At 71.3% G+C, this 55,799-nt stretch carries 60 protein-coding genes and 2 pseudogenes (2 of these 62 running past the window's edge); 36 read left to right on the plus strand and 26 right to left on the minus strand.

The window, feature by feature from the left end:
- From IE326_RS33040 to IE326_RS33055, 4 genes are all read right to left on the minus strand, one after another.
- On the minus strand, nt 1–775 hold the 5' portion of the coding sequence (locus tag IE326_RS33040) for an SCO6881 family protein (RefSeq protein WP_190044100.1). The gene continues 602 nt to the left of window position 1, outside the view; the window shows 775 of its 1,377 coding nt (coding positions 1–775); the start codon lies at nt 773–775; its stop codon lies off the left edge, out of view.
- Nucleotides 776–811: 36 nt separating this feature from the next.
- Nucleotides 812–1,504: a hypothetical protein gene (locus IE326_RS33045; RefSeq protein WP_190044101.1), complete on the minus strand. Its 693-nt coding sequence runs from the start codon at nt 1,502–1,504 to the stop codon at nt 812–814.
- Nucleotides 1,504–1,818, minus strand: a complete 315-nt coding sequence (locus tag IE326_RS33050) for a DUF6112 family protein (RefSeq protein WP_190044102.1) — start codon at nt 1,816–1,818, stop codon at nt 1,504–1,506. Before IE326_RS33050 ends, IE326_RS33045 begins: the two co-directional genes overlap by 1 nt.
- Before the next feature lie 99 nt (nt 1,819–1,917).
- Nucleotides 1,918–3,030 carry a C40 family peptidase gene (locus IE326_RS33055; RefSeq protein ID WP_190044103.1) on the minus strand — a complete coding sequence of 371 codons (1,113 nt, stop codon included), beginning with the start codon at nt 3,028–3,030 and terminating at the stop codon, nt 1,918–1,920.
- 669 nt (nt 3,031–3,699) lie between these two features.
- Between IE326_RS33055 and IE326_RS33060 the strand changes: the two genes are divergently transcribed.
- From IE326_RS33060 to IE326_RS33140, 17 genes and pseudogenes are all read left to right on the plus strand, one after another.
- Nucleotides 3,700–4,455 carry a DNA-methyltransferase gene (locus IE326_RS33060; RefSeq protein ID WP_190044104.1) on the plus strand — a complete coding sequence of 252 codons (756 nt, stop codon included), beginning with the start codon at nt 3,700–3,702 and terminating at the stop codon, nt 4,453–4,455.
- A gap of 235 nt (nt 4,456–4,690) precedes the next feature.
- Nucleotides 4,691–5,242, plus strand: a complete 552-nt coding sequence (locus IE326_RS33065; protein WP_229915790.1) for a DUF4913 domain-containing protein — start codon at nt 4,691–4,693, stop codon at nt 5,240–5,242.
- Entirely contained in the window at nt 5,239–5,718 is a 480-nt protein-coding gene (locus IE326_RS33070; protein WP_190044106.1) for a hypothetical protein, read from the plus strand. The genes IE326_RS33065 and IE326_RS33070 overlap by 4 nt, the downstream gene beginning before the upstream one ends.
- A gap of 17 nt (nt 5,719–5,735) precedes the next feature.
- Complete coding sequence (locus IE326_RS33075; RefSeq protein ID WP_190044107.1) at nt 5,736–6,437, plus strand: hypothetical protein; 702 nt, start codon at nt 5,736–5,738, stop codon at nt 6,435–6,437.
- A gap of 16 nt (nt 6,438–6,453) precedes the next feature.
- Nucleotides 6,454–7,200 (plus strand): hypothetical protein, encoded by a 747-nt coding sequence (locus IE326_RS33080; RefSeq protein ID WP_190044108.1) that lies wholly within the window; start codon nt 6,454–6,456, stop codon nt 7,198–7,200.
- A 182-nt stretch (nt 7,201–7,382) separates the two neighbouring features.
- Nucleotides 7,383–7,697, plus strand: coding sequence for an SH3 domain-containing protein (locus IE326_RS33085; RefSeq protein ID WP_190044281.1), 315 nt, complete (start codon nt 7,383–7,385; stop codon nt 7,695–7,697).
- A gap of 107 nt (nt 7,698–7,804) precedes the next feature.
- A complete protein-coding gene (locus IE326_RS33090; RefSeq protein ID WP_190044109.1) occupies nt 7,805–8,284 on the plus strand; it encodes a hypothetical protein in 480 nt (159 codons plus the stop codon).
- A gap of 23 nt (nt 8,285–8,307) precedes the next feature.
- A pseudogene (locus tag IE326_RS33095) lies at nt 8,308–8,726 on the plus strand (hypothetical protein).
- 10 nt (nt 8,727–8,736) lie between these two features.
- On the plus strand, nt 8,737–9,150 hold the full coding sequence (locus tag IE326_RS33100) for a hypothetical protein (protein WP_190044110.1): 414 nt from the start codon (nt 8,737–8,739) through the stop codon (nt 9,148–9,150).
- A gap of 41 nt (nt 9,151–9,191) precedes the next feature.
- Complete coding sequence (locus tag IE326_RS33105; protein ID WP_190044111.1) at nt 9,192–9,989, plus strand: winged helix-turn-helix transcriptional regulator; 798 nt, start codon at nt 9,192–9,194, stop codon at nt 9,987–9,989.
- On the plus strand, nt 9,986–10,504 hold the full coding sequence (locus tag IE326_RS33110) for a regulator (protein ID WP_190044112.1): 519 nt from the start codon (nt 9,986–9,988) through the stop codon (nt 10,502–10,504). Before IE326_RS33105 ends, IE326_RS33110 begins: the two co-directional genes overlap by 4 nt.
- Entirely contained in the window at nt 10,501–11,736 is a 1,236-nt protein-coding gene (locus IE326_RS33115) for an MFS transporter (protein WP_190044113.1), read from the plus strand. The genes IE326_RS33110 and IE326_RS33115 overlap by 4 nt, the downstream gene beginning before the upstream one ends.
- Nucleotides 11,737–11,771: 35 nt before the next feature.
- A complete protein-coding gene (locus IE326_RS33120; RefSeq protein ID WP_190044114.1) occupies nt 11,772–12,074 on the plus strand; it encodes a hypothetical protein in 303 nt (100 codons plus the stop codon).
- A 41-nt stretch (nt 12,075–12,115) separates the two neighbouring features.
- Nucleotides 12,116–13,345, plus strand: a complete 1,230-nt coding sequence (locus IE326_RS33125; RefSeq protein ID WP_190044115.1) for an ATP-grasp domain-containing protein — start codon at nt 12,116–12,118, stop codon at nt 13,343–13,345.
- A 250-nt stretch (nt 13,346–13,595) separates the two neighbouring features.
- Nucleotides 13,596–14,078, plus strand: coding sequence for a hypothetical protein (locus IE326_RS33130; protein ID WP_190044116.1), 483 nt, complete (start codon nt 13,596–13,598; stop codon nt 14,076–14,078).
- 78 nt (nt 14,079–14,156) lie between these two features.
- Entirely contained in the window at nt 14,157–15,848 is a 1,692-nt protein-coding gene (locus IE326_RS33135) for an MSCRAMM family protein (RefSeq protein ID WP_229915763.1), read from the plus strand.
- 46 nt (nt 15,849–15,894) lie between these two features.
- Entirely contained in the window at nt 15,895–16,965 is a 1,071-nt protein-coding gene (locus tag IE326_RS33140) for an MSCRAMM family protein (RefSeq protein ID WP_190044118.1), read from the plus strand.
- Nucleotides 16,966–17,096: 131 nt separating this feature from the next.
- Here the strand turns inward: IE326_RS33140 and IE326_RS33145 are convergent, their stop codons facing one another.
- Both IE326_RS33145 and IE326_RS33150 read right to left on the minus strand, forming a co-directional pair.
- Nucleotides 17,097–17,759 carry a hypothetical protein gene (locus IE326_RS33145; RefSeq protein ID WP_190044119.1) on the minus strand — a complete coding sequence of 221 codons (663 nt, stop codon included), beginning with the start codon at nt 17,757–17,759 and terminating at the stop codon, nt 17,097–17,099.
- Entirely contained in the window at nt 17,657–18,178 is a 522-nt protein-coding gene (locus tag IE326_RS33150) for a hypothetical protein (RefSeq protein ID WP_190044120.1), read from the minus strand. The genes IE326_RS33145 and IE326_RS33150 overlap by 103 nt, the downstream gene beginning before the upstream one ends.
- Nucleotides 18,179–18,582: 404 nt before the next feature.
- Between IE326_RS33150 and IE326_RS33155 the strand changes: the two genes are divergently transcribed.
- The 3 genes from IE326_RS33155 to IE326_RS33165 all read left to right on the plus strand — a co-directional run bounded on the left by IE326_RS33155 (nt 18,583) and on the right by IE326_RS33165 (nt 20,153).
- Nucleotides 18,583–18,936 (plus strand): SPDY domain-containing protein, encoded by a 354-nt coding sequence (locus tag IE326_RS33155; RefSeq protein WP_190044121.1) that lies wholly within the window; start codon nt 18,583–18,585, stop codon nt 18,934–18,936.
- A gap of 98 nt (nt 18,937–19,034) precedes the next feature.
- Nucleotides 19,035–19,325 (plus strand): hypothetical protein, encoded by a 291-nt coding sequence (locus tag IE326_RS33160; protein WP_190044122.1) that lies wholly within the window; start codon nt 19,035–19,037, stop codon nt 19,323–19,325.
- Nucleotides 19,326–19,340: 15 nt separating this feature from the next.
- Nucleotides 19,341–20,153 (plus strand): SPDY domain-containing protein, encoded by an 813-nt coding sequence (locus IE326_RS33165; RefSeq protein WP_190044123.1) that lies wholly within the window; start codon nt 19,341–19,343, stop codon nt 20,151–20,153.
- Nucleotides 20,154–20,386: 233 nt separating this feature from the next.
- Here the strand turns inward: IE326_RS33165 and IE326_RS33170 are convergent, their stop codons facing one another.
- The 4 genes from IE326_RS33170 to IE326_RS41110 form a co-directional block, all read right to left on the minus strand.
- On the minus strand, nt 20,387–21,082 hold the full coding sequence (locus tag IE326_RS33170) for a hypothetical protein (protein WP_190044124.1): 696 nt from the start codon (nt 21,080–21,082) through the stop codon (nt 20,387–20,389).
- Between the two features lie 79 nt (nt 21,083–21,161).
- Complete coding sequence (locus IE326_RS33175; protein WP_190044125.1) at nt 21,162–21,605, minus strand: hypothetical protein; 444 nt, start codon at nt 21,603–21,605, stop codon at nt 21,162–21,164.
- Between the two features lie 163 nt (nt 21,606–21,768).
- Nucleotides 21,769–23,511: a relaxase/mobilization nuclease domain-containing protein gene (locus tag IE326_RS33180; RefSeq protein ID WP_190044126.1), complete on the minus strand. Its 1,743-nt coding sequence runs from the start codon at nt 23,509–23,511 to the stop codon at nt 21,769–21,771.
- Nucleotides 23,508–24,134, minus strand: coding sequence for a plasmid mobilization protein (locus IE326_RS41110; RefSeq protein WP_229915764.1), 627 nt, complete (start codon nt 24,132–24,134; stop codon nt 23,508–23,510). Before IE326_RS41110 ends, IE326_RS33180 begins: the two co-directional genes overlap by 4 nt.
- 26 nt (nt 24,135–24,160) lie before the next feature.
- On the opposite strand from IE326_RS41110, the gene IE326_RS41755 reads away from it, so the two are divergent.
- Entirely contained in the window at nt 24,161–24,346 is a 186-nt protein-coding gene (locus tag IE326_RS41755; RefSeq protein WP_190044127.1) for a hypothetical protein, read from the plus strand.
- 108 nt (nt 24,347–24,454) lie between these two features.
- Here the strand turns inward: IE326_RS41755 and IE326_RS33195 are convergent, their stop codons facing one another.
- The 5 genes from IE326_RS33195 to IE326_RS33215 all read right to left on the minus strand — a co-directional run bounded on the left by IE326_RS33195 (nt 24,455) and on the right by IE326_RS33215 (nt 28,711).
- Nucleotides 24,455–24,646, minus strand: a complete 192-nt coding sequence (locus IE326_RS33195; RefSeq protein ID WP_190044128.1) for a hypothetical protein — start codon at nt 24,644–24,646, stop codon at nt 24,455–24,457.
- Nucleotides 24,643–26,328, minus strand: coding sequence for a collagen-like domain-containing protein (locus IE326_RS33200; protein ID WP_190044129.1), 1,686 nt, complete (start codon nt 26,326–26,328; stop codon nt 24,643–24,645). Before IE326_RS33200 ends, IE326_RS33195 begins: the two co-directional genes overlap by 4 nt.
- Nucleotides 26,325–26,966, minus strand: a complete 642-nt coding sequence (locus IE326_RS33205; RefSeq protein WP_190044130.1) for a WhiB family transcriptional regulator — start codon at nt 26,964–26,966, stop codon at nt 26,325–26,327. The genes IE326_RS33200 and IE326_RS33205 overlap by 4 nt, the downstream gene beginning before the upstream one ends.
- 159 nt (nt 26,967–27,125) lie before the next feature.
- Entirely contained in the window at nt 27,126–27,824 is a 699-nt protein-coding gene (locus tag IE326_RS33210) for a zinc finger domain-containing protein (protein WP_190044131.1), read from the minus strand.
- Between the two features lie 2 nt (nt 27,825–27,826).
- Nucleotides 27,827–28,711: a helix-turn-helix domain-containing protein gene (locus IE326_RS33215; protein WP_190044132.1), complete on the minus strand. Its 885-nt coding sequence runs from the start codon at nt 28,709–28,711 to the stop codon at nt 27,827–27,829.
- Nucleotides 28,712–29,662: 951 nt separating this feature from the next.
- Here IE326_RS33215 and IE326_RS33220 point away from each other — a divergent pair.
- Nucleotides 29,663–30,490, plus strand: a complete 828-nt coding sequence (locus IE326_RS33220; protein WP_308440350.1) for a quinone oxidoreductase family protein — start codon at nt 29,663–29,665, stop codon at nt 30,488–30,490.
- 86 nt (nt 30,491–30,576) lie between these two features.
- Here IE326_RS33220 and IE326_RS33225 read toward each other — a convergent pair whose 3' ends face one another.
- Nucleotides 30,577–31,854: a helix-turn-helix transcriptional regulator gene (locus tag IE326_RS33225; RefSeq protein ID WP_190044133.1), complete on the minus strand. Its 1,278-nt coding sequence runs from the start codon at nt 31,852–31,854 to the stop codon at nt 30,577–30,579.
- A 269-nt stretch (nt 31,855–32,123) separates the two neighbouring features.
- Here IE326_RS33225 and IE326_RS33230 point away from each other — a divergent pair, with 269 nt between their 5' ends.
- Both IE326_RS33230 and IE326_RS33235 read left to right on the plus strand, forming a co-directional pair.
- A complete protein-coding gene (locus IE326_RS33230) occupies nt 32,124–32,930 on the plus strand; it encodes a helix-turn-helix domain-containing protein (protein WP_190044134.1) in 807 nt (268 codons plus the stop codon).
- A 23-nt stretch (nt 32,931–32,953) separates the two neighbouring features.
- The gene (locus tag IE326_RS33235; RefSeq protein WP_190044135.1) at nt 32,954–33,307 is read left to right on the plus strand and encodes a hypothetical protein; all 354 of its coding nucleotides are present in this window, start codon (nt 32,954–32,956) and stop codon (nt 33,305–33,307) included.
- On the opposite strand, the gene IE326_RS41120 is transcribed toward IE326_RS33235, so the two are convergent.
- Complete coding sequence (locus IE326_RS41120; RefSeq protein ID WP_229915767.1) at nt 33,246–34,001, minus strand: ATP-binding protein; 756 nt, start codon at nt 33,999–34,001, stop codon at nt 33,246–33,248. The two genes, IE326_RS33235 and IE326_RS41120, sit on opposite strands and share 62 nt — an antisense overlap.
- A 315-nt stretch (nt 34,002–34,316) precedes the next feature.
- On the opposite strand from IE326_RS41120, the gene IE326_RS33245 reads away from it, so the two are divergent.
- Nucleotides 34,317–35,717 (plus strand): ApeA N-terminal domain 1-containing protein, encoded by a 1,401-nt coding sequence (locus tag IE326_RS33245; RefSeq protein ID WP_190044136.1) that lies wholly within the window; start codon nt 34,317–34,319, stop codon nt 35,715–35,717.
- Nucleotides 35,718–36,418: 701 nt separating this feature from the next.
- On the opposite strand, the gene IE326_RS33250 is transcribed toward IE326_RS33245, so the two are convergent.
- The 3 genes from IE326_RS33250 to IE326_RS33260 all read right to left on the minus strand — a co-directional run bounded on the left by IE326_RS33250 (nt 36,419) and on the right by IE326_RS33260 (nt 39,922).
- Nucleotides 36,419–36,859, minus strand: a complete 441-nt coding sequence (locus tag IE326_RS33250) for a GFA family protein (protein ID WP_190044137.1) — start codon at nt 36,857–36,859, stop codon at nt 36,419–36,421.
- Nucleotides 36,860–37,277: 418 nt separating this feature from the next.
- Entirely contained in the window at nt 37,278–38,519 is a 1,242-nt protein-coding gene (locus tag IE326_RS33255; protein WP_190044138.1) for an MFS transporter, read from the minus strand.
- Nucleotides 38,516–39,922, minus strand: coding sequence for an NAD(P)-binding domain-containing protein (locus IE326_RS33260; RefSeq protein WP_190044139.1), 1,407 nt, complete (start codon nt 39,920–39,922; stop codon nt 38,516–38,518). Before IE326_RS33260 ends, IE326_RS33255 begins: the two co-directional genes overlap by 4 nt.
- Before the next feature lie 131 nt (nt 39,923–40,053).
- Here IE326_RS33260 and IE326_RS33265 point away from each other — a divergent pair.
- From IE326_RS33265 to IE326_RS33290, 6 genes and pseudogenes are all read left to right on the plus strand, one after another.
- Nucleotides 40,054–41,127 (plus strand): annotated as a pseudogene (locus IE326_RS33265) (flavin-containing monooxygenase).
- Nucleotides 41,128–41,151: 24 nt separating this feature from the next.
- The gene (locus IE326_RS33270; RefSeq protein ID WP_190043167.1) at nt 41,152–41,523 is read left to right on the plus strand and encodes an ArsR/SmtB family transcription factor; all 372 of its coding nucleotides are present in this window, start codon (nt 41,152–41,154) and stop codon (nt 41,521–41,523) included.
- 220 nt (nt 41,524–41,743) lie between these two features.
- Nucleotides 41,744–42,532 carry a sulfite exporter TauE/SafE family protein gene (locus IE326_RS33275; protein ID WP_190043508.1) on the plus strand — a complete coding sequence of 263 codons (789 nt, stop codon included), beginning with the start codon at nt 41,744–41,746 and terminating at the stop codon, nt 42,530–42,532.
- 98 nt (nt 42,533–42,630) lie between these two features.
- Nucleotides 42,631–43,407 (plus strand): heavy metal-responsive transcriptional regulator, encoded by a 777-nt coding sequence (locus IE326_RS33280; RefSeq protein ID WP_190044140.1) that lies wholly within the window; start codon nt 42,631–42,633, stop codon nt 43,405–43,407.
- Nucleotides 43,404–43,715 carry a mercuric ion transporter MerT gene (gene merT / locus IE326_RS33285; RefSeq protein ID WP_229915622.1) on the plus strand — a complete coding sequence of 104 codons (312 nt, stop codon included), beginning with the start codon at nt 43,404–43,406 and terminating at the stop codon, nt 43,713–43,715. Before IE326_RS33280 ends, merT begins: the two co-directional genes overlap by 4 nt.
- Nucleotides 43,716–43,773: 58 nt before the next feature.
- Entirely contained in the window at nt 43,774–44,811 is a 1,038-nt protein-coding gene (locus IE326_RS33290; RefSeq protein WP_373310338.1) for an arsenic resistance protein, read from the plus strand.
- Nucleotides 44,812–45,157: 346 nt separating this feature from the next.
- On the opposite strand, the gene IE326_RS33295 is transcribed toward IE326_RS33290, so the two are convergent.
- Entirely contained in the window at nt 45,158–46,111 is a 954-nt protein-coding gene (locus tag IE326_RS33295; RefSeq protein ID WP_190044141.1) for an alkylmercury lyase family protein, read from the minus strand.
- A 75-nt stretch (nt 46,112–46,186) separates the two neighbouring features.
- Between IE326_RS33295 and IE326_RS33300 the strand changes: the two genes are divergently transcribed.
- Nucleotides 46,187–46,585: a MerR family DNA-binding protein gene (locus IE326_RS33300; RefSeq protein ID WP_190043164.1), complete on the plus strand. Its 399-nt coding sequence runs from the start codon at nt 46,187–46,189 to the stop codon at nt 46,583–46,585.
- A 384-nt stretch (nt 46,586–46,969) separates the two neighbouring features.
- Here IE326_RS33300 and IE326_RS33305 read toward each other — a convergent pair whose 3' ends face one another.
- The gene (locus tag IE326_RS33305; RefSeq protein ID WP_190043163.1) at nt 46,970–47,380 is read right to left on the minus strand and encodes a MerR family transcriptional regulator; all 411 of its coding nucleotides are present in this window, start codon (nt 47,378–47,380) and stop codon (nt 46,970–46,972) included.
- Nucleotides 47,381–47,789: 409 nt separating this feature from the next.
- Between IE326_RS33305 and IE326_RS33310 the strand changes: the two genes are divergently transcribed.
- Nucleotides 47,790–49,301 carry a SulP family inorganic anion transporter gene (locus IE326_RS33310; RefSeq protein ID WP_190043162.1) on the plus strand — a complete coding sequence of 504 codons (1,512 nt, stop codon included), beginning with the start codon at nt 47,790–47,792 and terminating at the stop codon, nt 49,299–49,301.
- A 78-nt stretch (nt 49,302–49,379) separates the two neighbouring features.
- On the opposite strand, the gene IE326_RS33315 is transcribed toward IE326_RS33310, so the two are convergent.
- The 3 genes from IE326_RS33315 to IE326_RS33325 are packed head-to-tail and all read right to left on the minus strand — an operon-like array spanning nt 49,380 to nt 51,843.
- Nucleotides 49,380–50,444: an ArsO family NAD(P)H-dependent flavin-containing monooxygenase gene (locus tag IE326_RS33315; protein ID WP_190044142.1), complete on the minus strand. Its 1,065-nt coding sequence runs from the start codon at nt 50,442–50,444 to the stop codon at nt 49,380–49,382.
- The gene (gene arsB / locus IE326_RS33320) at nt 50,441–51,538 is read right to left on the minus strand and encodes an ACR3 family arsenite efflux transporter (RefSeq protein WP_190044143.1); all 1,098 of its coding nucleotides are present in this window, start codon (nt 51,536–51,538) and stop codon (nt 50,441–50,443) included. Before arsB ends, IE326_RS33315 begins: the two co-directional genes overlap by 4 nt.
- The gene (locus IE326_RS33325; protein WP_190043159.1) at nt 51,535–51,843 is read right to left on the minus strand and encodes an ArsR/SmtB family transcription factor; all 309 of its coding nucleotides are present in this window, start codon (nt 51,841–51,843) and stop codon (nt 51,535–51,537) included. Before IE326_RS33325 ends, arsB begins: the two co-directional genes overlap by 4 nt.
- Before the next feature lie 75 nt (nt 51,844–51,918).
- Between IE326_RS33325 and IE326_RS33330 the strand changes: the two genes are divergently transcribed.
- From IE326_RS33330 to trxB, 3 genes are read left to right on the plus strand one after another with little or no spacing between them, the layout of a single operon-like run.
- Nucleotides 51,919–52,554 (plus strand): arsenate reductase ArsC, encoded by a 636-nt coding sequence (locus IE326_RS33330; RefSeq protein ID WP_190043158.1) that lies wholly within the window; start codon nt 51,919–51,921, stop codon nt 52,552–52,554.
- A gap of 45 nt (nt 52,555–52,599) precedes the next feature.
- Nucleotides 52,600–53,019 (plus strand): arsenate reductase ArsC, encoded by a 420-nt coding sequence (locus IE326_RS33335; RefSeq protein ID WP_190043157.1) that lies wholly within the window; start codon nt 52,600–52,602, stop codon nt 53,017–53,019.
- Nucleotides 53,020–53,024: 5 nt separating this feature from the next.
- Nucleotides 53,025–54,008, plus strand: a complete 984-nt coding sequence (gene trxB / locus IE326_RS33340; protein ID WP_190044144.1) for a thioredoxin-disulfide reductase — start codon at nt 53,025–53,027, stop codon at nt 54,006–54,008.
- Nucleotides 54,009–54,078: 70 nt separating this feature from the next.
- Here the strand turns inward: trxB and IE326_RS33345 are convergent, their stop codons facing one another.
- A protein-coding gene (locus IE326_RS33345; RefSeq protein WP_308440351.1) for a hypothetical protein crosses the window boundary here: on the minus strand, nt 54,079–55,799 show its 3' portion. Its footprint extends 433 nt past the window's final position; the window shows 1,721 of its 2,154 coding nt (coding positions 434–2,154); its start codon lies beyond the right edge, outside the window; the stop codon is at nt 54,079–54,081.

Raw genomic sequence — 55,799 nt, forward strand, 5'->3', positions numbered from 1 at the left:
TGACGTCGGCGAGGGCCGCCACACCGTCCTTGGCCTCCGTCCGGCCCATGGCGGCGATGCCGAGCACGAAGATCACGGTCATCAGCAGCTTGCTGACCACGAGGGTGGCGGTGGCCTCGATCCAGCCCCGGCGCCAGCGCCGAGCGACCTCCCAGCCGCCTCCGGCGGACGCGAAGATCGCCAGGGTGACCATGACCAGGATGCCCACCTTGCGGACCATCATCACGCACCAGTAGAGGATCGCGCCGATCGCGGCACCGAGGCCGGCGACGACCGGTACGAGCCAGCCCAGTCCGGCGAGGGCGCCGATCTGGTTGACCTTCACGATGCGCCGCACAGCTGAGGCGATGTCCAGCTTCGCGGCCTTGAACAGGCCGTCGGAGATCGCGTCGACGACTTCGACGGCGACCGTGGTGAAGGCGATGGCGCAGAAGGCGAACAGGACGCCGCCCATGGTGCCGGTGAACGCCTGGGTCAGGGCTTGTCCGTCGCGGCGGACGGCGGCCCGGACCAGCTGCGCGCAGAACGTGGCGACCAGCAGGACCAGGCCCAGCGGCAGCAGCATCTCGTAGTTGTCGCGGAACCATCCGGCGTTCAGGTCCACCTTGGTGGTGGTGTCGACGGCCTCGGCGGCCAGGTCGGCAGCGGCGGCGGCGAGCTCGCCTGCCGACTTCGCCATCCAGTCGCCGATCGCCTTGCCGGGGTTGGAGGCGAAGTCCACCGCGTCGCCGACGGCGCACAGCTTGTCCGCCAGGGGGAAGTCACAGAAACCCACGAGGAGTTACTCCTCCTTTCTTATGCCAGGCGCGGGTCACTGCGTGACGCTCGGAGCGATGGCGGCGAGAGAGCAGTCGTGGCTGGGCCGGCACTGCACGGCGAGCGTCACGGCACGCGCCTCGGCCCCGGCGCCGCCGTTCTTCCAGGCGATCTGCTGCTTGCCGTTCACGGTGACGACGTAGATGTACGCCTTCGTGATCGCGGAGGGCTCCTCGGTCAGGGCCTGCTTGAACGCGCCGGGGTAGTGGCCTTCGAGGGCCGTTCCGGTGGCGTTCTGGTCCTGGTCGGCCAACCGCGACCACAGCACCGGATCGGGCACCTGCCCGACGACGGAGGCCCAGTCGGCGTACTTGGTCTCGCTGGTCATCCACGCCCGCATCCCGGCGAGTTGCTGGTCGCGGCTGGTGGTGCGGGTGTCGTAGGACCACAGCATCTGGGCCGCGGCCTTGGCGTAGGCGACGGGCTCGGCGATCCGCGGGGGATGGGGAACGGACCCGGATCCGGCCGCGGGCTTCGGGGCGGCCTCCGAGGAGGACGTGCTCGATGCCGGGGCCGGAGCGGCGGTGTCCGGCACCCGGTGGCCGTTGTTGCTGCCGGACAGCCAGGCGACGACCGTGGCGACAGCCAGGAGGACGGCGACGGTGGCGGCGACGATCGCGATGCGCCGGTTGCCGGACCAGCCGGCGCCGTACGAGGACAGCGAAAGGGAGGAGAATCGTTTCTGCATCACTGGACCTGCGACCCGAGGGCCGAGAAGAAGCTCACGATCCCGTTGGCGGCGCCGAGGCCGAGGGCGGCGCCGGCTGCAACGACAGCGCCCTTCTTGCCGTTGGCCTCGGCCTGGTGGCCACCGGTGTGGTGGCCCCAGGCCCACACGCCGAGCGAGACGGCGAGGGCACCGACGACGGCGATGATCCCGAACATGTTGATCGAGTTGACGACGTTCTTCAGCACGGAGAGTCCGGGCAGGCCGCCGCCCTTGGGCGAGATCCCAGGGTCGAAGGCGAGCTGGATGACGTGGTCTGCGAGGGGGAGGGGCATGGGTGTGGCGGGGCTCCTTGCGTGCGCAGGCCGAGCGGGCCCGGGCGGAGGTGAAGAAGAGGGGGAGGGGCGCGCGAGCGGCGCGAGAAGGGGCCGGCGTCAGATGACGCGGCGGGCGGCGAGGACGTCCCAGTCCTTGAGCGGCGTGATCCGGACCGGCTTGCCGGTGCGTGGGGCCTCGATCACGAGCCCCTCGCCCATGTACATGCCGACGTGTTCCGGGCGGGCCGCGGTACCGCGGCTGAAAATCAGGTCGCCGGGCTTGAGCGCCTTGACGGAGACGGCCTTGCCCTCGTTGACCTGCGTGTACGTGGTGCGAGTGAGCTGGATGCCGGCCTTGGCATACGCCTGCTGCATCAGGCTGGAGCAGTCGCAGCGGCCCATCGGATCAGGGCCGTGTGCGGCTGTGCACGAGCCGCCCCACTGGTACATCGTGCCGAGCTGGTGCATCGCCCAGTCGATCGCGGTGCGGGCGCGCGGGTCGGCGTCCTTCGGGATCGAGTAGCCCTTCGGGACGGCACCCTCGGGGATCGGCCCGTACTGGGACCCGTCCTGCGTGCTGCAGCTCGAGGAGGAGGTGTCACCGGTCTCGTCGCCGGCACCGTCCGAGTTGCCGGGGAAGGTGGCGGCGATGGCCTTCTGCAGGGCGGTCGCCAGCGGCTCCCACTGCGCGTACGCGTCCGGGAAGCCGGACTTCTGGACGGCTTGGGCTGCCTGGGTGACGGTCATCTGCTGCCAGCCGTCCACGGCGAGGAGAGCCTTGTAGAAGCGCTCGCTCGCGTAGACCGGGTCACGGATCTGCTGGGCGGTGCCCCAGCCCTGCGAAGGGCGCTGCTGGAACAGGCCGAGCGAGTCGCGGTCCCCGTAGTTGAGGTTGCGCAGCCGCGACTCCTGCATCGCCGTGGCGAGCGCGATGATCTGCCCCTTCTTCGGGACGTCGAGGCTGATGCCGGTGGCCACGATCGTCTGGGCGTGGGGGATCTGCTCGGTCGGCAGGTCCAGGCCCTCGACGCGGACATCCTCGCCGGACGCCCCGTCGAGGATCTTGGTCACCTGGTCGGCGACCTTGCCGGCGTCGATGTCCGTCAGGCAGTTGCTGACGGAGCCGGTGGTCTGCACGGCTTCGGCGGAGGCGGCCAGCGTCATGCCGGTGCCGGCGATCAGGAGCGGGGAGAGGAAGACGGCGCCGATACCGGCGGCGAGCGCCTTCAACCGGTGCTGATGGCTCGCGGGTCAGCGGTTTCGGGCAGGGGTGGGTAGCGAGACGTCATGGACGTGTCCTTCGGGGTGCGGTGTCCGGCGTGCCGCGTGCGCGAGGCGTGTCGGAAGGGCGCGGCAGCCGGGGTGGGCGATCGGTGCGGGCCGGCGCGGGCGAGTTGCCGCTCGCTCCATGCGGCCGGGCCGTCAGCTAAGCGTTGTCCCGTAACTCGGGGCAGAGGCTGGTGGTCCATTACAGGCAGATCAGCCTGTCCGGTTACGCCCCGACTCGTGCCCTCAACGCGGCCTCGTCAAAGCAGGTTGAAACGGACACCAGTAAGCAGTGCCCGGAGTTACGGGACAACCCTTAGGTGTGCCGGGGCAGGGGGAAACCTCCGTGAGGAAGGGCAGGAGAGGAGCCAGCGGCGGTGTGCGCCGGGCGGTTCAAAAACAGTAGGCGCGAAATGGCGGCTGACCAAAAAGTGGCGCGGAAGGTGCCGGAATCCGGCACCTCCGCCATGCACTTCTTGGTCGTCGGTGTTTTCGCCTCTACAGTTTTTGGACTCCCCTCGCCCTCCTCGGTCTGCGGCCCTGGGCTTCTGCATGCCCACCTTCGGCCCGCGAGGACTCCTTTTGCGCGACGGGCAGTTCCCTCCGTGCTTCCACCCGAATTGGGGTTCCTCTTTGCCTTTTTCCCTGCACCACGGTGATGCCCTCAGTGTCCTTGCCGGTCTGCCGGACGACTGCGTCGACTCCGTCATCACCGACCCGCCGTACAACAGCGGCGGGAGGACCGCGAAGGAGCGCACCACCCGCTCCGCCAGGGCGAAGTACACCTCCGCCGACGCCCAGCACGCCCTGCCGGACTTCACCGGCGAGAACATGGACCAGCGGTCCTACGGCTTCTGGCTGACGCAGATCATGACCGAATCCCACCGCCTGACGAAGGAGGGCGGCACCGCTCTGCTGTTCACCGACTGGCGCCAGCTCCCCGTCACCACGGACGCGATCCAGGCGGCCGGCTGGCTGTGGCGCGGGGTGCTCGCCTGGCACAAGCCGCAGGCCAGGCCGCAGAAGGGCCGGTTCACGCAGAACTGTGAGTTCATCGTCTGGGCGTCAAAGGGGGCGATCGACGGCTCCCGGAACCCTGTCTACCTGCCGGGCATGTACAGCGCCTCACAGCCCTCGGGAGCGAAGCGCCGGCACATCACCCAGAAGCCCGTCGAGGTGATGCGCGAACTGGTCAAGATCGCACCGCCGGGCGGCACGGTGCTCGACTTCTGCGCCGGATCCGGCTCCACCGGCGTCGCCGCCCTGCTGGAAGGCCGCGACTTCATCGGGGTGGAGAAGACCGCGCACTATGCGTCGATCGCGGCCGACCGGCTCACCGAGACGGTCCGCGGGACCCTGACGCAGGACGACGTAGTTCTCGCCGTCTAGAGCGTCAACTGCGCTGCCTTTGGCGGCAATCGACTCTCTTTTTCAGTCCCTTGCGGTTTCACCCCGCCAGCGTGCTCGTCATTCGCCGGCCGGTCTGTGCGCCGCCATCCGTGTCTCATAGGAGGCCGTACTTCTCATGCCCGAATCCACAGAACCCGCGGACGGCGGGATGCTGGAGCCGGTTCGCATTCCGGACCCGCAGCTGGAGGGAATCGAGGCGAGCGTCCGGCGGCTCATGGAGCAGTCGGAACAGCAGGCCCGGCAGCTCGACCACCTCTCCTCCGCTCCGGCCCCGGACCGATCGCCGTTCGCCGCGTTCGGCATGCCCGGGTTCGGCGGGGGGCCTCCCGCAGCGCCGCCGGAGCCCCGCCCGATCCTGGAACTCGCGGGGGAGGAGCGCGAGGACGAGCTGGACGCCCTGTCGGACTGGGTGGACGACTTCCTCCTCCCCGTCTACGGGGCGGAGGTCACCACCGCGGCGCCCTGGTGCCTGCAGTGGCAGGAGCACGACGACGTCGTGGCCTGGCTGCATGCCCTGTGGCTCGCCTACCAGCAGCACAAGGAACCCGACGCCGGCCTGGCCGGGATGTTCGTGTGGCACCGGGACTTCCTCACCCACGCCATCGCGGCGATCCGCGCGCCCGGCGGCCCGCTGTCGGCCTGCATGACCTCTCCCGACCGGCCCGCGCACCGCCTGCTGCCCGGCCCGCCGCCGTCCGCCCGTACGGAAACGGCGAGCGCAGCGCAACCCGCCGGTGCCGCGGAGCCGGACGAGCCGACGTCATGAGCGCGGGACAGCCGGCCTTCGGCCTGAGCTTCGACCCCCGTGCTCTGACCGACCTCCTGCAGGCGCCCGGCGACATCCGCGACCTCACCCTCTCCTACCTGCAGGAAGTCGTGAACGCCCAGCGCTTCGGACTGCGCCTCACCGGAGACCTGGAGGGCTACCGCAAGCTGTTCGTGGACGCCCGCAAGGACTGGCGCGTCGTTTACGGGCTCCGCCCCGCGCCCGCGGAGTCCACACATCAGCGGGAGATCCACGTCGTCGCGGTCCGGCCGCGCGCGGGCAACGACGTCTACGACGAGGTCGGCCGCCGCCTGGGGATGATGCGCCGGCCCTTGAGCGCCCGCACCCACGCGGCACGCTCCCGCTCCCCGCAGCTGACCACCCGCGCTCCCGTCCCCCGGCCCGGTCCGCCGCTCTCCGGCATGCCGGGCCTGCCCCGCCCTGCGCAGAATCCCGCGCACCATCACACCCGCTGAACCCGTGGAGCTCGCCTATGCCCCCTGAACCCGCGCCGGCGGCAGGCCGGCGTGCGGTTTCTCCGCTCGACCACCGCATCGAAGCCGTCACCGGCCATGACGTCGACACGCTGTGGGCCTTGCGCGACCGCGGTGTCCTCGACGAACCGCACGCCCGTCTGGTCGACCGGCACCGCGAGCTGGCCAGGGCCCAGACCAGCGTCACGTTCTACCTCAAGCTCCTCAACCGCCTCTCCAGCGGCGAGTTCCCCGTCGACACCGCCTGGTTCGAGCGCGTCGACCGTGCCGTGGACCAGATGGAGGAGGCCGCCGGTGAACGTGACGCCGCCGCCCGCAAGGTGCTCGCGGCCCTGGAACCCATCGAGGCCGCCACAGCAGCACCGGTGCGCGGGGAAGGAACGCTCACGACCGAGGACCAGGCGGCACTGCTCGCTATCGCCGGCGGAGCCAAGCTGTATGAGCACCTGCTGACCGGCCGGCTGTCGGTGACCGTCGCCTCCGGCACCCGTATCCCCTATGCCGAGGTGCGGAAGCTGGAGGACGCCGGCCTGGTCGTCCGGGATACCGGCCACCCCTTGCACGCCGGCCAGCCGGTCGCTCTGACCGATGCGGGCCGCGCCGCGCTGTTCGCGGCCCGCCGGGCGCCCACCACCAGGCAGGTGACAAAGCCCCCGGCCCGGCCTGGGGCATGGCCGTCCACCCCGGCTCGGCGGCGCTGATCCCACCGAAAGGCTCTTGTTGTCCTCCACCGAACCCGCGCCCGCCAGGAAGCCCGTCCCCGTCGTTGATTTCGGCCTGGACGACTTCGACGCCGACGAAGAGGTCCTCCTCGACTTCGATCGCCGGGTCGGAGTCGGGGAGATGCTCACCCCGCTCGCCGAGCACCACTCCGCCGATGGCGTGCACAGCTACTACGTGTTGTTCGACGGATCCGTCACCTGGGGAATCCCCGGTATGCCGCAGCTGATGGCCCTGCACCTTCAACGCGACCGGCAGAAGCGGACGTTCACCTTCGAGGGGAAACGGCTGCCGCTGCCCGCGATGGCGCAGTCCTGGCTCATCCACCGTGGCTGCCCGCCCGAAGCCATCGTCCTCGACCCCGAGCTGGGGCCACCGGCGTCGGACGAGACGACGCGCGCACTGGAACGCCGTCTCGCCGGCGACGGCGACCACTACGCCATGGGCTACTCCTACACCCGCGACGACCCGGACGACATGGTCACCGTCGTCGCGCTGCGCGCCCTGGACGAGCGGGCCCCCAGCCCGTTCCGCGTCCTGGTCGAAGAGGTCGACACCGACGCATGGACCCACACCCTGCGCGAGGGCGGCTTCGCCACCCAGGCCGAGGCCCTGCGCTGGTGTTACAGCCGGCTCGACGGCGAGGCCGCGCCCCTCCCGCCGGTCCGCCCGGCAGCCGCAGCCACCCGCCCGGCCGGCTTGCCCAAGGCCCCTGCCGCACACCCGCCCGGCCGCTCGCGCTGAGCACCACCGCCGACGAGAGCGGCGAAACATAGCCGACGATCGCCGGTTAGCCAAACCGGCGATTCTCCGGACTCTTAGTGCAGCCGCCGGGACGACGCCCGCAGCGGCCACCCATCTCATCCCTATGCCTTTACGGAGGTCTCTTCAGCATGCGCTCCACCCGAATTGCCATCACCGCGGCGATGCTCGGCGCCATCACCCTGCCGGTGCTGTCCGCCACCACCGCCAGCGCGGCACCCGCCGCCGCTCCCACGGCCCTCGCGACCAGCTGCTACGACCTGCCGCCGCTGCCGTACGAGGTGCACACCGCGGCCGTCACCATCCGGTCGAAGGCCACCTCGAACTCCACCGCCCTCGGCATCCTCTACCGCAGCCACAAGTTCACCGTGCACAAGAAGAGCGGCAACTGGCTCTACATCACGGACAGGACCACGGGCGTCAAGGGCTGGGTCTCCGGCACGTACGTCTACCGCGACGTCCGCATGTGCCTCGACTGAGAGCCGCACCCGCGCCCTTTCCCGTCCCACCGGCTGAGCTACCGGGACGCCTGCGAACTCCCCACCTTCCCCTCCGGTATCGCCTTCCGGAAAGGAAACCTTTCCCTTTGTCTGACGACATACCCGACGTCGGTGAAGACGTCGTAGGCGTGCTCACCGCACGGATCGAAGCCCATCTCGGAACGAGCATGGACCACTTGAAGGCCGTGGTCACCGACGATCCGGCCACGAACCCCTACGTCACCGACATCGTCAAGTGGCACGGTCTGCTTCTCGACGCCCAGGCGGTGCTCGACCGCGCGGAGGACGAACTCCTCGCCGCACTGCAGACCCAGCCCAGTGAGGTCGACGACCCGACGATGGACCTCGCCCACCGTGTGAACGCGGCCGTCACCGCCCGCGACGGCCGGGCCCTGGTCGTGCGGTGGCTCCTCAACCCGGACGCTCCGGGCAAGAAGGGTCCCGCCGCCGAACGCCTCGCCCGCCTCCGTTCCCGAACGGGGCCGGCGGTGCAGACCAGCCCGGCTGGCCCGCCTGCGGGAGTACCCGCGCCGGCGGTGGCCCGAGCGGCAAGGGCCCTGCGGTGAGCGTGCGAATCAAGACCAGCACCATGGACAGCGAGCTGCAGGACGTCTTCGGCCCCCCGTCTCCGAGCTGCACGAGGCGGCATGCGGCCCCGATGCCTCTCCCGCGCTCGCCCGGGCCATGGAACTGCGCTCCTTCCTCGCCCTGACCGAGGAACAGGTCGCCCGCGTCCGCGACCGCGTCCACGCGGACATGCGGCCGGACCGCGACATGGGCGAGCTGTCGGCGGACCAGCTCCGCTTCGACTCGCAGTGGCTGGAGGCGGCGCTCGAAGCCCGCGACGGCTACCGCACCGCGCTCGGCGAGCTGCTGCGAACCATGCCCACGCTCGACCAGCGACCCCGGCCCGTCCGCATGACCCAGCTCAGGGCCACCACCACCCTGGCCCCGCCTGCCGCCCCGGCACCCCCGCATGCCGGGGCGGCCCGGCCCCGCCGACCGTGAAAGCCCCCGCTTGCCCCATCCCACGTCCACCGAGATAGCCGGACGGATCGAGGAACTGTACGGCGCTCCGCTCGCCGACCTCGAAGCCTGTGCCCAGGACCAGCCGCCCGGGATGCTCGCCGCCCTGCTCGGCATGCACACCGACCTCGCCCTCGCCGAGCGCAGCATCGACTTCCACCGTGAGCATCTCGCCCGGCTCCTGAACCCGGACCGGCAGATCAACCGGCACGAGGTCTCCCACCTCCTCGACGGAGCCCGCCGGCTCGCCGAAGCCGTCGCCACCCGCGACGCCCAGACCAAGTCGGCCTCCGCGGTTCTGCAGAGCCTGACCCGTACCTCGGCCCCGGCACCCTCCCCGCCGGCTTCCGCGCCGCCCGTACCGGCTCCGCCCCGCCCGGCCCCAAGCGCGCCCCGAAGCCGCTGACCCGCAGGCGAATCCCTCTTCACTTCCCAGGAGTCCCTCCCTTGGCCATCACCGCTCTGCCTCCCGACACCGACGCCGACATCGCCCGGGTCACCGAGGCCCTCGCCATGATCACTCCGCGCTGGAACGTCAGGATCATGCTGGCGCTCTCCGGTCCGCCGCTGCGCTACAGCGAGCTGGCGGCCCGGGTGCCCTGGCTGCAGAACGGCCAGCTCCACCCCAAGCTCAAGTCGCTGTGCGACGCCGGGCTCGTCGAGCGCACCGAACACACCGCGCGGCACGTCGCTTACGGCCACACCGACCGTGGTGCCGCCCTGCTGCCGGTGCTGCCGGTGATCGTCGCCTGGGCCGAGGAGCACCTGGAGAAGCCGGAGCGTCCGCTCCCCGCGATCGAGCAGGTCGAGGACAGCCTCATCCTGCTCACCCGCCGGCACGCCGCCGCCCTGCTGTGGGTGCTCAAGCAGCGCGGAGAAGTCAGCGGCCGGGCGCTGGCCAGGATGGTCATGCCCAGCAGCGACTGGACCAACGTCTACCCGCCGCTGCGGCAGCTGGTGGCCGACGGCCTGGTCGACACCGACGGGATCGGCCGGCCGTACCGGCTGTCCGCGGCGGGCGACGGCCTGGGGCCCGTTCTCGGAGCTCTGTCCGCGTGGTCCGCTGGCCAGCCCCTCAGCAAGGCGGGCCAGCACCCGGTCTGGGGGCATCCCCAGGTAATGCCCGCGCCGAAGGGATGGGTCAGCAACCAGTCCCGGCCGACGTGGCGCAACCGCGACCTCTTCTCCCACGCCACGCCCGCCCGTCCGGTGGTGGCCGTCCCGGCGGGAGGCCCGCGCCGATGACCACCCTGTTCACCTCCGCCGAACTGGACAAGGCCATCGTGCTGCTGGCATCGCCGCCGCTGGTCCGGCTCATCACCGAGATCGACGACAACGGGGCGATACCGCCGCGACGGCTGGCCGGGATCCTCCACGACCTGTCCCCGCACCACCTGCGCTGTGCTGTCGAGACGGGCCGCGGCCATGGTCTCGTCCGGTCCGTACCCGGCGTCGGACTGGAACTCACCGAGGCCGGTTCGGCCCTGGCGGACCTCTACGACGCGACCGCCCGATGGGCCCGCCGCCACAACTGTCCGGAGCCGGTCAGTGATTTCGGCAGCCGCGTCCGGCACACCTTCGACCTCCTGGCGGCCTCGCTCGCGACCGAGCAGGCCGAGCGCCTCGCTTCCCCGAGTACCGGGTCCTTGTCCGGCTCCGGGCGCGAGAGGGACCTCGATCTTCTTCGCGACCTGCTGATCCAGTGGCTGACCAGTAATCCGCAGGTCACCGCGCTGCCCGAGCCTGAGCCGGCCGCGTGAGCGCAGCGGTCATGCCCCGGCACGCGCGCCACACCGCCGGGCTGATGGGCGGCATCTACCTGCCACGTACGGCGGACGCCCTGGCGTTCGCCATGTCCACCTACGGCATCCCGCTTCTGGTCCTGGCCACCACGCGCTCCGCCACGCTGACCGGCGCCGCGTTCGCCCTGGAGTGGATCCCGAGGCTGGCGGCGTTCGGGTGGGCCGGGTCGGTCGTCGACCGGCGCGGAGCCTCCGTCGTCTTCCACCTCGCCTCGCTGGGGCGGGCGCTGGCCCTCGCCGCCGGCGCGGTCCTTCTCTACCTTCATCCGTCCGGCATCGTGGCGAGCGTGACCGTGATGGCGCTCGCGGCGACCACCGGTGTGCTCACGGAGTTCAGCTACATCGCGGCCGAGACCGCGGGGGCCGCCGCCGGCCGCCGGGCCGGTGCACGCGCGCACCGGGTCCAGGCCGTTCTGCTCGGGATCGACCAGACCGCGACCCTGACCGGCCCCGCGCTCGCCGGACTGCTCCTGCTCACCGGCCCGCCGCAGATGCTCGCGGTGATCACCGCGCTCTCGCTGCTGGCCGCGCTGCTTGCCCTGCGCACACCCCCGTCGCCCGTCGCCCCGGCCCGGGCACCCCGGAATCAGGCGGACGCCGGCCTGCTCACCGGGTGGCGCACCATCCGCTCCCTGCCCGCGCTCGGCTGGCTCGTGACCGGGCTCACTGTGTCGAACCTGGCCACGGGCCTCTTCCAGGCGGCCGGGCCCGTGATCGTCGTCCAGCACTTCGGGCAGTCGACGACCGCCGTCGGGCTGGTCTGGTCCGCCGCCGCCGGAGCGACGCTCCTGGCCGTCACCATCTGCCGGTTCGCGATCGACCGCCTGGGCCTGTGGCCGGTCGGCGCCGCCTGCGCCGCTCTCGCCTCGATCGCCTGTCTCGCCGCCGCCCAGGCCCCCGACTACCGCTCCTACCTGATCCTCGTCGCCCTCCTCATGGCGGGCGAAGGCGGCATGACGGTGGTCCTGCGCACCCTGCGCTCCCGCCTCATCCCGCCGGAGAAGTTCGGCAGCACCCTGTCGGTGACCATCCTCATCCTCCTGCTGCCCTTCCCCGTCGCCGGCGTGCTGACCGCGCTCACCTCGCCCGAGGCACTCGGCCACGTCATCACCGTCTGCGCCGCGCTGCAGGCACTCGGGCTGTTCTGCGCCTTCGCCCGCCTGCGCACCGATCCCGCCTTGCACGCCTGACCCCGCCACGCTTTCCCCAGCCTGTGGAGACCCCCATGCCCGCTGTCGCTCTCGGCTCGAACCCTGCGCGCGGTCGCACCATCACCGAGCAGTTCCACGCCTTCGACGCAAACAACCCGCACGTGTACCGCGCCCTGGAGCGCCTGGCCGCGCGCCGCCTCGCCGCCGGCGCCACCCGCGTCGGTGTGAAGGATCTCTTCGAGGACCTGCGCCGCCAACTCCCGCACGGCGTCGCCGGGCTGAACAACAACTTCACCGCCCTCTACGCCCGCCGCCTGGTTGAGGACCACCCCCGCTGGGCCGGCGCGTTCGAGCTGCGCCGTCGCCGCGCCGCCTGACCGCCCCGTCCCGCCCTCTACCGATACGGAGAAGCCCCTTTTTGTCTGCTCGCCCCCGCCTCCTCGTCGTCTCGCCGGGCGATGAGGTCTATCGCGGCTACTGCCTTGAGCAGGTGGCCGCCGCGTACGACGTCGTCCTGCTGACCGGCACCCAGCCGTCGTGGGAGAAGCCGTACATCGTCGACCACGCCGTCGCCGACCTTGACAGCACCACCGACCTGCTCGCCGCCGGCCGCGCCCTCGCCGAGCGCCACGAACTCGCCGGCGTCGTCACCTGGACGGAGTGGCATCTCGTTCCCGCCGCCCGCCTCGCCCGCGCGCTCGGACTGCCGACGAACTCCGTCGAGGTGATGCGGGCCTGCCGCAACAAGGCCACCGCACGCATTCTGTTCACCCGCCACGGCGTGCCCTCGGCCGCCTCGATGAAGGCCCGGTCCCTGGTGGAGGCCGGGCTGGCGACGATGACCATCGGTTACCCCGCCGTCCTCAAGCCTGCCGCGTTCGCCGGAAGCATCGGCGTGATCCGCATCGACCGGCCCGAGCAGCTGCCCGACGCCTTCGACTTCGCTTCAGCCGGAGCCGACCAGAGCCGCGAGGACACGGCGGTCCTGGTCGAGGAGTACCTCGACGGCCCGGAGATCTCGGTCGAGTGCGTCACCCGCCACGGCGAGACCACCGCCGTCGCCGTCACCCGCAAGAGCCTCGGCCCGCCGCCGTACTTCGAGGAGACCGGCCACACCGTCGACCCCGACGACCCGCTCCTCGCCCAGGCCGCGCCGGTCGCCGCCGCCGCGATCAAGGCCCTGGGCATCACCGACGGCGTCCAGCACGTCGAGATGCGCCTGGTCGACGGCCGCCCCCGCCTGATCGAGGTCAACGCCCGCATCGGGGGCGACATGATCGGCCACCTCGTCCGCCTCGCCACGGGAATCGACCTGCCCAAGGCCGCAGCCGACCTCGCCTGCGGCCGTACCCCCGACCTCACCCCGACCCGGCACGAGACCGCCGGTATCCGCATGCTCTACCCGGCAGCCTCCGGCACCCTCACCCAGCGCCACATCAACCAGGAATTCGCGGCCCGCACCCCCTGGCTGCGCCAGGTGCAGTGGACCCGCCAGGTCGGGGACCCGATCCTCCTGCCGCCCCGCGGGGACCTGTTCACCGCCCGGGCCGGGTTCTACATCGTCACCGGCCGCGACACCACCGAGGTCAACGAGCGCCTTGATACCGCCGCCCACGAGATCACCGTCACCACCCAGGCGGTCCGATGAACCCCGCGCCCGACCCGCGCTCCTACATTGACGGAGACGTCTACGTTTCCCGCGCCATCTATCCGGCTCCCTCAAGGCCGTCACCGAGTGCATCTCCGGCCCGGCCCCGTTCGACGTGAAGCGGGCCGTCGCATCTCGCCGCCCGGCCACGCTCCCGGCCGCCAGCGTCCCGCGCTGGAGCACCACCAGCCGCCCGGCCCTGCCCGGCCCGCGCCGCTGACACCAGCTCGACCTCGACCGGAGACCGCTCTTGTCCCTGCAGGCCCCCGAGTTCTTCGCCGAACTGTGCCTCCCCTTCCCCGCGAGCACGGTCGTGGGCAACACGTACTACGCCACCCCCGTGGCGGGCGCACCGCTGCGGCTGCGGATCGACTTCAGCCGCACCATCCACGCCGACACGTACGGCGGTCTGCGCCTGGCGGTCGTCCACCCGGACCGGGGCGAGATCGATGCGGTGGTGCTCGACTTCGTGGACCACGGCACCTTTCACCGCCGCGACGAGGCCCGCAACACCTTGGTGAACAGCAAGCACTACGGCACGTTCGCCACGTACCGCCGGCCCGGAAAGCCGCCCTGGGAGGGCGCCGTCACCACCGGGCTGCGTGACGCCATCGAGCAGTACGCGGCCGTCTGGTTCCCCGGTGCGTGGGCCGAGCCCGCGCCGCCACGCACGACGACGGGCCCTCTGCCAGTCGCCCCGCCTCCCAAGGGCTTCGGCCGCCGATCTCTCTGAACTTCTTCCTCTCACTCGCACCAAGGAGTCTTTCTCGTGCATGCCCGTACCGCTCGCGGTGCCCTCCGAACTCTGGCCGTGGCCACCGCCGCTGGCGTGGCCGGCACCCTGGCCTGGACTCCTGCCCAGGCAGCCCCCGCTCCCATCTCCCTGGGCCCCGGCTACACGATCCCCGACTCCGAAGGCAACGCCAACGCCTCCCACGTCGGCGCCTACGGCCCGCCCGGCCCGGCCGTCCACGGCGACGTCGAGACGTACTGCGCCGACCCTGAGCGCAAGGGCCCGGCCGACGCCGGCGGCTACGGCGCCCCGCGGCCGGTGACGTCCTGGACGTCGTCGGTGACCGGCAAGACCGTGCCGAAGGAGCGTCTCGCCCAGGCCGCGTACGTGATCGGCAAGTACGGGCAGACCCGCGACAACGCGCAGTCGGCTGCAGTGGACGCGGTCGTGTACGAGTACCTGGCCGGCGGCACGTACGCCCTCGACGGCGCCCGCGGCAAGCAGCGCCTGGCTTACCCGGTCGTCTCGCCGACCGCCCGCACCCTCGCCCAGGGCTACATCGCCGAGGCCAAGCGGCTCGCCGGCCCCTACACCCTGACGATCACCCCGTCGGTGAAGACCACCACCGCCGGGACGAAGGTCACCGTCGCCGTGAAGGTCGCCACGAGCGCGGGCGCCCCCGTGCCGAGGGTGACCGTCGCGCTGGCCGAGTCCGGCTCCGGCACCGCCTCCGGGAAGGTCACCACGAGCGCGAGCGGCACCGCCGAGTGGTCGTTCACCGCGAAGACCGCGGGCACCGCCAGCGTCACCGCGAAGGCCGACGGCCTGCCCGCCACTGACCTGCAGGTCCTCACCCCGAAGAACCCCGCCGCTCAGCGGATGCTCCTCGCCGGCGGCACCACCAGCGTCAAGGACTCGGCGACCGTCACCGTGAACGAGGCGACCGGCGGCGTCACCATCCGGAAGAAGGACCCCGAGGGCAGCCGCCTGGTCGGCGCCGTCTTCGAGCTCCTGGACAAGGACGGGAAGAAGGTCGCCGCGGGCAAGACCGACGCGCAGGGCGTCCTCGCCTTCGACCAGCTCCGGGCCGGCACCTACCGCCTGCGCGAGACCTCCTCCGGCAGCCCCGTCCACGACCTCATGCCCGAGCAGACCATCACCATCACCGCCGGACGCACCGCCCAGGCCAACCCGATCGACCTGATCGACCCGTTCAAGAAGGCCGATCTGTCGGTGAAGAAGATCGACAAGAACACCGGCAAGCTGCTCGCGGGCGCGGTCATCGCCATCCGGGCCGACGAGACGGACAAGACCGGCAAGCACATCCCCAGCAAGGTCGTCACCACGCTGACCACCGGCACGAACGGCACCGCCGAGGCCGACCTCGACGTCACCCTCAAGACCGGCACCCGCTACTGGGCCACCGAGACCACCGCCCCCGACGGCTACCAGCTCGACACCACCCCCGTCGCCTTCACCGCGAAGCCCGGCGCCGCCGTCGCGGTCACCCTTGCCGACCAGCCCGTCCCGACCACCCCGCCGCCGAGCCCCAGCACCCCGCCCCCGGCTCCGCCGACCACGCCGCCGGCCCCGCCCACGACGCCCCCGGCTCCGCCGAGCACGCCGCCAGCACCGCCGTCCGGCTCCCTCGCCCACACCGGCGCGGACACCACACCGTGGCTGATCGCCGGCGCGACCGCTCTGCTCGCCGGCGGCTCGAGCCTCTACCTGTTCAGCCGCCGCCGGCGCACGAGCGACGAGGCCAGCTGACCGCCGAGCGCACCCTCCCCGTTACCGACCGCCTGGAGTCCCCGCCATGAAGCACCACCGGATCCTGCCCACGCTCGCCCTCACCACCGCGGCCGTGCTCGCCGCGCCCGCTGCCGCCATCGCCGCCCCGTCCCCCGAACCGACTCCCTCAGCGACGGCCGCCCGCGCTGAGACACCGAACCCCGAGGCGGGCAGCGTCGAGATCACCAAGAAGGACCCAGCCGGGGACGTGCTCTCCGGCGCCGCGTTCCTGCTGCTCGACTCCGCCGGCCAGAAGGCCGGCAGCGGGAAGACGGACGCCCAGGGGAAGCTCACCTTCCCCGACCTCGCGCCGGGCGTCTACCGGCTCAAGGAGACGGCCTCCGGCAGCCCGTTCCACGAGGTTGTGGCCGACCAGGACGTCATCGTCACCCCGGGCGCGGCCACCCGGCTGACCATCACCGACCCCTTCAAGGCCGCCAAGGTCCTCCTGCAGGCCAAGGACAGCAAGACCGGCAAGCTCCTTCCCGGCGCCACCGTGAACATCGGCACCGGCGACTCCACGCTCCTGACCCTCACCACCGGCGCCGGGGGTACGGCCTCCGGGGAACTGCCGGTGTCGAGCCGGAAGACGCAGTTCTGGGTCAAGCAGACCAAGGCCCCTGCCGGCTACGACCTCTACAAGCCGTCGAAGACGTTCACCGCCGACCCTGGCGCCCCGGTGACCGTGACCGTCACCAACGCCAAGACCGCGACGACCCCGAAGCCCACCCCCTCGGACAAGCCGACGCACAAGCCCACCGGCACCCCGTCCATTCCTACGGTCAAGCCGAGCAGCAACCCGACCGGCGCTCCGAAGCCCAAGCCGACGGACTCCAGCACGTCGGGTACCGGATCCTCGCCCATCGCTGCCACGGTCGCGCCCGCCGCCTCGTCGTCCACCACATCCGCAGCCCCGATCGGCGACTCCACGCCGGCCACCCCGACCGGTTCCCTCGCCCACACCGGCGCGGACACCACCTGGTGGATCGCCGGAGGTGCCGGCGTCCTCGTTGCCGTCGGCGCCGTCGCTCTGGTCGTCACCCGCCGTCGCGGGGTGGCCGAGCCGGAGCCGGACGACACCAGCCAGACCGTCTAACCGAAGATCACCCCCATCAGCAGGCCCCTGGGACGTCGTTCCAGGGGCCTGCCCTCGTCTGCAGCCGTGTCACGCTCTTGGCTCCACCGTCCGCCGCCGTACGCAGCGCCACGTGCTGCCCGGTTCCGTCCTTATGCCAGTACGGGTGCCTTCGCGGCGGGAGATCCACTGCGCTCGAGCCAGCGGTCGACCCAGGCAGGTACGGAGAGGGCAAGCTGCTGCTGGGCAGCGAAGGTCGCCGGACGGTACTCCTGGATCCGCTTCAGGCGCTCGCCGCGGCGCTGGATGGCGCGAACCTCCAGCACTCCGCGCCGATCGGCCAGGCCGGCAGCGACGGTGGTGCACTGGTCGCTGTAGCCGGGCGGCAGATGACAGGAGCAGTGTTCGTCCACGGTGGCGAGGGGCAGGCCCCAGTCGGGCGCCGCGAGCAGTGCCATCAGCCGCCGGTGGCCGGTGGCGCCGGAACCTTCCGCGAACGTGGGGTCGATGATCCAGCGTTCGCCACCGCCGCGTTCGTGGTGGCCGAGCCAGCCGGTCACGGCCAGAGGCGCCCCCAGGGTGCGGATCACGCCGGCACGGCGCAGCAGCCCGCTGGTCAGCCAGGCCGACGCCGCGGTGCCCCGGCGGCCCGGCCGCCGGTAGGGACGCTCGGCCGGGTGCCACTGGGCGGGCCGGTCGCGGTGGCAGGGCGTCATGCCGTAGGCGCCCAGCCGCCGGTCCTGGGCGTCGACTGCGCGCAGCCACTCGTCGGGGTCCAGACCGAGCAGGGTGACGGAGGTGGACGTGTCCGGCACGCGCAGCAGCACCTGGCCGTCCTCGACGTGGGTACGGGCCCCCGGCACCCCCTTGACGTCGCCGTACTCGTCTTGACGTCGCCGTACTCGTCGGCGCGCGGCAGCAGCGCCTCGGCCAGGTCCAGGGCCTGGGACTGCGCCGGGTCGCGCCGCTCGGCCAGGTCGGCCTCGAATCGGATCAGGAGGCGGTCGGAGCGCGGGTCGACGTACTTGATGCCCCACGGGTGCACAGTGGTGATCCGGCGCCAGGCCAGTGCGGCCATCACGCGGGCCTCCAGCAGCATCTGGTCGGAGTCCGGCTGCGGGATCAGCAAGGAGCCGGGCGTGGCGGCCTCGACCCGGCGTCGGGCGGACTGCCAGGACATCCCGGTGTACAGGCGCAGCAGTTCGGCGCGACGTTCGACGGCGGTTGTCTTCATAACTCGAAGCTCCTCAACACCGCGGAGCCGTCCCGACACAGCACGCGCGGCGGAGAGCCACGAGGAACATGCGGACCACGCAGCGGCACCGGCCGAGTTGGCTTCTCCACGGCGTACTCGATGTCGGGTCGAGCACAGGGCAGGGACCCCGCCGGGCCCACGGTCCGAATCCGATCACACCGAGCCGGGAGCAGGCCCCGATCGATGCGATGACGCGCCGAGGCATCACCCGACGTTCGTAATCGGTCCTGGTTCCGCCGCTCGGTCGAGACCCCGCGGTTCACCGTCGAAGGAGTTCGCCGGGGGCAGACAGGAAAGACCTCGGAAAGACTGGCCAACGCGGGCAGGGGCATGTCAACGTAGACGACCTTGCAAGAAACCCCAGGTCAGAGAGGTGATTGCCTGTGGCCGTGGCTCCCGTAAGCCCTGGATTCTCTACGACCGTGAAGGCGCTGCGACTCCGCGAGTGGCAGCTCGGTCCCGGCCAGCCCACGCTCGTCATGGACCTGTTCTCCTCGGAGGACTTCCACCTCATCGTGGACGACCGCGCGGACGTACACGTCAGCTCGAAGGACGGCCGGTTCTACCTTGGCTGGTTCCCGCTCGGCCGCCCCGGTACCAACGGGGAGGGATGGAGGATCGCCGTCACCGGTACGGCCAAGGTGCCCGGCTACTCCCTGTCGTTCGACACCGAGACGCCGGCCGAGATCGTGGCCGCCACCGTAACGCGCGTGCTGGAGACCTCACGCCGCGTGTGACAACGCAAGCATCCCCCTGGAACCCCTCGCTCCGAGGCGGCCGGCGGCCCGCCGGCCGGTTCCACCGCTCATCGCTTTCCTCACCCAGGAGGTACTTCGTGACGTCCCCGGAGATGACCGTCGGCGACCTCGCCGACCTGTTGTCCCGCTGCGACCGTGATGCTCCGGTCCGCCAGGCCATGAACCCGTTCTTTCCGGCGGCCCACAGGCTGGCGCAGGTCGTGCAGTCCGTGGATCAGATCGGCCGAACAGTCGTCTACCTGGCCGAGGGACGGGACGAGAACAGCCAATTCGGTCACCTGCCCCCGGAGGTCGCCGTCGCCCTGACCTGGCAGGAACCCGTCCAGGCACCCCCGCGCCGCCCCCGCCGCAGTGCCGGCGGCAAGTAGAACCGCATCGAGCCCTTGGAGGCGCCCCTGTACCCCGACTTTCCGCTCGTCCCGTCCACGCCGTCCGGCGGACAGCCCGCGTTCTGGGTCGGCCCCCGGCACCTGGCCGGTGACGACAAGCGCCTCTATGACGCCGTCGCGGACACGCTCACCGGCCTGGGCTGGTCGAGCCTGACGATCGTCCGCGGTCGCGACGAGCCGGACGGGGACCGCCAGGTCCTGCGCAGCACCGTCCTGCACATCAGCCCCGACACCCTCCGATGGGCCCAATGGTGTCTGCCGGACGAGCCGTTCTATCTGGGGGAGCTGCCGATCGCCTGGCAGATCTCCGCTCGGCCGGGCACGAGCAGTCCGCTCGCTGGGTGGTCGGCCTACTTCACCCCCGATGTCCCCGGCGAGGCCGTGGCCGACTTCCTCGTCGCGCTCGACGCCCGCGACCAGCCGGCCGTGCCGTTCACCGGCCCGGAGGTGGTCCTCGACGCGGTCGCCGCACACGGCTGGCTCCGCGACATCGACCAGCCCGAGGCGGCAGCGACGGACCCGACCTTCACCTCACACATCAGTCTCGGTGAGGTACCGCCACTCATTCAGGACGGCGACCCGCGCGCGCTGACCACCAGCGCCGACGAGGCGGGACCGGCAGGGTGGCAGGCATGGGCCGAGCCCGCGCTCGGCGCACGGTGCCTGTGGGTGGCGTCGTTCGGCAGCAGCGTTCCGCACGAACTTGTCGCCGCCTTCGCCGCATCCCTCAGTTCGACCGCACCGGTCCTTCGACGGGTCCTGCCCGAGGCCACCCACGAGCGGCTCCTTCGCGCGCCGGCCATCTAACGCCTGGCGGCCCCTCTTGCCCGACGCATACAGCCCGGCCTCCCTATGGGAGAGCCGGGCTCCTTGCTGTTCGGGCCGGCCCACCTGCACACGATGCCGCCCCGCGTCGTCGAGGCCGACGCAGCATGTTGGTGCCGGCCCAAGCGGCACGCACTGACGGTCGGTGGACGCGCGGATGCCCCCGACTCCGCCCCCCTGGGGCGGAGTCGGGGGCATCCGCGGATCGGGACCGGTCAGCTCGTCGCAGTGGCCTTGGTGAGGGCCTTGTCGAGGTGGCGGTCGACCAGGCCCGGCGAGCCGGAGACGATCAGCAGCAGACCGCCGTCGCGGATCGCGGTCTGCTTCACCACGGTGCTCCGCCCTCCAGCGGAGAACGTCAGGAGCTGGCTCCACCGCTCGTCGCCGAGCCCATGAGGTGCGGTCAGCTTCTGCGAGGCCATGTCGATCGGGGTCCCGCCCGCGACGACCTGATAGCTCGGGCAGCCGGTCATGGCGTCCAAGATCCGGCCGATGCCGTGGGACAGCTTGTCCGCGCTGTCGCTGTACAGCTCCTCGGAGATCTCGGAGGCGCTGTCGGCGTAGGTGAAGGTGACCTTCGCCTTGCGGGGGAAGGTGAGCGTGCCGCCGGTGGCCGCTTCGCCGCCCAGCTCGTTCAGGGCCGGGCAGCCGATGACGGTGACGTCGTCGTGCTGGCTGGGGCGCTCCGGCTTGCGCGCGTAGCCACTGCCGAGATCGCTCTCGTCGAGCAGGCGCGTCTTCAGGATGGCCGAAGACAGCGGAGCGGCGTTCCGGTCGGAGCGGGCCGGCTTCCCGGCGGGCGAGGAGGTGGTGGTGTCGGGCTTCGTGCCGGGGGCGCCGCTGGTGCAAGCGGCTACGGCGAGGAGGGCGGCGGTGATGCCGAGGGCGGTGGTGGCGACGCGAACACGCATGACGGTACTGACCCCTTGGTGCTTGGAGACGGGTGGTCAGTGCGGGCCCGTGGGCCCGGTGGGGTTGTAGGGGTGGGGGTCAGTGGCCGAGGTGGCGCAGGCAGTCCTCGAACGTGGCGTGCGTCGCGTCCGCCGGCCCGGCGCTCCGGTTGTACCAGGCGGTGTCGAGGCGGGTCTCCTGCTGCTGGTGGCCGGCCCGGCAGCGCAGCCAGATCTCGTCGCGCGTGGAGAGGACCAGCCAGTCCCGGTACGCGCCGCACTCGGCGCAGGCGACCATCTCGCCGTCGAGGACGAGCGGCTGCCCCCAGGGCATCATGCGACCGTCGAGCTGGTCGTGGCTGGGCACCCGCAGCTCCGGCGGAAGGAAGTCGTCCACCAGCGCGACGGGCTCACCGCGCTCGGGCTCGGCCGACGGCTTCCCGACGCCCGGCGGGACCTGGTCCTGCAGCCGTGCCGACATCTCGAAGAATCGGCGCTGCGCCTCGCTGGGCTCCGCCGCCCGGCGGCGTATCCGGTGAAACACCCTGACGTCCTCCTTTGCCTCGTCCTGCTCGCGTCATGATCGTGCCCCACACCTCCCGGAGCTTCAATTCACAAAGTCCCCAGTGACCCTCGAGAGGCCAGGACGGCGGCGGTGTCCCTGTTCCCGAGCGCGTGCCGACACGCACACGCCCTGGGAGGAGGGCTCACCGGGTCTTTCCGACGGTGCCCTCCCCGCCGCGCCGTCGGCCCGGCGCAGAGGCCCGGGCTGCCGCCCTGCGCTTCGGGGACGAGCCGCCTGTCGTGCCGTACGCGGGCAGTTCGGAGGCGTCGGCGGGCAGGTCGGCCATCCTCCGCATCCGCCACACCAGCACGTCGCTGACCGACTCCGCGGTGTCGAGCTCGCGGCGCTCGACCGCGTCGGACAGGAGGGCGGCGGGGTCGTGGCCGGCGGCTTCGGCGTCCGCGATGGTGGCCGCCAGGGCGTACCAGCCGGGCTCGGCGAGGATCTGCTCGGCCAGTCCGGGCAGCGCCTCGCGCAGCACCACGGTCTGGCGCTGGAGGAGGGGCCGGTTCAGGCGTCGGCCGCGCTGGTAGAGCACGCCGAGGGGGTGGGCGGCGGCCTCCTGGTAGGCGGAGCGCAGGTACTCGGCGGCCCGCGCGGCGGCGGCGGCCTGCTGCGCGTGGCCCTTCTTCGCGTGCCAGTGCGCGGCGGCGGTGATCAGGAAGAACAGCATGTCGATCGCCATCGCGGTGCTCGCGCCGTCCTCACCGCGGCCGAGGGCCGGGCCGCCGTGGACGAGGTCGCGGGCGGCCTGGCGCAGGGCGCGGTCGTGTCCGCGTACGGCGCGGACGTGGGAGCGAGAGGCGCGTTCGAAGGCCGTTGCGGCCTCGCGAAGTTCGCGGCGGGTGTGGGCTGCGGACGTCTTCGCGAGGGCGTCGAGGATCTCGCCGGCCGCGGCGATGTGCGCGGCGGCGACCGCGTCGTCGCCGCGCTCGATGACGAGCATGGCCTGCCACGCGGCCGATGCCGTCCTGCGGCGGGCAGCGGCTGGAGTGCTCGGTCCCGGACGGTCCGTGTCCTCCGGCCGGGGAACGGGGGCGTCGTGGGCGTCGCCGGACCAGCGCTCCCGGATGCGGGGCAGCGAGAGGTCGAGGGCGAGGCGCGCGCCGGGGTAGAACACTGGCTCGCCGTCCCGGTTCCGGTCGTCGGGCAAGGCGACCTTGTATCCGAGGAGGTCGCCGGAGGGTGCGGTGCGCTTGCGGATCAGGAGGCCGGCGCCGGCGAGCCGGTCGAAGAACTCCTCCTCGCTCCTCACGCCGGCCACCGCGCGGCGTACGGTCTCGCGCAGTTCTTCGCGGGCGGTGCGCTCGCGGCCCTGGCGTTCGGCCTTGTGGCGCTCGGCGCTGGTGGGCCGCTGTGCGGCCGTGCCGTCGCCGGGCGCGACCTCGTGGAGCTCGAGTTCCTTCTCGATGAGCCGGGCTTCGGCCTGGGCGCGGGCGCCCGAGCGGAAGTCGTCGGGGCGTAGGCCGTCCTCGCGGACGAGCGTGGCGACGATGTGGATGTGGTCGTCCGCGTGCCGTACGGCGGCCCAGCGGCAGCCGGGCTCTCCGCCGCCGGGGTCGATGCCGGTGGCGGCGACGATCCGGCGGGCAATGCCGGCCCACTCCTCGTCGGACAGGATCCGGTCGCGCGGGTCGGCGCGGACGGAGGTGTGCCAGACGTGCTTGGCCGGACGGGCGTGCTCGGCGAGGGCCATCACGGGCTGGTCGAGGAGCTGCTGGAGGTCCTTGAGGGTGACGTTCGGGTTGCGGCCGGGGTCGGGGGACATGTCGTCGAAGGAGGCCACGAGATGGGGGTCGGTGTGTTCCTCGTGCTTGCCCGGGCCGTAGAGGTAGGCGAGAAGCCCGATGGTCCGAGAGCCCGAGGAGTTGACGCTGGGGATCATGAGCTGCGGCGCTCGATCAGCCGCGCAGCGGCTTCGTGCGCGGTGTCGGCGGCACGCCGTACGGCGGCGACGGCCGCTTCGAGCTGGGGAGCGTCCGCACCGGAGTTGAGCGCCTTGACTGCCTGGTTGAGGTTGCTGCCGGCCCAGCCGAGCCGACGCCGGCTCTCGAACAGGGCGGTGATCACTTCGCGCTCGTCGGCGATCTCGGCGCTGGTGCGGTCGAGGTCGCGGGCGGCGGCGAGAGCGGAACGGGCGAGGAACCCGGCGACGGACAGGTTGCACCGGGCGGCGGCGGACTTGATCAGAGTGAACTCTTCTTCATTGAAACGTGTATTGGGCTGGTGTAGACGCTTCGTCTCGGGCGGCTGGCGAGGACGCTGACGGGCGCGAGCGGTGCGCTCTCGGCGAGCACGGCGATCGGCCTGCTTCTCCTCCTGCCCCGGCTTCGATCCGCCCTCGGTCGAAGACGGAAGGACCTGCGCCCCCCGGTGCAGGTCCTCTCCCGCGCCCTTGGGGGCGGGTTCGGCGGAAGCTACGCTTCCGCCCCAACTTGCTCGCCCCAAGACCGAGTTGTGGTCGCGAGCAGGTTCCGGGGTGGTGCCGTTCTGGGTGGGGTACGTCATCGGGATTCGGGCCTCGTGGAACGGATGTGGAGCTGGATGGCGGCGGCCAGTTCGAGGACGTCGGCCGGTCCCGCGAGGACGCGGACTGGTCCGTCGCGATGGCCCTGGACGAGCCACTGGCCGGTGGGCGCGAGAACAGCGGCGTGTACGAGCCGCCGGCGGACCAGGACGTCCGCCCAGGCGCCAGCCTCGGCGACCGTGGGCTCGGATGACCGAGGAGAAGGCGGAATCACGGCGTACCTCCGTAAGCGGGGCGGTGGCCCGGCGCGAGGCCGGGCCACCCATGGCGGCTAGGGGCGCTGAGCTGGGGCTTTGCGGGCTCAGCCGCACTCGGGGCAGCGCCCGACATGGCCACTGAGGGCCCGGGCCATCCGCTGCTTCGCCGACGCGGCCTGCTTCGCGCTGGACTTCGCCGCCGGACTGCCCTCGTACCGCTTGGAGTGGGCGAGCATGAAGCCGATCTCCCGCTCGTACTGCGTACGGATGGTGGTGAAGTAGTGGCAGGTCTTCATCGGGCATTGCTCCTTGTCATCGTGGTGTCGATGCTCCGCAGCTCCTGGAGGACGAGGCTCAGCCGGTCGTTCCGGCCACCCTTCAGTCCCTCGCGGCGGAGGATCTCCCGAAGCTGGACTCGGGTGATGGCCGGGTTGCCGTCCCGTTCGAGCAGGGCGGGGACGTGAGGGAGGACCTGCTGGACGAGCTGGTCCACCGACTGCTCCGACTCCCGAGACGGGCGCTGCGCCTGCGGGGCGCGGGGGCGACTGCCGCGCTGACCCTTGCCCTTGGCCCTGGTCTTCGAGCTCGCCTTTCGCCGGAGGGGGACCTTGTGTCCCCGGTCCCCGGTGGGCTCGGTCCCCGTGTCGGTGTCGGTGTCGGTCGGTCCCCGGTCCCCGGTGGGCTCGGTCCCCGTGTCGGTGTCGGTCGGTCCCCGGTCCCCGGTGGGCTCGGTCCCCGTGTCGGTGTCGGTCGGTCCCCGGTCCCCGGTGGGCTCGGTCCCCGACTCGGCGCCCCTCGGTCCCCGATGCGAATCACCCGTCTGAGCAGGCACTTCGGCAGCAGGACCGTCGGTCCCCGCGCCGTCGGTGGTCCCCTCGCCGGGGTCCTGTGCGACGGGGACGGTCCCCGGGGCGGCGCTCACGTCTGGGGACTTGGTCCCCGCGTCATCGCCCTCGGTCCCCGCCGCTGGTGGTGCGCTGACGTCCCAGTTCTCGGTCCCCAGTCCCCCCGGGAAACCCGGTCCACTGTCCCCGTCCTCCGACTCGCCGGGACCGCGGGGACCGGCCACGGGGACCGGTGCTTCCGGCATCTGCTGCGCGGGGACCGTGGCAGCCGCGGTGGTGGTAAGCCCCGGGGACCAGGGAGACGGGAGCGGGACCGTGGCGAGGGCGAGCGCGTGCCGGCGGGCGGCGAGCTGGTCGAGCAGCTGCGTGCGCTGGAGGGGGTCGGTGCCGACCGAGGCCCTGGCGACCGCCTTCGACAGCCGTCGGGCGAGCCGCCGGCCTCGCCAGTCCTCCCGCCGCTCGGGGGCGCGCTCGGCGAGGCGGGCGGCCAGGTCGACCGCGCGGGCGGTGGCCCGGTCGCGGGTGATCTGCGCGGCGTCGCGGTCGCGGGCGGCGATGCCGAGGCGGGACAGCAGCCGTTCGCGTGCCTCCCGCCCCAGGACGGCGAGCAGCCCGTGGGAAGCGGCGCCAGGGGTGTGAAGACGCAGCTCGATTCCCATGGCGAGGTGCCACAGCATGGCCGCCATGACCGGGCCGACGAAGGCCCGGACGGTGCCGCCGACGGGACCGCTCTCGGCGTAGGCAGGGATCACCTGCACTCCGGTGATCACCCAGACCAGGGTGCCGGGCAGACCCGGGGCGCCCTGGGCGGCCAGGTTCTGCCGCGCCATCAGCGCGGTCGCGAAGAGCGCCAGTTCGGCGGCGGCGAACATCCCGGCACGCTCGGCGGTGCCGGCCATGTCGAGGTAGTCGGCCGCGAAGCGCCACGAGGTGTCGGCGCTGTAGGCGGTGCAGCCGAGGGCGGCGAGGGCGGCGACCTTGACCGCCGGACCGCCGACGCGCTTCTGCGGGCGGGCTCCCCGGCGCCGGGCCGTCCAGGCGACCAGCACCAGGGTGAAGGCGGCGGGGACGCCGGCGACGAGGAGGAGAGGGAGGTCCGGAGCGGCACCCAGGGACAGAACGGGGTGGGTCATGCGGCCTTTCCGAAAGAGGCGGGCGTCGCGGTCGACGCTGCCTGGCGGGATACCGGCTGTCGGGTGCCGGGCTTCGTGGTCATGTGGCGGCCCGCGGCTGGAGCGGTCTTCTGCCGGTTCTTCTTGGGCCGGGGCACACCCTGGCGGCGGTCGCGGTCGAGCACCTTATTGGCCGCCTGCCGCAGCAGGTCACGGGCGTGCTTGGGGCTGATCTGCAGGCCGGCGGCGAGCCGGTCGGGCCGCCAGCCCCGGACATAGGCGTGGTCGACGACGACCTGGCGCTCGGCCTCGGTCAGGTGGACGTCGCGTCCCTGGAAGAACGCGATCACGCGCCGGTAGTCGAGGCGCTGGGGCAGTCCGTCGTGCCACGGGCGGCGTTCGGCCTCGGTGAGCCCGCCCCAGATGCCCTCCTTGAGGACGTTCTCGAGCGCGTAGTTGAGGCAGTCGCTGCGCACCGGGCACCAGCCGCACAGCTCCTTCGCCTCGGCGATGGCTTCGTGGTCCCGGGGGAGCGGGAAGAAGATGGCGTCGGCGTCCTCGACGTCCATGCCGTGGCAGGCTCCGCGGGTGTGCCAGCTGGTGTCTGCGATGCCGCGCAGGCCGGTGGCCGGAGCGTCGTGGGTGGTGATGTGGCGCAAGGGGGTTCTCCGATGTGCTGCCGCGCCGAGGGGCGAGGGCGGTGCTCGGCGGGTATGGCGTCGGGTGGCGGCTGCGGCGCGGGAGCGTGCGCCGCAGCCGAGGAGGGACGGTGGTGGCCGGCGGTGCACCGAGCGGGGTGCACCAGCCGTGGACGCCGGTCAGACCATGGCTGGCTGCTGGGCCTGCTGGGCGGCGGCGAGGTCGAGGCGGCCGGGGTGCGGGGTGGCACGCGGAGCTGTTCCGCGTACCCCGTCGTCGGGACCGATCCGGCGCCGACGGCACGGCTCACCGGGTTGCGCCAGGCACCAGCCGCAGCGCACGCCGAGAGGGTCAGGCTGGCCCTGCGCGACGGCGGCCTCCCGTGCGGCCCGGGCGGGCCGGTAGGGCGCGAGGGCGGCTCGGGCGGTGGGCGGTATGCAGGAGCCGATCTCCCGCAGCCGGGCCTCCAGCCGCGGGTCGATCCCGTTACGCCCGCTGGTGATCGCCCTGGCCTGCGCGGGCTGCGCGAGGCCGGCGGCGACGGCGCGGCGGGCGCCGGCCAGCGCGGCGGTCCAGGCGGCCTGGTCGTCCGGGTCGACGGACGGTGTGGGGTCGGAGTGCCTCGACAGGCGGTCGCGCCGATAGCTCTCCCAGGGACGGGCCACGTCCGCGGGCAGGATCTGGTACGGCGAGGTCCGGATGTGCTGGCGGGCGGCGACGCGGGCATCCCAGCCGTGCGGGGTGGCCATCGGCACGTCGCCGAGCAGCTCGTGCCACTGCGCGAGCTGGTCGCGGGCCTCACCCGGGTCGGTGCGGATGGTGCGGGGGTCGAGTCGGCCGATGTAGGCCAGCAGGGCGGCGATTTCGCGGCGGTCCACGGTCAGCCCTCCGTTCCGGTCGGCTCGTCGAGGGCGGCGAGGAGGGCGGCGGTGTGGGCCTCGGCCCGCGTCATTCCGCCGGGGGCGGCGGAGGCTCCGCCGGGTACGGCGTAGAGGTTCGGGCGGCTGGGGGCGTGCTCCCGGGCGATCCAGGAGCGCCAGTCGGTGGCCCAGGCGTCCGCCGGCCTCGGCTTGAAGGCCGCCCGGTGGGCGCGCCACTTCGCGTCGGCCGCCCGCAGGCCCTCCTGGCCGAGGCGGTCGAGGTGTCCCTGCTGTCGGGCCCAGGCGTGGGTGGCGGGGTCAACCTGCCACTCGGAAGCCGAGAGGACGGCGGCATCACTGCTGTACCTACGGTTCAAATCCGGTTCACTACGGTTCTGTGTGCCGGTTTCCGGTACACCGCTGTGCCGGTTTCCGGTATGTCGGGGTGCCGGTTTCCGCCGGGGCCTGCCGGGTTCCGGTACTGCCGGATTCCGGTCCCTCGCGGGGGATTCCGGTACCTCACGCGGCCGGATTCCGTACCGCCGCAGAACCGAGACCCGCAGGGTGGCGGCGGCCTCGTGCTCGCCCGTCGGCGCCTGGTCGGCGTCCTCGGCCTGCGCGGTCTCTGCGACGGCCTGGGCGGCGAGGGGCAGGCGGTAGACCGTGCTGCGCTGCGGGCCGGTGAGGTCGTCGAGCTGCTCCAGCTCGCCGGCCTTGACCAGGCGGTCGATGGCCTCGCGCACCGTGGAGAGGGACGCGCGCGTGCGCTTGGCCAGGCTAGACAACGAGGCCCAGGAAACGCACTGCTCGTCGGCCACCCGGTCGGCGATCGACAGCAGGACCAGGCGTGCGGTCCCCCGGCTGGAGCTGTGCTCCCAGACCCACTCGCGGGCTTCGCTGCTCATCGGCCGCTCCCGGCGACGGGGCGGAGCCGGCGGTTCGCCGGGGCAGGGGAGGCGGGCTCCGTCGCGGTGCGTGAACGCGCCGGGGCGGAGGTGGCTGCCGCGCAGGCCAGGCGGAAGGGCCTTTTACGCAGGGCAGGAGGCATGCGATACTCCTCGTTGCAGTGTTGCCACGCTGACGCGCCCCTCGGAAGGACTCAGCGTGGTGATGGTGGGCAATCCCCGCCCTTGCCGGGGCGGACATGCCACTTAGCGTTCGGCGTCTGGGAGTTCCCGCTCCCGGGCGCCGTCGCTGTATGCAGACCTACACGGTCTGATCGGTGCGTATCTCGCTCCTCACGATCGCGGTGCCGGGCGGGCTGCCCGGAGGACGACGAACATACGCAGGGACCCGCGTCAAGATCCAGACTTGGTTCTTAAACTCTGTAGAACTTGTTGCCCCATCAGGTGCAGGCGCCGAAGGTGCAGCCCGCCCTGCAGAGAGATCGTTTCCTGGCGGGGCAGCAGCGACGCCCGTCATTCGCCCTGGGGAGTGGCCTCTCCCGGACTCTGCCACCTTTTGCTTGGGATTAGCGCCCTCACGGGCCGCGCGGTGGGCGCTGTCCGGTGTGCGGGCCGCCACAAATTGCGCCACGTGCAATTTAGCGGAAGTGATGCGGCTCACTGTGTGAGTTGTTTCCTGTCCGTAGGGCTCTAAGAATTGAGGTGGAATTTATGCCTGCCAGGCCCTGCGCGTCAAGGGTGGTTTAATGTCTCCGGAATTTGCGCGTGGCGCAATTCATTCAAATTGCGCGTGGCGCAATTTCGTCGAATGATCTTGAAGCGCTGAGAGGTGAGAAAGTGCGAGCTGTCACTATGTCCAGCCACGGCGGCCCGGAGGTCCTCCGGCTCACGGAGGTCCCTGAACCAGAGCCGACGGCCGGACACCACAGGGTCGAGGTCCTCCAGGCGGGGGTGAACTACGCGGACCTGCATGTGCGAGAAGGGGACTACCTGGCCGGTGTCACGCTCCCGTACGTCCCTGGCAATGAAGTGATGGGCTACAGCGACGGGCGGCGGGTGGTGGCCCTGACGCGCGGCGGCGGATATGCGCAGGTGGCCTTGGCTCACCGCCGCTCCACGATCGCGGTCCCGGACGACATCGACGACGCCACGGCAATCTCGTTGACCCTCCAGGGCAACTCGGCCTGGCACCTGCTGCACACCGTGCTGCGCATCACCCCGGGGGAGACTGTGATCGTGCCCGCAGCCGCCGGCGGCGTCGGGTCCCTAGCAGTGCAGCTCGCCAAGCGGGCCGGAGCCCGCGTGGTGGCCCTGGCCGGCACGGACGCCAAGCGAGCTCTGGCCCTCGGCCTTGGGGCAGATGCCGTCGTCGACAGCACCTCGACAAGCCTGGCCGTAGACCTGAAGGAGGCGACCCGTGGCGCAGCCGCCGCGGCGCTGGAGATGACAGGCGGCGACACCCTCCATTCGACCTTGGAAGCCCTCGCACCCATGGGCCGGATGGCGGTCTACGGAAGCGTCAGCGGCATCGAGACCACCATCACCACCCGCGACCTCATGGCTACCGGCAAGACGGTCAGCGGATTCTGGCTCCCCCTGCTGTTCGGACATCGGACCGCGCTGCTCGACTCCATGACCGACCTCTTCCAGGCCGTACGGGACGGGGAACTCGCAGTCCCGGCGCCCACCGTGTACCCGCTGAGCGAAGCGGCTCGCGCGCACGAGGACATGGCGGCCCGCCGAACCACCGGCAAGGTCGTCCTCGACCCCGCTGCCTGACTCGGCTCGGTATCCGGCGCGGCTCGGACCCCGGTGCTCCGCCCCCACGAGGGGAGGGGCGAGGCTCGAGGTCGAGCTCGCTGCCGTCAACCGACCGGCTCGTCCAGCTGCTCGCGCAGGTCACGCAGAACCACCAGGCGCTCCGACAGCTCGGCGATCATCGTGTCCAGCTCACTGCTGGCCTCTCCCGCGGAGGCCGGCAGTGTCGTGCGCAGAAGCTGCTGGTACTCGCGCACCACGCCCCGGCGGGACGACTGCGGCACGAGACGGCTGAGCGTCGCCTCCACGGAGAGCGAATTCACGCGCCACCCGCCACCGTCCTGCCGATACGCCCACACCACGGTCCGGTCCTGCGGGTTGAGCGTGAGACGGCACCCAGGGCCGGCCAGAGCGCTCAGCTCCGGCAGGTCGATCGCCCCGTTGCCCGCGAGCGCTGCCGCGTCCTCCGCTGAATCAGCCCACCCGGCCTGCGCCCAGGAGGCGTCCCCGATCGCCTCGGAGCCTCCGGCCCCGCCCGCTGACAGCGCATTCGGCTGCTGTACGGATCCGGGCTGGAGCTCGTGCTCGCTGCCGAGCCAGGTGATCACCACCGCCCGCAAGTCCGGGTGGCCGGCCGGGAAGAGGAGGTGCGAGACGACCTCGACCTCCTGGAAGTCGAACCGTGGCAGGCGCATGCGGAATCGGTTGCCGTCGCGATGGGCGACCACATGGGGGCTTTCGTCCCACAGCCGGCGGCAGTCCGGGTCCTCGTAGATCTCGCGCAGCAGGGAGGTCATGAAGCGGTCGGCCTTATGGCGCGCCAGGAACATGCGGATCATGGCCAGGTACACACGGGCATGATCTTCCCAGCCCACGTACTGCTTGCGGGCGTCCGGGTGCAGCAGGGCCCAGCGCATCAGGTTGGCGTCCGGCTCGACGACCCAGGGGTACCAGTCCGCCATCGCCCGGTTATAAGCGATCATGGACCAGCGGGCGTCGGTTACATAGGCGGGGTGGGGCATCTGCTGGTCCAGCAAGAACTGCAGGGTGCGTAGCTCCGGAGGCTCGTCCCTCGGCCTGGTGCGTCCGATCAGGGCACCGCCAGGGGTGTAGTACAGAAGCGTCTGACGCTCGTCCGGCCCCAGGTGCAGCCGCCCGACCAGCTTCTCGACCGCGTCATGCGGGAGGCGAGGAACCGCGCCCCGTTCCAGCTGCCCATACCACTTCTCGGACATGCCGATGGCGTGCGCCACCTCTGCCTGAGGGATCGCGCGACCACGCCCCTCCCTCAGCCCCGCAGCGAGGCGCCACGCCCTGAGCAGACCGGCCAGCCCCATCAGCTCTTCCGGGCCGAGTTCTCCCTCGTCGCTTTCTCCGAGACTCATGCGGCACCAGCTCCCATCACGTGCCGCCAGCTTGAGGCAGCCCGCAGGAGGCGACAACTCGAGTCACGCAGGAGAGGCGCGAGGCCCCTCTCCTGCAGAGTCCTCAGAAGCCCAGCCCGGATCGGTAGTCGTGTTCCGGTAGCCGTGTTCCGGTACTCCAGTTCCGATTCCGCCCTGAGAACGTGTGCGAGCCGGGGACGGAGACGGCTTTCCGTCCCTGAACGTGCACATCGGGCACCAATCATCCCGCTATTAGTTCTGGATTCAATATGGCATCCGAGCGCCCCAAGGGGAGCAGCCACGCAGAGCGAGTGATCCGGGTCATGCAGGCATTTGCCGAGCTCCCCGGAGACACGCATTCTCTGAAAGCCATTTCCGATCACACGGAATTGGATCCTGCGGTGGTTCACCGCATTCTCGCGTCCCAGGTCGCCGCAAAATGGGTCGAGCGCGTAGGTCGAGGCAAGTACCGGCTCGGCAGCCACGCGGCCCGCGCCGGGATGCAGGCCATGGCCGGCATATACGACGGCCTGGATCAGCACGAGATCCTCGTCGACCTGCAAGCGGACTGCGGCGGCCTCGTCCTCTTCTACAGCCTCGCCTCCGTCGGCGCACGCCGCGTCTGCACCGACTACGCGATCGGCAACTACTGCCCGGACGACTTCGGCATGACCGCGTACGACATCTTCACTGCCGGATGCTCCCTCCGCACCGGCGCCTCCGGGCGCACCCTGCTCGCCTACGTTCCCGAGAGCCTCCGCGAGATCGCGCTCGCCGAGCCCATCCCCGAGACCGCCGGCCCGGGCGCACTCAACAATGACGACCTCCTCGCGACCCTCGACGGAATCCGTGTGCGGGGCTACGCCGTCGGACGCCAGGAATGCCTGCCCGGCTGGGACTCCGTAGCGGCTCCGGCCCTCTGGGGCGACACGGCACTCGGCGTCGTCCTGCTCCTCAAACCCCTGAGTGACATCCCGAACGACATCACCGATTACATCGACCAGGTCCTCGGGGCCGCCCAGCTCATCAGCCTGGCGGCCACCCAGGGTGGCCGGAACCCCCAGCTAGTCGCCTGACCACGAGAAAGCGCAGCCGCACCGTGCCCTTCTTCACCCACGTCCAGACCGCAGACGAAGCCCAGGCCCTGATCGCAGATCTCGCAGGCACGGGCCTGCGCCGTCTCGACGCGCTTGGCCGTCACCTCGGCCCCGTCCGACTCGGCCTCGATCCAGAGCACAATGAGATCTGGTGGGCCGCGCCCGACCGTGAGGCATGGGCTGTGGAGTCGACGACACCAGGCCAGTTTCTCGATCTCATCAGCGAGCGTGCTGATCCAGCCTGGGCTGATGAACCCCTGGCGCGTGCCGATTACCAGCGCATCCTCGACACGCTCATCCCCTCTGCAGGATCCACACGGCATGCGGGGCGGCTCGGCGCCAGGCGGGACGGCTGAGGACGCCGCCGCCCTGGCCAGCCATAACCTCGTACCCCTCCCGGTACTGAGCTGGCGTCCTGGACGACTTGCGGCGGCGGGGCGAGCGGTGCTCCTCCAGACGAGTGGAGCGAGCACACGCCCGCCGCCCGCAGCGAGGCGTCCGGCTGCTGGAGCACACCGGCTGGCACTCTGGCCGGATCGTCTCCGACCCTCGCCTGGCCTTCCGTCGCGTCACCCTCGACCACCCCGCTGGGCGGCCGAAGCGGGCGAAGAAGTCGTCCAGGGCCTCCGGAGTGACCATCAAGGAGTTCGCGTCCCCGCGTTCGTTGCGCTCCGTCAGTCGGCGCAGCAGCTCGTCACGGGCCACCGGGAAGTACAGCAGCCGCCACCGTCCGCCGGCCGACTCCACCAGCGTCTTCATCGCGTCGCGGTCCTTGCGGGGCCACAACCCGTGGTCCCACACCACGTCCCGGCCCTCGGCGACGAACTCGGCCAGCCGTTTGTGCAGCTCGGCGACGACCGGGGCCTCCTTCTCGAAGTAGGTGTTCCCCGGGTAGTCGACGCCGTACCGGCCGTGCCGCTCGAATACCACCTCGCCCACCGACAGTCGCACCGCACCCTGGGGCTCCAGCACCTGCTGGGCGTAGGTCGTCTTCCCCGAGCCTGTGAGCCCCACCAGCAGGAAGACCGTCGGAGCGTCGCGCTCGGCCACCGCCAACTTCCCTCAGCACTTTCAGTGTTTCTCCCCGGCAGTCCGCGACCCTCGGCCGGGCCGGACGCCCGGTCCCGGCCACCACCGCCCGGAGGAGGCGCCTGTGCCCGCCTCCACCCCTGCCCGTGCGCTGCGCGCCTACGTCCGCCACGCACACGGCACCCTCGGCAAGGCCCAGACCGTCGACCGTTTCCTCGACGAGCGCCTTCGGGTGCAGTGGCTGTGGCGTGCTCAGCAGCGACGCGAGGACGTCACTGCGATCCATTTGGCCCATCACCGCCGGCATCGAGTACGCGCTTACGCGACGATTGCTGAGTGGAGTACTTCTCAGCAGGAGGTTCATGGTGGCTGCCGGGGCATGAGCACGAGAGCCTTCCCGGGACACTCACCTTCGACTCCGCAGGCATCAGCTTGGTGGTGTATGGCGGATCGTTGTTCCGGTCTGCCGTCGTGGCCAGTGGCGGCAGTGGAGAGCAATGGTCACATTGGGTCGAGGAAGCCGTGGTGCATGGCCGGCTGCACGAGGAAGACAGGCGGGATGTGTCCCTGTTGGGAGTGGCAGGGCTCACCGTGAGTAGCGACCTCGATGTTGAGCAGGAGGATTACCGTGTCGAGTTGGCATTGCTCGGCTGGCATGTAGACGGTAATGCCTTCAGCGAGGCGAAGGTAGATTTCGACTACCTGAACGCATGGCTCCATCCGCCACCCTTGTGGGAGAACGCCCCCAATCGGATCTCGGTTCATACCGACGACATTGAGCTGACGTCCGCTCCGATCGAAAGTGATCGGGTTCGACTGGTAGCCGGTTGCTCGGGAAATCGACGGTGGTCGAGGACGACGGGTGACGTCGTGCGCGTCGAACGACGGTCCGTATTTGCCATCGATTGCGCAGACCCATCTCGCTGGGAGGACATCGTCGACAGCCGAATCCGCCCTTTCCATGACCTGCTAATGCTGAGCCTCGACCGTCCCGTGCGCATTACAGGACTTCGCCTTCGGCCTGTTGGTACTGGCCAGGGCACGCCTCAACTGTGTGACGCCTACTTGAGCGTGCTGCAGCGACCCTCCGCGTCTCTACACGCGATCGTCGGGGTCAATGCCCCCACACTCTTGAGGGCAAATGACAGTCCTGTCGATCTTGCCGCTCTGCTGCCACGATGGTACTGCCTCTGGCGCAACTTCTGGGAGCCCGTCAGATTGCTCTTGGCGCCTGAATATGCGCCGTTCATGTACACCGCGCACAAATTTACTTCGACATACCGGAGCGCCGAGGCTCTCGCCAAGGCGTTGTTTGACAGCAAGCAAATTCCTCGCCCGGATCATAATGCACGCGTTCAAGCCGTCATCAACTCCGCGGCCAGCGCAGGCATCGATACCGAGGTCATCGAATGGGCGAAGGCGGTACTCCAGTCGCGCAATGACAAGCCGCAGAAGCAACTCATAGAAGAGCTGGTCAAGTCAACCGGTGAAGTCGGTGCAACTATTGTTCAGGCTGCCCCAGAATTCGTGGCCAGAGTCGCCCGCACCCGTGGCAGAGAGTCACACGGAGGCTCAACCTCAGAGACTCCCGACGTGGTACAGCTTCACTGGTACGGCGAGGTCCTGCGCTGGATCATCCGGACACGGATACTGTCCGAGCTCGGAATCGATGACATCGAGAGCCGCGTCCTGAAGCGGGAACCATTCCGATATGCCGTGGACCAAGTGCGGGAGTGATGCCAGAACTGTTCGGAGGGGCACCCGTCGCCTTGGAAGAGGTGGGCGCCGGTACGAGAAGCCAACTTGACAGCCGCGAAGAGCGATCCATCAGAGACCTGTCTTACGTCCCACTACCCTGCGGCTGACCCGCGACGGCGGGATCAACGACTTCGCGATCACCACGGCCCGCCCCGAAGCAACCCAACAGGGTCTGTAGTTCGGAGAAGGTAGGTCGAGTACCACTTCGGCTCTCGGCCAGGGCCGGTCCAGGTCAGGGAATCCCTGCGGAAGCCGACCCAGAGGACGGCCGGTGCGCCGCTGATCCTCGTCTCGTGCTTGCACGGGCACAGTTCCCTGTCAAGTGCTCGTGTTCACGTCTTGTGCCCCCCTTCGTGGTGGGTCGCAGTGGCGGCTGCCGAAGGAGCGGGACGGCCAGCAGACGGATGGGATGAACAGTTCCTGTACAGCCAATTTTGCTGTGTTCTCCGGCGTGTTGAGGCTGCTTCGATCAAATTGATGTGCCCCTTTCGCGGGGGCGGCTCGCAATTCGCCCTTCACCTCGATGCTTGGCGCACCCAGATTCCTGAAACCGCTGAATACTCAGAGCCCTGGCTCTCACTCCCGCTTCCGCCCCTCGGCGGGGCGGCAGCTCGAATTCGTCGAGGAAGTAGCCTCGCGCATTCCTCAAGTACCTTGAGCGCTCGTGGAGTGCCGTGGTGTCAGCCGGTCGCACTGGGCGCTGTCTGTGCCACCGAGGGCAGCCAGCGCACGGCGTTGTCGTGGAAGGACGCGTGGATCGGTACGAGGTCTTCGCCGCTGGTGTCGTTGAGGGCCGTGACGTTGATGCCGATCTCCGGGATGTCGCTGTCGATCGCCGCGACGCGGCTGCCGCAGGTCGGGCAGAAGCCGCGCTTCGCCTCACCGGGGAAGGTCTCGTACCAGGTCGGTTCGCCACCCTCACCGGTCCAGGTGATCGTCTTGAAGCCCACCCACCACATCACGGGGGTGCCGCCGAGTTTCTGGCAATGATCACATTCACAGGTGTGGGGGAAGACTGCCGGGCCCTGGGCGGTGAAGCGGATGCGGCCGCACAGGCAGCCGCCGGTGCGTACCTCGGCTTCTTTGGCTCCCTGGGTGTCGGCGGCGGGGGTGGCGTTCATCAGGTGTTCTCCCAGGTGGAGTAGGCAAGTTGAACCCATCAGTGTGCCATCGCTTCCATGATCGCCAGGACGCTGTTGGTGGCTCTGGCGTGGCCCCGGCCGTGTGCGCCGATCGCGGAGGCGTGACGGGCCCGGGCGACGAACCCGCGCTCAGGGGTGTCCCAAGGCGCACACGGCCCATCGGGCATCGCGCCAGGGCACAGTGCCTGTCTGAACCGCCGGGTGGTGTGCCGAACCCGACGAAGCGCCACTCGCCACTGCGGTGACCGACCTCGCCCCTCCCGATCTTGGCTGCAACACGTACGGAAGCGCGCGGGTTCGTGGATGCCTCGAGGGGCAACCGCTGAACCCTCCCGTCGTTGCCGGGTTAAGCACGGGGACGAGGGCGGATTCGGCTCTGCCGGGGATGACGCGCAAGTCAGAGCGGCGGGAGGCGGCGGCGTACCGCGGCGGTGTCTGTCCACGGTGCGATGAGCGCGGAGGCCACGGAGACTACGGCCAGGAGGAAGAACAGTGGCGCGTAACCGCCGAGCGGCGCGGCCAAGGCCGCGCCAGCGAACGGCGCGAGGGCTGCCGCCGTGGTGGTCGGTGCCGCGAGCAGTCCGGAGAGTTGGCCGTAGTGCGTGGCGCCCCAGCGGTCGGTGATGGCGGTGGCCTGGAGCAGGGTGAGGTTGCCGCGGACCATGCCAGCCACGACCGACACGGCTATGAGAAGGGCGTATGGGCCGGGTGCGGCGGGGAAGGCGGCGGTGGTCAGCCCGCCGAGTGCGATCAGGATCGTTGTGCGGGCCGTTGCCGTGGTGCGGCGTGCAAGGGCTGCATACATGGTGCGACCGAGGGTCTGTCCGGCGCCGCCGATGCCGAGGGCCCAGGCGGCCTGGCTCGTGGTGTACCCGCGTTCCAACAGGAGCGGGACGAGGGCGACGACGACGGCGTACATCGCGAAGCCGGACAGGGTGAAGGCGGCGGCGAGCAGGAGGAACGGCCGGCTGCGCCCGACCTCGGCGGCGCCTTCGGCCGTGTGTGCCGGGCCGGTTGGGGCGTCGGGCCAGGGTGAGCGCAGGGCCAGGGCGTGGGCGGGGATGGTGACGACGGCGAGGATGGCGGCGAGCACGAGGTAGGTGTGGCGCCAGGACAGGTGGTCGGCGAGTGCCGCGGTCAGGGGTGCGAAGACGGTGGAGGCGAGGCCGCCGGCGAGGGTGACGATGGTGAGCGCGCGGACATGGTCGGGGGCCCACCAGCGGGTGAGGGCGGCGAAGGCCGGCTGGTAGAAGGTGGTCGCCATCGCGAGTCCTGCCAGGGCCCAACCGGCAAAGAAGAAGGGCAGGTTGGGGGCGGCGGCCACGAGTAGCAGGCTGGCGGTGCCGAGGGCGGCACCGGTGGTCATGACGGCGCGCGGGCCGTGCCGGTCCAGGATCCTGCCGACGCGGATTCCGGCGAGGGCGGAGACGACGAGGGCGAGGGAGAAGGCCGCGGTGGTTGCGCCCGCCGGCCAGTCGGTCGCATGCGTGATCTCGGGATTCAGGACGGGGAACGCGTAGTAGACGATGCCCCAGCTCACGATCTGCGTCAGGCAGAGTGCGGGCAGGGCGGCGCGGGGCCGCGACCGGTCCCCCGATCCGGTCGCGGCCCCGCGGGCTGAGGTGTTGAGGTCAGTCACGAGCCGCAGCAGCCGCTCGCCGGAGCCTCCTCGGCCGCCGTGGCGCCGTCGGTCAAGGCGGCGGGGGCGCCGAGCTGGACGAGCTGGGGCGTCGGGGCGCAGCAGCCGCCGCTCTGGTCGGATTCGGGGGCGTCGAAGAGGCCGGCGCCGCCGCAGACTCCGGTCTCGGGGAGGGTGAGTTCGACGCGATCGGCTGCTTCGATGTCGCCGGCGATGGCGGCGGCGACGGAGCGGACCTGCTCGTAGCCGGTCATGGCGAGGAAGGTCGGGGCGCGGCCGTAGGACTTCATGCCGACCAGGTAGACGCCCGTCTCCGGGTGGGAGAGCTCGCGGTGGCCGTGCGGGTAGACGGTACCGCAGGAGTGCTGGTTGGGATCGATCAGCGGAGCCAGCTCGACCGGGGCCTGGAGGCGCTCGTCGAGGCCGAGACGCAGCTCGTTCAGGAAAGACAGGTCGGGGCGGAAGCCGGTCAGCACGATCACCTCGTCGACCGGGTCCAGGCGGCGGCCGTCCTCGCCGACCAGCACCAGGCGGCCGTCGCTGTCGCGCTCGATCGTCTCGGTGCGGAAGCCGGTGACCGCGTCCGCGTGGCCCTCGTCGACGGCGGCCTTCGCGGCCAGACCCAGGGCGCCGCGTGCGGGGAGCTGGTCGGCTTCGCCGCCGCCGAAGGTGGAGCCGGAGATGCCGCGTCGCAGGATCCACACGCCCTTCGTGCCCGAGTCGTCGTCAGACTTGGCGAGGTCGGCGAGGTAGGCGAGAGCGGTGAAGGCGGAGGCGCCGGAGCCGATCACGGCGGTGCGCTTGCCCGCGTACCGGGCGCGGACGGCCGGGTCCTTCAGGTCCGGGACGCGGTAGGTGATCCGGTCCGCGGCGGCCTTCTCGCCGAGCGCGGGCAGTCCGCTGCCGCCTGCCGGGGACGGTGTGATCCAGGTGCCGGAGGCGTCGATGACGGCGCGGGCGAAGAGGCGCTCCTCACGGCCGTCGGCGTGGGCGACGTGTACGACGAACGGCTGGGCCTCGCGGTCGGCGTCCACGATCCGGTCCCGGCCGGTGCGTGAGACACCGGTGACGGTGGCGCCGGTGCGGACACGGTCGCCGAGGACGTCGGCGAGCGGCTGCAGGTAGAGCTCGGCCCAGTCGCCGCCGGAGGGGTAGGTGGCCGGGTCGGGGCGGGTCCAGCCGGTGGGGGCCAGGAGCTTTTCGGCGGCGGGGTCGACGACCTCGCCCCAGGTGGAAAACAGGCGCACGTGCGACCACTCGCGTACCGCGGCGCCGGCGGTGGGCCCGGCTTCGAGGACCATGGGTTCGATGCCTTGGTCGATGAGGTGGGCGGCGGCGGCCAGGCCGGCGGGTCCGGCCCCGATCACGACGACGGGCAGCTCGGTGGTGGCGGGCGCGTTCACGGCGACTCCTTGCGTGTTTCGACATCCGTCGATGGCTTGCGCGGCCCAGCGTGACACCTGTATTGATAAACGTCAACATAGACGTTCATTGAATCAAGGGGGGTGCGCTGGTGGAGCACATCGACGTTGCCGTGATCGACGTTGCCGTGATCGGCGGCGGCCAGTCCGGCCTCGCCACCGTCCACGCGCTGCTGCGGCGCGGGCTGCGGCCGGTGGTGCTGGAGGCGTCCGACCGTGCGGCCGGGTCGTGGCCGCACTACTACGACAGCCTCACGCTGTTCTCGCCCGCCCGGTACAGCTCCCTGCCTGGGATGCCGTTTCCCGGAGCCGACCGTGACCGCTACCCGCATCGCGACGAGGTCGTCGCCTACCTCACCGCCTACGCCGACCGCCTGGACGCCGAGATCCGCACCAACTGCCGCGTCACCGCGGTCCGCCGCGCCGGCAGGGCTTTCGAGGTGGAGCTGGAGGGCGGCGGCCGGCTGTCCGGGCGGGCCGTCGTGGCGGCCTCCGGGACGTTCGGCCGACCGCACCGGCCCGCGCTGCCGGGCCTGGAAGGGTACGCCGGGCAGGTGCTGCACGCCGCCGACTACCGCAGCCCGGCCCCGTTCACCGGCCGCCGGGTGGTCGTGGTCGGGGCCGGGAACTCCGCGGTGCAGATCGCCGCCGAGCTCGCCGCCGCGGCACGGGTCACGCTCGCCACCCGCGCCCCGGTGAAGTTCGCGGCCCAGCGCATCCTCGGCCGCGACCTGCACTTCTGGACGGCCCGCACCGGCCTGGATGCCGCACCTCTCGGCCGGCTCCTTGCGCGCCCGCCGGCGTAGCCGGTCCTCGACGACGGTCGCTACCGGGCCGCCCTGGCCGCCGGCCGACCCGACCGGCGGCCGCTGTTCACCGGCGCGGCCGGGTCCAAGCTCGTCTGGCCGGACGGGGAGCGGGAGGAGGTCGACGCGATCGTGCTCGCCACCGGCTACCGCCCCGACCTGCCCTACCTCGCCACTCTCCACGGCGCTCTCGACGCCGACGGGAACCCCCGGCACCGTGACGGCCTCGCCACCGGCGTACCGGGGCTGGCGTACGTCGGGCTGGAATGGCAGCGCAGCCTGTCGTCGAACTCGCTGCGCGGCGTCGGCCGGGACGCGGACCGCGTCGCCCGGAACCTGGCCGCCCACCTCGCGCGCCGGTGGCGGACCTCCCCGTACTGATTCGACATGTGTCAACATAGACGCATGTCGAATGCGAAGGTGCTGCCGCTGCTCGAGGCCGACGGTCAGGGTGTGGTGCCGTGTTGCCCGCCGCTGACCGAGCGCCCGATGACCGCCGCCGAGGCCGAGACGGCCGCGCGGATGTTCAAGGCGCTCGGTGACCCGGTGCGGCTGCGGCTGTTCTCCGCCGTGGCCTCGCACGACGGCGGGGAGGCGTGCGTGTGCGACATCTCCGACGTCGGCGTCTCCCAGCCGACCGTCTCCCACCACCTGAAGAAGCTGAAGGAGGCCGGGCTGCTCACCTCCGAGCGGCGCGGCACCTGGGTCTATTACCGGGTCGAGCCGTCGGTGCTCGCAGCGATGGGCAAGCTGCTGACGCTACCCGCCGCAGCCTGACGGCCCGCAGACGCGCACGGGCGGGACACCGTCGCGGCGTCCCGCGCGACGGCAGCTTCGTCGAGCGCCGCAGCCCAGCGGTCGATGCTGATGCTGGGAGGTCTGGACGAAGCCTCGGCGGACCTGCGGTGCCTTCGCCCGAAGAGATGGCCGCACCGTAGCGGGCGAGGCGGCTGCCAGCGAAGATGCCCGTCATGCCACTGATCAGAGCCCTGTCCCGCTGCGCGCGACGCTTTCGGCACCCTTGGTGTTCGGCGCGGGAGGAGCCATCGGAGTGCTGGGCGGAATGATCGGGCTGGGCGGGGCGGAGTTCCGCCTGCCCCTGCTCATCAGCCTGTTCGGATTCGCGGCGCTCTCGGCCGTCATCCTGAACAAGGCGATGAGCCTGGTTGTGGTCCTGGTCGCGCTGCCGGCCCGCCTGGCCGCGGTCCCGGCAGCCGAGGTAGCCGCACGGTGGCCGATCACGGTCAACCTGCTGGCTGGCAGCCTGCTCGGTGCATGGGCCGGAGCGAGCTGGGCGGTGCGCATGCGCAGCTCCACCCTCTACAAGGTGCTGGCGGTGCTGATGGTGCTGATGACGGCCGCCTTGGTGGTCACCCACACCACCGCCTTGGACGCGCTCGCCCTGCCGCTGTGGGCCCAGGTGCCCGCCGGCGTCGTCGCCGGGTTCGGCATCGGCGTGGTCGCCGCGATCATGGGTGTGGCCGGAGGCGAGCTGCTGATCCCGACGATCGTGCTGCTGTTCGGCCAGGACATCAAGACCGCCGGAAGCCTCTCCCTGCTGGTCTCCCTGCCGACCATGCTGGTCGCGTTCGCCCGCTACAGCCGCGACGGCAGTTTCGCCGTCCTCGGCACCAACCTCCGCTTCACCGCCACCATGGCCGCGGGCTCCATCGCCGGCGCCGTGCTGGGCGGCCTGCTCCTCGGAGTCTTCCCCGACCTGGTCCTCATCCCCCTCCTGGCCGTGATCTTGCTCGCCTCCGCGTTCAAGCTCGCCCGCCACGACTGAACGGCGGCGGGCGAAGGGCAGCGCACCCTCCTCCTGCGGGGCGGGGCGAGGTCCAGCGCTTGACCTTCGAGTCGGGTCGAAGGTTTACCGTCGGTGGCGTGACGACCTACCGCATCTCGCAGCTGGCCGAGCGCTCCGGCGTCCCGGCCACGACGCTGCGCTTCTACGAGGACGCCGGGCTGCTGCCCGCCGACCGGACACCGTCCGGGTACCGGATGTACGGCGAGGACGCGGTGGAGCGCCTGGCCTTCATCTCCTCGGCCAAGCTCCTGGGCCTGGCCCTGGAGGAGATCCGCGAACTCCTCGACGTCCGCGAGGAGGGGGTGTGCGCGTCGGTGCGGGCGCGGATGCTGCCGCTGGTCGCGGACCGGATCGCCGAGACCGACGGCCGCATCGCCGAACTGCGCGCGTTCTGCGCCCACCTGGCCGGTGTCCACGCCGAGCTCTCGGGCCCGGCCCCGGCCGGGGCGTGCGGTCCGGAGTGCGGCTGCACCACGACCGGCACGCCGGCGGCGGCCGGACCGGTGCCGATCGAGCTGTCCCCGACCCGCCGCACTCCGGCCGCTGAGGCGTGGCGGGAGGTCCCGGTCGCCTGCACGCTGGGCGGAGCCGAGCTGGACGAGCGCACCGAGCAGTGGCGGGCCCTGGCCGGCAAGGCCGAGCGCCGCGAAGAGATCCCCGACGGCCTGAAGTTGTCCTTCCCGGCCGGCGCCGAGCTCGCCGGCGAGCTCGCGGCGCTCGCCGCGGCGGAACAGGGCTGCTGCGCGTTCTTCGACTTCACCCTGCACCTGACCCCGACCGCGCTCCAGCTGGAAGTGCGGGCCCCCGAGGCCGCCGCCGGGATGCTGGCCGACCTCTTCGGAGCCGCCGCATGACCACCACGTCCTCTCCCCGTCGGTCCCGCCCTTGGGGCACGCTCGGCGCCGGCGCGGCCGCGGTCGCCGCCTGCGCGGTGTGCTGCGCGGGCCCGGTCCTGGCCGTCCTCGGCTCCGTCGGCGTCGCCTCCGCGATCGGCGCGCTGTGGATGCCCGCCCTGACAGTGCTCGCCGTGGCCGCCGGGCTCGGCTTCCTCCTCGTACGGCATCGGCGCCGCACGACGTCCTGCCGAACGGTCCCGGCCCGGGCCGACCTCGGCATGCCCACCCTCGGCCCGCCGCCGGAGGACGGCAAGGCCGCCCGCTGAGCAGGACCGCCGGCCAGGCCCCGCACAGGGTCTGTGAGGATGAACCGTCCGGCCCGCCATGGGGCGGCCGGCACCGTATGAAGGAGCAGTTCGGGTGTCGCAGCAGGGACCGCAGGGCCTGGTCGAGCGGATGGAACACCACCAGGTCACGGTCTACCTGGCAGCACTTGCCGGCGGCGGCCTCCTCGGCTGGGCGGCCCCCGGCCTCGGCCCAGGGCTGGAGCACGCGATCAATCCGGTCCTCGGGGCGCTGCTGTTCGTCACCTTCCTCCAGGTCCCGGCCGCCGAACTGGTCCGCTCGCTGCGGGACGGACGGTTCCTGTCCGCGGCGGCGGTGGTCAACTTCGCGGTGGTGCCGCTGGTCGTCGCCGCGATGTACGTCCTCCTCCCGGCCGACCAGGCCGTGCGCCTGGGCGTGCTGCTGGTGCTGCTGTGCCCGTGCGTGGACTACGTCATCGTCTTCTCCGGCCTCGCCGGCGGCTCCAGCCGCCGCCTGCTGGCCGCCACCCCGGTCCTCCTGGTCGCGCAGATGCTGCTGCTGCCGGGGTTCCTCTACCTGTTCATGGGCTCCGAGCTCGCCGACGTCGTCGAGGTCGGCCCGTTCCTCGAGGCGTTCCTCACCCTGATCGTCATCCCGCTCGCCCTCGCCTGGGCCCTCCAGGCATGGGCCGCCCGCCACCCGGCCAGGCAGAAGGTCTTCGGCGCGGCGACCACCACGATGGTCCCGCTGATGGCCGCGACCCTCCTGACCGTGGTGGCCTCCCAGGTCCCCAAGCTCGGCGACAGCCTCGGCGACGTCGCCGCCGTCGTCCCGTTCTTCGTGCTGTTCCTCATCGTGATGGCGTTCGCCGGGAAGGCCGTAGCCCGACTCTTCCGCCTCGACGCCCCCGCGGGGAGGGCGATCGTCTTCACCGGCGCGACCCGCAACTCCCTCGTCGTCCTCCCCCTGGCCCTGGCCCTGCCCGACTCCCTCGCCGTCGCCTCCCTCGTCGTGGTCACCCAGACCCTCGTCGAGGTCCTCGGCATGGTCGCCTACGTACGTCTCCTCCCTCGCCTGGTGCCCGAGGAAGAGCAGACCGAAGCCGCCTCCCGCTGACCGCCCGCTCCTCACCGGGCAGCTTCACAGTCCGGTCGGAGTGCGCGGTGGTGACGTAGCACATGGCGGCGCCGTTGCTCGGGCCTAACAGGCGCATGAGGTGGAGAGGGCGTGCTGTCGGGCCTCGAAGAGGATCCGGTGCGGGCGGACCAGCTGCATCGTCAACCCGGCGCGAGTGAAGGTGCGATGGATGGCTCTGTTCGCGAGTGAGAATCGACAGCACCTTGGTCAGGTCCGCGGTGAGGACCAACGGCCAGTGCCGGCGCCAGCCACGGCCCCAAGCACTCCAAGCGTCGCGACCAGACTGCTCGGGTGGCGGCACTGACCTGGGCCCATGGCGGCGCTCCTACCGGGCCGGTGCGCTCATGAGCGGGCCGAAGATGTCCGCGCCGAGGCGTTCGGCCTCGGCCTGGTCCAGGACGGCGCCGCTGAGGTCGGCCTGCTGGCAGCTCCACTGCTCAGCGGTGGCGCGGGTGGTGAAGAAGCGCAGGTAGCCGCAGCACACGGCGGCGGCCGGGCCGGTGCCGGGGCGGGCGCAGTAGTAGACCACCGCGGTCGCCGGCTGCCAGGTGGTCTTCCCGCTGGTGAACTCCACACGGACGGGCTCGCCAGTGACCGGGTCGGTGGAGGTGATGAGGGCGTCGGTGTCGAGCATGACGGGGATTCCGAGCGCGTCGATCGCGCACATCGACCACACCGTCGGCCCGTCTGCGATCTGCACGGCGTGCTCGGTGGGGACGGCGGAGAACGGGTAGGCAGCCTGGATATGCCCGGCGTCGTCCAGCGTCAGGAAGTCCTCGGAGGCAAGCTCGGCGAGGACCTCGGCAGCCGGCACGCCGAAGGGCACGGCCGCCGACTCCATCTCGGCCGGCGCGGGTGGGGCGCCGGTGGTGGCGAAGGACCGCAGGACAGCCTGCTGCACCGCTCGCAGACCACCCTCGGGCGGGGCGAGACGGCCCTGCCCGGCCCGTCCGGCCGCCCGGCCCGCACCGCCAGTGGCGGGAGTGCCGAGCACCCGCCGCAGCTCCTCGACGGAGGGTGCTCCGCCGATCCGGCCGTTGGCACCAACGTAGAGCCGGCAGGAGATGGTGGCCGCAGTGCCCGGCTCGGCGAACGGGTCACGGCCGTCGACCAGCAGCGTCGGCGAGCCGTGCATGCCCCGGCGTTCGGCCTCCGCCGGGTCGGCGACCACGCGCTCGGCGAGCTCCACATCGGTGCGGCCCGCCAGGGCGAGCTCCAGCCGCTCCTTGAGCACCGGGCCGTTCGGGCAGTCCGGAACGATCAGCATCTCCACGCGCATCAGCGCCACCTCCAGGTCACACGCCGCACGCTAGACCTTCCACTGCACTAGAAGGTCAAGGGCTAGCGTGGAGGTATGCGCATCGGAGCCCTCGCCACCGCCACCGGCACCACCACCAAGACCCTGCGCTTCTACGAGCAGGCCGGGCTGCTGACGGACCCGCCCCGCACCCCGGGCGGCTACCGCGACTACCCGGCCCACACCACGGCCCGGGTCGACTTCATCCGCTCCGCCCAGGCCGCCGGTCTCAGCCTCGCCGAAATCCGCGACGTCCTCGCGATCCGCGACGGCGGCCAGCCGCCCTGCACACACGTCACCACCCTCCTCGGCCGACACCTCGCCGATGTCGAGCGCCGCATCGCCGAACTGGAGACAACCCGCGCCATGCTCCGCGAGCTGACCCGCACCGCCTCCACGATCGCCCCCGAGACCTGCACCGAAGGCGACATCTGCCGCATCCTCGCTGCCGACTGAGCTGAACGCTGCCCGCCGACGCTGTCCGAACCCATGAACATTTCGAATCCGGCACGCCGCCAGCCGCCTCCCAAACTCATGGACAGGCGCTGCCCGTTTCTCGTGAACAGAGCCATGCGATGGAGCACGGTGTCGATCACGGGCCGGTGGAGGGATGTCGGGCGCTAACTGCTGCGAGACGAACAAGTGTGGGTTGATGGCCGCCGGCCAGCGCCGGTGGCGTCCGGTGACCCGGTCGGCGACCTGCGGGTGCGTGAGGTCCTTCAGCAGGACGACGTGGGGCAGCAGGCCGGCCCCTGTGGACAGGGCTTCTGCAACATCACCCGGTACGCCTGCGGGAGGCCGGGCCTGCCGGTGGGGGCACAGGCGGGCCGCCCACTGCGGTCAGTGACTGCGCGGTTCGTGCTCGGGCAGCCGAGCGCGCAGCGTGGCGGCGAAGTCCTCCGCGCGGGAGAGCTGAGTGCGGAGCTTGTCCACCTGCTCGGCCGCGGCCTGCTCGTACGCGCGTACGCGCTCCAGGAGTGCTTCGCGCTCGGTGGCGTCGAGGCCGGGGCCGTCGTCGAGGCGGTCGGTGGCGTCGAGCAGGTCACGCATCTGGTCCAGAGTGAAGCCGAGGGGCTTCATGCGGCGGATGACCATGAGCCGGGCAACGTCCATCTCGGTGTAGAGGCGGAAGCCGCCCTGGGAGCGGGCAGAGGGGGTGACCAGGCCGGTCTCCTCGTAGTGCCGGATGGTGCGCAGGGACAGCTCGGTGCGCGCGGCTACCTCGCCGATCTGCATGTGCTTGCCGTCCACGTCCGCGCTCCTGGCCCTTCGCCTTCGGTCATGGCAGCCACCCCTGCCGGAACCCGCCGAACCCTACTCTAACGTTAGGGTAGAGTTGTTGGGTGTGAGGGCAGCGTTCCGCGGCCCCGCCGTTGCCTTGTCGGGGCCGACGACGCCCCCGGTGAAGATCCTAATCTTGCGGGAGAGAAGCGTGCGCGAGCCCATGACGCCCGGCGCCGCCGTCTGCCCGCCGTGATGCTTCGCCTCCGGATGTGAACTCCGGCGCCCTCGCGTCTGCCGGTTTGCGTCCGGACCTGCTCTCCTCCGGTTCCGCGCTGACGGGGCCGTCCGCGGGGTGCCGACCCGGCCCCTCCGCCTCCTCCCGCACGCCCCGGCCTGCCCCGTGAGGCGTGCCCGAGCACGACAGGTACCTGTTTCCTTGCCCTCTTCCGCTGTCACCGCATCCCCGGCCGCGCGCCTGCGCGGCCTGAAGCCCGACTGGCTGAACAACCCCAAGGTCTGGCGCACCGAGGTCCTCGCGGGCCTGGTCGTCGCCCTGGCCCTGATCCCCGAGGCGATCTCCTTCTCGATCATCGCCGGGGTCGACCCGGCGGTCGGTCTGTTCGCCTCCTTCACCATGGCCGTGGTCATCTCGATCGTCGGCGGACGCCGCGCGATGATCTCCGCCGCGACCGGCGCGATCGCTCTGGTCATCGCCCCGCTCAACCGGGAGCACGGCCTGGGCTACCTGATCGCCGCCGTCATCCTCGCCGGCGTCTTCCAGGTCATCCTGGGCGCGCTCGGGGTGGCGAAGCTGATGCGGTTCATCCCCCGCAGCGTGATGGTCGGCTTCGTCAACGCCCTCGCCATCCTGATCTTCATGGCCCAGGTCCCCGAGATGACCGACGTGCCGTGGGCGGTGTATCCGCTGATCATCGGCGGGCTGGCGCTGATGGTGTTCTTCCCGAAGGTCACCACCGTGATCCCGGCGCCTCTGGTCTCCATCGTCATCCTGACCGTGATCACCGTCGGCGCCGCCATCGCGGTGCCGACCGTAGGCGACAAGGGCGCGCTGCCGTCCTCCCTGCCCGTGCCGGGTCTGCCCGACGTGCCGTTCACGCTCGACACGCTGACGACGATCGCTCCGTACGCGTTCGCGATGGCGCTGGTCGGCCTGATGGAATCGCTGATGACCGCCAAGCTCGTCGACGACATCACCGACACCCACTCCAACAAGACCCGCGAGTCCATCGGCCAGGGCGTCGCCAACATCGTCACCGGCTTCTTCGGCGGCATGGGCGGCTGCGCCATGATCGGCCAGACCATGATCAACGTGAAGGTCTCCGGCGCCCGCACCCGCGTCTCGACGTTCCTGGCCGGCGCGTTCCTGATGGTGCTGTGCATCGCCTTCGGGCCGGTCGTCTCCGACATCCCCATGGCCGCCCTCGTCGCCGTCATGATCATGGTGTCGTTCGCAACCTTCGACTTCCACTCCATCGCCCCCAAGACGCTTCGGCGCATGCCCGCCGGTGAGATCGCCGTCATGGTGATCACCGTCGCCTGCGTCGTGGCCACCCACAACCTCGCCGTCGGCGTCGTCGTCGGCTCCATCACCGCGATGGTGATCTTCGCCAAGCGTGTCGCGCACCTCGCCGAGGTCACAGCCGTGGTCGACCCGGACGGCAGCACGGTGGTCTACCGGGTCACTGGCGAGCTGTTCTTCGCCTCCTCCAACGACCTCGTCGGCCAGTTCGACTACACCGGCGACCCGAAGAAGGTCGTGATCGACCTCTCCGCGGCGCACGTCTGGGACGCCTCCTCCGTCGCGGCTCTGGACGCGATCGAGACAAAGTACGCCCAGCGCGGCAAGAGCGTCGAGATCACCGGACTGAACGACCCCAGCGCCCAGCTGCACGGCAAGCTCAGCGGCGAGCTGGCGGCCAGCCACTGACGCGACCGAGACAACCGTGCCGGGTCGGTGTCCACCCTGGGGTGTGGGCACCGACCCGGCGGTCGTTTCGCGCAGCGGCTAGCTGTGCAGAAGGTGTGCGATCTCCCCGGCAGCGTCCCGGGCGGTGCGGCCGACGCCGATCAGGGTGGCCGACGCCGGGCCGGTCCAGTCGCCGTATCCGAGCAGGTGCAGCCGCGGCTCGCCGAGGGCGCGTGTGCCGTCGGTGGGGATGCGGCCGCGCGGACCGCGCAGGTTCAGCGGTGCCAGGTGGGACAGGGCTGGGCGGAAGCCGGTGCACCAGATGACCGCGTCCGCGCCGGTGTGGCTGTTGTCGGCCCACCAGGCGCCGTCGGCGGTGAGCCGGGCGAACATCGGCTTCGCGGTCAGGAGGCCGGCGTCACGGGCGGCCCGAACCGGGGGTACGGCGACGATGTCGCCGAGCGAGGCGACCCCGCCGGTGTCGCTGCGGCCTGCGTCCAGGGCGCGGCGGCGGGCGGTGGCGACATCGAACAGGGCGCGGCCGTCGATGTCGTCGGGGAGGAACCGCGGCGGGCGCTGGGTCACCCAGGTCACCTCGACGTGTTCGTCCAGGGCGAGGTCGGCGGCGATCTGGGCGCCGGAGTTGCCGCCGCCGACCACGACGACACGCTGGTCGGCGAAGTCGGCCGGGCAGCGGTAGTCCACGGTGTGCAGCTGGCGGCCGGTGAACACCTCGCGGCCGGGGACGGCGGGGATGAAGGGCCGCGTCCAGGTGCCGGTGGCGCTGATGACCGCGCGGGCCCGCCAGGTGCCGGTGTCCGCCTCGACCAGGAGCCTCTCGCCGCCTGGGCGTACAGCGTTCACGCGGGTGCCGTGCGCCACGGGCAGGTCGTAGCGCTTCTCGTAGTCGGTGAGGTAGTCCACCACATGCCCGGCGTCCGGGTAGGTCTCGCCCGTCTGGACGGGCATGAGCCGGCCGGGCAGCGAGGAGTGCTCGGCCGGGGAGAACAGGTGCAGGGATTCCCACATGTGCTGCCAGGACCCGCCCGGCGCCGTCTCCGCGTCCAGGATCACGAAGTCGAGGCCGCGCCGGCGCAGGTGGTAGCCGGCGGCCAGCCCTGCCTGGCCGCCGCCGACCACCACCACATCCGTGTGCTGCGTCACGGAGCCGTCGTCACCGCGCCCGGGGCGAACTTCCTGCGCCAGGCGAGCGCGACGTAGACCAGGCCGATCAGGACCGGGACTTCGATGAGCGGTCCGACGACGCCGGACAGGGCCTGGCCGGAGGTGACGCCGAAGGTGGCGATGGCGACTGCGATAGCGAGCTCGAAGTTGTTGCCCGCCGCGGTGAACGCCAGCGTCGCGGTGCGGTCGTAGGCCAGGCCCAGGCCCTTGCCCAGGAGGAAGGTGCCGAAGAACATCACCGCGAAGTACACCAGCAGCGGCATCGCGATCCGGGCCACGTCCAGCGGCTGCGAGGTGATCGTCTTGCCTTGCAGGGCGAAGAGGATGACGATCGTGAACAGCAGCCCGTACAGGGCCCACGGGCCGATCTTCGGCAGGAACTTCGCCTCGTAGCCGCTACGGCCCATCTTCTTCTCCCCGATCCGGCGGGTCAGGAAGCCGGCCAGCAGCGGGACACCGAGGAAGATGACCACGTTCAGGGCGATCTCCCACATGGAGATGTCCAGGTGCTCGCCGTTACCGAGACCCAGCCAGCCGGGCAGCAGGTCGAGATAGAACCAGCCCAGCAGCCCGAACGCCAGGACCTGGAAGACCGAGTTCAGCGCGACGAGGACGGCGGCGGCCTCACGGTCGCCGCAGGCCAGGTCGTTCCAGATGATGACCATGGCGATACAGCGGGCCAGGCCCACGATGATCAATCCGGTGCGGTACTCGGGCAGGTCCGGCAGGAAGATCCACGCCAGCGCGAACATCACCGCCGGCCCGACGATCCAGTTGATGACGAGCGAGGAGGCCATCAGCTTGCGGTCGCTGGTGACGGCGTCGAGCTTGTCGTAGCGGACCTTGGCCAGGACCGGGTACATCATGATCAGCAGGCCGAGCGCGATCGGCAGGGAGATGCCGCCGATCTCCACCTTGGCCAGCGCGTCGTTCAGTCCGGGGATGAGACGGCCGAGGCCGAGGCCGACGGCCATGGCGATGAGGATCCACACGGCGAGGTAGCGGTCGAGCGTGGAGAGCTTGGCGACGACGGATGCTTCCCGGGTCGTCGCGGGCGCTTCGGTGCGGGTCACGGGCAGGCCCTCTTGTTGTCGGCGGCGGTACGGGCCTGTTCGGCCAGGTCGGCGAACTGCCCGGCGAGCTGGGCGATGACATCCGGGCGGAGCTTGTAGTAGGTGAAGCGTCCGCACGGCTCGGTCTCGACGACCCCGGCCTCACGCAGGACTCTCAGGTGGTTGGAGAGGTTGGTCTGCCGGGCGCCGGTCTCCTCCACCAGGTGCGTGGTGCACAGCGTCTCGCGGGCGAGCAGGGTCACGATCTGGAGCCTGAGCGGGTCGGCCAGCACCCGGATCAGATCAGTGTCGACTGACGTCATCATGGACTGATACTGTCACATCACCCGGCGCTGATACCAGCCGGGGCTGACCCGTAGGCCCGTCGAAGGGGTCTTTCCATGTCCGCCGCTTTCACCCCCGCCCTGCCCGATGAGCGCCTGGCCGCCGGCGCCGCACGGCTCGCCACCCGGCACGCCGGCCGCTTCTCGGCCGAGACCGTCCAGGGCCTGCTCACCGACTCCTACCGGCGCCTGGCCGAGACCGCCTCGGTGACCACGCACCTGGTCGTGCTGGCCGAGCGCTTCACCGCCGAACGCCTCGACGCGCTCGCCCATGTCCAGGGCGCGCCGGGATCGGGGCTGGCGCGGGTGCTGTTCGTGTGCAGCCACAACGCCGGCCGCTCCCAGCTCGCCGCAGCCCTCCTTCAGCACCGGGCGGGAGGCCGGGTCACCGTCTCCTCCGCGGGCACCCACGCCGGGCCCGGGATCGAGCCGCACATCGTGCAGGTCCTCACCGAGGCCGGCGCCGATGCGGCAGGCGCGTTCCCCAAGCCGCTGACCGACGAGGTCGTGCGCGCGGCGGACATCGTGATCACCATGGGTTGCGGCGACGCCTGCCCCGTCGTGCCCGGCCGCCGCTACCTGGACTGGCCCGTGGCCGATCCCGACGGCGCCCCGATCGCGGTCGTCCGCGCCATCCGCGACGACATCGACCGCCGCATCACCGACCTGCTCGCCGGCCTGCCGAGCACCTGACCCCCCTCTGCATCACCTGCCACTCACCTTGTGAAGGAAGAACGCATGTCCTCCGCCCCGCTCGCCTCCGTGCTGTTCGTCTGCGTCCACAACGCCGGCCGCTCGCAGATGGCCGCCGGATTCCTCCAGCACCTCGCGGGCGACCGCATCGAGGTCCGCTCCGCCGGCTCCATCCCCGGCGACCAGGTCAACCCCGCAGCCGTCGAGGCGATGGCCGAGGTCGGCATCGACATCTCCGCCGCCACGCCGAAGATCCTCACCACCGAGGCCGTCCAGGCGTCCGACTACGTCATCACCATGGGCTGCGGCGACGCCTGCCCGATCTTCCCCGGCAAGAAGTACCTCGACTGGGCCCTCGAAGACCCCGCCGGCAAGGGCGTGGAGTCCGTCCGCCCCATCCGCGACGAGATCAAGACCCGCATCGAGGACCTCATCGCCGAGATCGACGCGAAGCAGGAGGCGTGAGCCCCGTGACCCAGCCCGACCAGGTGCGCGAGGTCGTCATCATCGGCTCCGGCCCCGCCGGATACACCGCCGCCCTCTACACCGCCCGCGCCCAGCTCAAGCCCCTGCTCTTCGGCAGCTCCATCTTCGTCGGCGGCTCTCTGACCACCACGACCGAGGTCGAGAACTTCCCCGGCTTCCCCGAGGGCGTCGACGGCCCGGTCCTGATGGAGAACATGCGGGCCCAGGCCGAGAAGTTCGGCGCCGAAATGATCGACGACGACATCGTCGAGGTCGACCTCACCGGCGACATCAAGCTCCTCACCGACTCCGCGGGCACCGTCCACCGCGCGAAGACGGTGATCATCGCCACCGGCTCCGGCTACCGCAAGCTCGGCCTGCCGAAGGAGGACGAGCTGTCCGGCCGGGGCGTGTCCTGGTGCGCCACCTGCGACGGGTTCTTCTTCCGCGACCGCGACATCGTCGTGGTCGGCGGCGGCGACACCGCGATGGAGGAGGCCACCTTCCTCACCCGCTTCGCCCGCTCGGTCACCGTCGTCCACCGCCGCTCCACCCTGCGCGCCTCCAAGGTCATGCAGGACCGGGCGTTCGCCGACGACAAGATCTCCTTCGCCTTCGACAGCGAGATCGCCGAGATCAAGGCGACGAACGGCATGCTCGGCGGCGTCGTCCTGCGCGATGCCTTCACCGGCGCCACCCGCGCACTGGACGTCACGGGCCTGTTCATCGCCATCGGCCACGACCCCCGAACCGAACTCTTCACCGGCCAGCTCGAGCTGGACAGCGAGGGCTACATCCAGGTGGCCTCCCCGACGACACGTACGAGCCTGCCCGGGGTGTTCGCCGCCGGCGACGTCGTCGACCACACCTACCGCCAGGCCATTACCGCCGCTGGCGCCGGCGCGGCCGCGGCCCTGGACGCCGAGCGCTACCTCGCCGCCCGCGGCACGGCCGAGACCGAGCCGATGACCGCTGCCATCCCGGCCTGATCAATACTGGCAGGCGGGGTCGTCCGGAAGCTCCGGGCGGCCCCGCCACTGTCGTTCCCGCCAGTGGCCGTCACCGGGGGAGCTGGGAGGTCTTCTCCGGGTGGGCCACCCCGACGTAGTGCATGGCGGTCTTCTCCGTGATGCCGAACAGGCGCATCAGCTTCAGCGGATCGCCGGTCTCGAACGCCTCGTTCAGGATCCGGTCCTGTCGCAGGCCGTCCAGCGTGAATCCCTTGGGCAGGTGCCGGTGCAGCATGGTCATGCTGACCGGCGGGTGGTCGGGGTCGAGTGCGGTGCGCTGGCTGACGAGCAGGTGAGGGTTGGTCGAGGCGGGCCAGCGGCGGTGTCGGTAGGTGAGCCACTCAGCGGCGAGGCCGTGGGTGAACTCCTCGATGTAGAGGGTGTGGCGCAGCAGGCCGCGGCGGGCTTCGAGGGTGCCGTGGGCGAGGTTGAGGTCGCAGGTGAGCAGCGTGGGCATCTCGTGGCCGGGCAGGGCGTGGACGGCGGTCAGGGCGACGATGAGCCGGCCGAGCGGGGTTGTGGCACGGTCGAGGAGCGTGGCCAGGAGGTCTGAGGGCACGGACTTCGGGATGCCCTTGAGGTCGCCGACGGGCAGAGTGCGGGTGGGGTCGCGGAAGACGACGCGCTCTTGGCGCAGGGCCTTGAACAGGCTGCGCAGGCTGATGGCGAGCTGGCGGCGGGCGCTCCCGGTGAGATCGTCGACAGCTGTGGCGGCGTTGGCGCTGGTGATCTGCCGCAGTGTCGTGATGCCGCTGCGACTCCAGGCGGTGAGGACTGGCTGGAGAGAGGTGAGGTAGCGGCGGATGCCGTCGTAGCTGCGTGCCTCGTGTTCGCGCCGGCCCTGGCCGCGCAGGACCTTAACCCACAGACTCACCTCGTCGGCGACGGTCGGCGGCAGTGTGGCGATGGTGGCCTCGACCCACATCTCGTCCGCGTCTCGGTGCAGCTCGGGGTCCTCGACCAGCAGGCCCCGGGCGGCGAGGAACTGGCAGACCCGCTTGGCCGCGAGGTTGGGGTCGAGCAGAGCGAGGTCGTGGACGTCGCGCTCCTGGAAGAGGGTCTCGGCGCCGAGCCAGTACACCAGGATCGTCAGAGTGCGGATGTCCTTGCGGTAGGCGGGATCCTGCCGGCCGCGGCGCAGTCGGTCCAGTTCCTCGGTCAGCGCACGGGCATCGCTGGTCAACGGCAGGTCCCGGTAGCTGCGGCGGCGTAGGCGGGCCATGACCGGCGACCAGTTGCGCCGCATCCCGAAGAGCGGCTCCTGCCCGCGGGCGGCATGCAGGGCGGACACCTCCTCATCCTCGCCGTCCGCCGGTGCGGGTTCGGCGACCGGGATCAACTGGGCCTGGCCGGGAACCCCGCGCGGAAGGTCGATGACCAGCTGGGTGGCCCGCACCGCAGCCGGGCCCGAGTCGTCCAGGTGCCGGTAGAGGCGACGGGTGCGGCACCGGTCGCCGCGCAGAGGCAGCTCGTCCCGCCGGCACCGGACGCACCGGCCCGCAGGGTGCAGCTCGCGCCAGTGACGGCACGGATCGCAGCGCAAGCCCCGCTTGCCGGCGGCCAACCAGGCATCGCAGTCGCGGCATGACCGCGCCACGGACGGTGGCAACGGCGCCGGGGCCGTGATGTAGGTGGTGGTGGGCTGGTTGGTGGTGGAGAACCGCATAGGCTCCGGTGCCGGGTCGAGCAAGCCGGCCCGCAGCAGGACCAGGCGCACCGCGTCCCCGTTGGACGGCAGATCCCGAAGCATCGGCTCCGGCAGCCGTACGG

Origin of the sequence: Streptomyces filamentosus (assembly GCF_014654895.1) — a bacterium.
Lineage (GTDB): Bacteria > Actinomycetota > Actinomycetes > Streptomycetales > Streptomycetaceae > Streptomyces > Streptomyces filamentosus.

Coding starts and splice junctions, on each gene's coding strand:
- IE326_RS33045 (WP_190044101.1), bottom strand. CDS start 1,504: ATGCAGAAACGATTCTCCTCCCTTTCGCTGTCCTCGTACGGCGCCGGC.
- IE326_RS33050 (WP_190044102.1), bottom strand. CDS start 1,818: ATGCCCCTCCCCCTCGCAGACCACGTCATCCAGCTCGCCTTCGACCCT.
- IE326_RS33065 (WP_229915790.1), top strand. CDS start 4,691: ATGGAGCAGTCGGAACAGCAGGCCCGGCAGCTCGACCACCTCTCCTCC.
- IE326_RS33070 (WP_190044106.1), top strand. CDS start 5,239: ATGAGCGCGGGACAGCCGGCCTTCGGCCTGAGCTTCGACCCCCGTGCT.
- IE326_RS33075 (WP_190044107.1), top strand. CDS start 5,736: ATGCCCCCTGAACCCGCGCCGGCGGCAGGCCGGCGTGCGGTTTCTCCG.
- IE326_RS33085 (WP_190044281.1), top strand. CDS start 7,383: ATGCTCGGCGCCATCACCCTGCCGGTGCTGTCCGCCACCACCGCCAGC.
- IE326_RS33110 (WP_190044112.1), top strand. CDS start 9,986: ATGACCACCCTGTTCACCTCCGCCGAACTGGACAAGGCCATCGTGCTG.
- IE326_RS33120 (WP_190044114.1), top strand. CDS start 11,772: ATGCCCGCTGTCGCTCTCGGCTCGAACCCTGCGCGCGGTCGCACCATC.
- IE326_RS33140 (WP_190044118.1), top strand. CDS start 15,895: ATGAAGCACCACCGGATCCTGCCCACGCTCGCCCTCACCACCGCGGCC.
- IE326_RS33150 (WP_190044120.1), bottom strand. CDS start 18,178: ATGAAGACAACCGCCGTCGAACGTCGCGCCGAACTGCTGCGCCTGTAC.
- IE326_RS33170 (WP_190044124.1), bottom strand. CDS start 21,082: ATGCGTGTTCGCGTCGCCACCACCGCCCTCGGCATCACCGCCGCCCTC.
- IE326_RS33180 (WP_190044126.1), bottom strand. CDS start 23,511: ATGATCCCCAGCGTCAACTCCTCGGGCTCTCGGACCATCGGGCTTCTC.
- IE326_RS41110 (WP_229915764.1), bottom strand. CDS start 24,134: ATGACGTACCCCACCCAGAACGGCACCACCCCGGAACCTGCTCGCGAC.
- IE326_RS33195 (WP_190044128.1), bottom strand. CDS start 24,646: ATGAAGACCTGCCACTACTTCACCACCATCCGTACGCAGTACGAGCGG.
- IE326_RS33200 (WP_190044129.1), bottom strand. CDS start 26,328: ATGACCCACCCCGTTCTGTCCCTGGGTGCCGCTCCGGACCTCCCTCTC.
- IE326_RS33215 (WP_190044132.1), bottom strand. CDS start 28,711: ATGAGCAGCGAAGCCCGCGAGTGGGTCTGGGAGCACAGCTCCAGCCGG.
- IE326_RS33225 (WP_190044133.1), bottom strand. CDS start 31,854: ATGAGTCTCGGAGAAAGCGACGAGGGAGAACTCGGCCCGGAAGAGCTG.
- IE326_RS33230 (WP_190044134.1), top strand. CDS start 32,124: ATGGCATCCGAGCGCCCCAAGGGGAGCAGCCACGCAGAGCGAGTGATC.
- IE326_RS33250 (WP_190044137.1), bottom strand. CDS start 36,859: ATGAACGCCACCCCCGCCGCCGACACCCAGGGAGCCAAAGAAGCCGAG.
- IE326_RS33270 (WP_190043167.1), top strand. CDS start 41,152: ATGTCGAATGCGAAGGTGCTGCCGCTGCTCGAGGCCGACGGTCAGGGT.
- merT (WP_229915622.1), top strand. CDS start 43,404: ATGACCACCACGTCCTCTCCCCGTCGGTCCCGCCCTTGGGGCACGCTC.
- IE326_RS33290 (WP_373310338.1), top strand. CDS start 43,774: ATGGGGCGGCCGGCACCGTATGAAGGAGCAGTTCGGGTGTCGCAGCAG.
- IE326_RS33295 (WP_190044141.1), bottom strand. CDS start 46,111: ATGCGCGTGGAGATGCTGATCGTTCCGGACTGCCCGAACGGCCCGGTG.
- IE326_RS33300 (WP_190043164.1), top strand. CDS start 46,187: ATGCGCATCGGAGCCCTCGCCACCGCCACCGGCACCACCACCAAGACC.
- IE326_RS33325 (WP_190043159.1), bottom strand. CDS start 51,843: ATGATGACGTCAGTCGACACTGATCTGATCCGGGTGCTGGCCGACCCG.
- IE326_RS33330 (WP_190043158.1), top strand. CDS start 51,919: ATGTCCGCCGCTTTCACCCCCGCCCTGCCCGATGAGCGCCTGGCCGCC.
- IE326_RS33335 (WP_190043157.1), top strand. CDS start 52,600: ATGTCCTCCGCCCCGCTCGCCTCCGTGCTGTTCGTCTGCGTCCACAAC.